The 57,671-nt window shown below is 41.5% G+C and carries 57 protein-coding genes (1 of these 57 only partly in view); 35 read left to right on the top strand and 22 right to left on the bottom strand.

The window, feature by feature from the left end:
- Positions 1-48 precede the first annotated feature (48 nt).
- The 4 genes from V7S75_RS09770 to V7S75_RS09755 all read left to right on the top strand — a co-directional run bounded on the left by V7S75_RS09770 (position 49) and on the right by V7S75_RS09755 (position 2,204).
- Positions 49-417, top strand: a complete 369-nt coding sequence (locus tag V7S75_RS09770; RefSeq protein ID WP_459513501.1) for a four helix bundle protein — start codon at positions 49-51, stop codon at positions 415-417.
- A 140-nt stretch (positions 418-557) separates the two neighbouring features.
- Positions 558-1,175: a ribosome biogenesis GTP-binding protein YihA/YsxC gene (gene yihA / locus V7S75_RS09765; RefSeq protein WP_459513499.1), complete on the top strand. Its 618-nt coding sequence runs from the start codon at positions 558-560 to the stop codon at positions 1,173-1,175.
- 31 nt (positions 1,176-1,206) lie between these two features.
- Complete coding sequence (locus V7S75_RS09760) at positions 1,207-1,707, top strand: DUF5606 family protein (protein ID WP_459513497.1); 501 nt, start codon at positions 1,207-1,209, stop codon at positions 1,705-1,707.
- An 8-nt stretch (positions 1,708-1,715) separates the two neighbouring features.
- On the top strand, positions 1,716-2,204 hold the full coding sequence (locus V7S75_RS09755; protein WP_459513495.1) for a GNAT family N-acetyltransferase: 489 nt from the start codon (positions 1,716-1,718) through the stop codon (positions 2,202-2,204).
- 52 nt (positions 2,205-2,256) lie between these two features.
- On the opposite strand, the gene V7S75_RS09750 is transcribed toward V7S75_RS09755, so the two are convergent.
- The 10 genes from V7S75_RS09750 to V7S75_RS09705 all read right to left on the bottom strand — a co-directional run bounded on the left by V7S75_RS09750 (position 2,257) and on the right by V7S75_RS09705 (position 12,594).
- The gene (locus V7S75_RS09750) at positions 2,257-2,583 is read right to left on the bottom strand and encodes a c-type cytochrome (RefSeq protein ID WP_459513493.1); all 327 of its coding nucleotides are present in this window, start codon (positions 2,581-2,583) and stop codon (positions 2,257-2,259) included.
- 71 nt (positions 2,584-2,654) lie between these two features.
- Positions 2,655-3,479: an N-acetylmuramic acid 6-phosphate etherase gene (gene murQ, locus V7S75_RS09745; protein ID WP_459513491.1), complete on the bottom strand. Its 825-nt coding sequence runs from the start codon at positions 3,477-3,479 to the stop codon at positions 2,655-2,657.
- A gap of 1 nt (position 3,480) precedes the next feature.
- Positions 3,481-4,851, bottom strand: coding sequence for a dipeptidase (locus tag V7S75_RS09740; protein ID WP_459513489.1), 1,371 nt, complete (start codon positions 4,849-4,851; stop codon positions 3,481-3,483).
- Positions 4,852-4,911: 60 nt separating this feature from the next.
- Positions 4,912-5,550, bottom strand: coding sequence for a glycerol-3-phosphate 1-O-acyltransferase PlsY (plsY, locus tag V7S75_RS09735; RefSeq protein ID WP_459513487.1), 639 nt, complete (start codon positions 5,548-5,550; stop codon positions 4,912-4,914).
- A gap of 126 nt (positions 5,551-5,676) precedes the next feature.
- Entirely contained in the window at positions 5,677-8,199 is a 2,523-nt protein-coding gene (locus V7S75_RS09730) for a DUF5686 and carboxypeptidase-like regulatory domain-containing protein (RefSeq protein ID WP_459513485.1), read from the bottom strand.
- A gap of 52 nt (positions 8,200-8,251) precedes the next feature.
- Positions 8,252-8,857 (bottom strand): RdgB/HAM1 family non-canonical purine NTP pyrophosphatase, encoded by a 606-nt coding sequence (gene rdgB, locus V7S75_RS09725; protein WP_459513483.1) that lies wholly within the window; start codon positions 8,855-8,857, stop codon positions 8,252-8,254.
- Positions 8,857-9,750 carry an FKBP-type peptidyl-prolyl cis-trans isomerase gene (locus V7S75_RS09720; RefSeq protein WP_459513481.1) on the bottom strand — a complete coding sequence of 298 codons (894 nt, stop codon included), beginning with the start codon at positions 9,748-9,750 and terminating at the stop codon, positions 8,857-8,859. Before V7S75_RS09720 ends, rdgB begins: the two co-directional genes overlap by 1 nt.
- A gap of 1 nt (position 9,751) precedes the next feature.
- On the bottom strand, positions 9,752-10,591 hold the full coding sequence (locus V7S75_RS09715; RefSeq protein WP_459513480.1) for an FKBP-type peptidyl-prolyl cis-trans isomerase: 840 nt from the start codon (positions 10,589-10,591) through the stop codon (positions 9,752-9,754).
- A 93-nt stretch (positions 10,592-10,684) separates the two neighbouring features.
- Positions 10,685-11,548 carry an FKBP-type peptidyl-prolyl cis-trans isomerase gene (locus V7S75_RS09710; RefSeq protein ID WP_459513478.1) on the bottom strand — a complete coding sequence of 288 codons (864 nt, stop codon included), beginning with the start codon at positions 11,546-11,548 and terminating at the stop codon, positions 10,685-10,687.
- A gap of 17 nt (positions 11,549-11,565) precedes the next feature.
- On the bottom strand, positions 11,566-12,594 hold the full coding sequence (locus V7S75_RS09705; RefSeq protein ID WP_459513476.1) for a DHH family phosphoesterase: 1,029 nt from the start codon (positions 12,592-12,594) through the stop codon (positions 11,566-11,568).
- 68 nt (positions 12,595-12,662) lie between these two features.
- On the opposite strand from V7S75_RS09705, the gene V7S75_RS09700 reads away from it, so the two are divergent.
- Positions 12,663-13,076 carry a nucleoside-diphosphate kinase gene (locus V7S75_RS09700; protein ID WP_459513474.1) on the top strand — a complete coding sequence of 138 codons (414 nt, stop codon included), beginning with the start codon at positions 12,663-12,665 and terminating at the stop codon, positions 13,074-13,076.
- Here V7S75_RS09700 and V7S75_RS09695 read toward each other — a convergent pair.
- Both V7S75_RS09695 and V7S75_RS09690 read right to left on the bottom strand, forming a co-directional pair.
- A complete protein-coding gene (locus V7S75_RS09695) occupies positions 13,073-14,716 on the bottom strand; it encodes an ArnT family glycosyltransferase (RefSeq protein WP_459513472.1) in 1,644 nt (547 codons plus the stop codon). The two genes, V7S75_RS09700 and V7S75_RS09695, sit on opposite strands and share 4 nt — an antisense overlap.
- Positions 14,697-15,311 (bottom strand): phosphatase PAP2 family protein, encoded by a 615-nt coding sequence (locus tag V7S75_RS09690; protein ID WP_459513469.1) that lies wholly within the window; start codon positions 15,309-15,311, stop codon positions 14,697-14,699. The genes V7S75_RS09695 and V7S75_RS09690 overlap by 20 nt, the downstream gene beginning before the upstream one ends.
- A 23-nt stretch (positions 15,312-15,334) precedes the next feature.
- On the opposite strand from V7S75_RS09690, the gene V7S75_RS09685 reads away from it, so the two are divergent.
- From V7S75_RS09685 to ftsA, 17 genes are all read left to right on the top strand, one after another.
- Positions 15,335-15,955 carry a YceD family protein gene (locus V7S75_RS09685; protein ID WP_377976884.1) on the top strand — a complete coding sequence of 207 codons (621 nt, stop codon included), beginning with the start codon at positions 15,335-15,337 and terminating at the stop codon, positions 15,953-15,955.
- 18 nt (positions 15,956-15,973) lie between these two features.
- The gene (gene rpmF / locus V7S75_RS09680; protein WP_377976883.1) at positions 15,974-16,165 is read left to right on the top strand and encodes a 50S ribosomal protein L32; all 192 of its coding nucleotides are present in this window, start codon (positions 15,974-15,976) and stop codon (positions 16,163-16,165) included.
- A gap of 128 nt (positions 16,166-16,293) precedes the next feature.
- Positions 16,294-17,238: a phosphate acyltransferase PlsX gene (plsX, locus tag V7S75_RS09675; protein ID WP_459513467.1), complete on the top strand. Its 945-nt coding sequence runs from the start codon at positions 16,294-16,296 to the stop codon at positions 17,236-17,238.
- Between the two features lie 9 nt (positions 17,239-17,247).
- A complete protein-coding gene (locus tag V7S75_RS09670) occupies positions 17,248-18,249 on the top strand; it encodes a beta-ketoacyl-ACP synthase III (protein ID WP_459513465.1) in 1,002 nt (333 codons plus the stop codon).
- 13 nt (positions 18,250-18,262) lie between these two features.
- A complete protein-coding gene (efp, locus tag V7S75_RS09665) occupies positions 18,263-18,826 on the top strand; it encodes an elongation factor P (RefSeq protein ID WP_377976880.1) in 564 nt (187 codons plus the stop codon).
- Between the two features lie 56 nt (positions 18,827-18,882).
- Positions 18,883-19,350: an acetyl-CoA carboxylase biotin carboxyl carrier protein gene (gene accB / locus V7S75_RS09660; RefSeq protein WP_459513463.1), complete on the top strand. Its 468-nt coding sequence runs from the start codon at positions 18,883-18,885 to the stop codon at positions 19,348-19,350.
- 59 nt (positions 19,351-19,409) lie between these two features.
- A complete protein-coding gene (gene accC, locus V7S75_RS09655) occupies positions 19,410-20,753 on the top strand; it encodes an acetyl-CoA carboxylase biotin carboxylase subunit (protein ID WP_459513461.1) in 1,344 nt (447 codons plus the stop codon).
- A 217-nt stretch (positions 20,754-20,970) separates the two neighbouring features.
- Entirely contained in the window at positions 20,971-21,414 is a 444-nt protein-coding gene (rplM, locus tag V7S75_RS09650; RefSeq protein ID WP_315577075.1) for a 50S ribosomal protein L13, read from the top strand.
- 11 nt (positions 21,415-21,425) lie between these two features.
- Positions 21,426-21,815 (top strand): 30S ribosomal protein S9, encoded by a 390-nt coding sequence (gene rpsI / locus V7S75_RS09645; protein WP_315577074.1) that lies wholly within the window; start codon positions 21,426-21,428, stop codon positions 21,813-21,815.
- Positions 21,816-21,893: 78 nt separating this feature from the next.
- Positions 21,894-22,706: a 30S ribosomal protein S2 gene (rpsB, locus tag V7S75_RS09640; protein WP_315577073.1), complete on the top strand. Its 813-nt coding sequence runs from the start codon at positions 21,894-21,896 to the stop codon at positions 22,704-22,706.
- A gap of 14 nt (positions 22,707-22,720) precedes the next feature.
- Positions 22,721-23,554, top strand: coding sequence for a translation elongation factor Ts (gene tsf / locus V7S75_RS09635; protein ID WP_459513459.1), 834 nt, complete (start codon positions 22,721-22,723; stop codon positions 23,552-23,554).
- A 156-nt stretch (positions 23,555-23,710) separates the two neighbouring features.
- On the top strand, positions 23,711-25,042 hold the full coding sequence (gene murD, locus V7S75_RS09630; protein WP_459513457.1) for a UDP-N-acetylmuramoyl-L-alanine--D-glutamate ligase: 1,332 nt from the start codon (positions 23,711-23,713) through the stop codon (positions 25,040-25,042).
- The gene (locus V7S75_RS09625) at positions 25,032-26,201 is read left to right on the top strand and encodes an FtsW/RodA/SpoVE family cell cycle protein (RefSeq protein WP_459513455.1); all 1,170 of its coding nucleotides are present in this window, start codon (positions 25,032-25,034) and stop codon (positions 26,199-26,201) included. The genes murD and V7S75_RS09625 overlap by 11 nt, the downstream gene beginning before the upstream one ends.
- 11 nt (positions 26,202-26,212) lie before the next feature.
- Positions 26,213-27,313: an undecaprenyldiphospho-muramoylpentapeptide beta-N-acetylglucosaminyltransferase gene (gene murG, locus V7S75_RS09620; protein ID WP_459513563.1), complete on the top strand. Its 1,101-nt coding sequence runs from the start codon at positions 26,213-26,215 to the stop codon at positions 27,311-27,313.
- The gene (gene murC, locus V7S75_RS09615) at positions 27,304-28,683 is read left to right on the top strand and encodes a UDP-N-acetylmuramate--L-alanine ligase (RefSeq protein ID WP_459513453.1); all 1,380 of its coding nucleotides are present in this window, start codon (positions 27,304-27,306) and stop codon (positions 28,681-28,683) included. Before murG ends, murC begins: the two co-directional genes overlap by 10 nt.
- An 11-nt stretch (positions 28,684-28,694) precedes the next feature.
- Entirely contained in the window at positions 28,695-29,483 is a 789-nt protein-coding gene (locus V7S75_RS09610; RefSeq protein WP_459513451.1) for a cell division protein FtsQ/DivIB, read from the top strand.
- A 54-nt stretch (positions 29,484-29,537) separates the two neighbouring features.
- Positions 29,538-30,866, top strand: coding sequence for a cell division protein FtsA (ftsA, locus tag V7S75_RS09605; RefSeq protein WP_459513449.1), 1,329 nt, complete (start codon positions 29,538-29,540; stop codon positions 30,864-30,866).
- A gap of 39 nt (positions 30,867-30,905) precedes the next feature.
- Here ftsA and V7S75_RS09600 read toward each other — a convergent pair whose 3' ends face one another.
- The 5 genes from V7S75_RS09600 to V7S75_RS09580 form a co-directional block, all read right to left on the bottom strand.
- On the bottom strand, positions 30,906-32,141 hold the full coding sequence (locus tag V7S75_RS09600) for a DEAD/DEAH box helicase (RefSeq protein ID WP_459513447.1): 1,236 nt from the start codon (positions 32,139-32,141) through the stop codon (positions 30,906-30,908).
- A 235-nt stretch (positions 32,142-32,376) separates the two neighbouring features.
- On the bottom strand, positions 32,377-32,955 hold the full coding sequence (gene lpcA / locus V7S75_RS09595; RefSeq protein WP_459513446.1) for a D-sedoheptulose 7-phosphate isomerase: 579 nt from the start codon (positions 32,953-32,955) through the stop codon (positions 32,377-32,379).
- 33 nt (positions 32,956-32,988) lie between these two features.
- Positions 32,989-33,735 (bottom strand): TPM domain-containing protein, encoded by a 747-nt coding sequence (locus V7S75_RS09590; RefSeq protein WP_459513444.1) that lies wholly within the window; start codon positions 33,733-33,735, stop codon positions 32,989-32,991.
- The gene (locus tag V7S75_RS09585; RefSeq protein WP_459513442.1) at positions 33,725-34,150 is read right to left on the bottom strand and encodes a TPM domain-containing protein; all 426 of its coding nucleotides are present in this window, start codon (positions 34,148-34,150) and stop codon (positions 33,725-33,727) included. Before V7S75_RS09585 ends, V7S75_RS09590 begins: the two co-directional genes overlap by 11 nt.
- A gap of 1 nt (position 34,151) precedes the next feature.
- The gene (locus V7S75_RS09580) at positions 34,152-34,745 is read right to left on the bottom strand and encodes a LemA family protein (RefSeq protein ID WP_377976867.1); all 594 of its coding nucleotides are present in this window, start codon (positions 34,743-34,745) and stop codon (positions 34,152-34,154) included.
- Positions 34,746-34,881: 136 nt separating this feature from the next.
- Between V7S75_RS09580 and V7S75_RS09575 the strand changes: the two genes are divergently transcribed.
- Positions 34,882-36,942 carry a S9 family peptidase gene (locus V7S75_RS09575; protein ID WP_459513439.1) on the top strand — a complete coding sequence of 687 codons (2,061 nt, stop codon included), beginning with the start codon at positions 34,882-34,884 and terminating at the stop codon, positions 36,940-36,942.
- Here V7S75_RS09575 and prmC read toward each other — a convergent pair.
- Entirely contained in the window at positions 36,917-37,765 is an 849-nt protein-coding gene (gene prmC / locus V7S75_RS09570) for a peptide chain release factor N(5)-glutamine methyltransferase (RefSeq protein WP_459513437.1), read from the bottom strand. The genes V7S75_RS09575 and prmC overlap by 26 nt on opposite strands.
- Positions 37,766-37,896: 131 nt before the next feature.
- Here prmC and V7S75_RS09565 point away from each other — a divergent pair, with 131 nt between their 5' ends.
- Genes V7S75_RS09565 through V7S75_RS09555 form a run of 3 tightly spaced genes read left to right on the top strand, consistent with a single transcriptional unit; the run spans position 37,897 to position 41,192 of the window.
- Positions 37,897-38,460 carry a gluconate 2-dehydrogenase subunit 3 family protein gene (locus V7S75_RS09565; protein WP_377976864.1) on the top strand — a complete coding sequence of 188 codons (564 nt, stop codon included), beginning with the start codon at positions 37,897-37,899 and terminating at the stop codon, positions 38,458-38,460.
- Positions 38,457-40,169: a GMC oxidoreductase gene (locus tag V7S75_RS09560; RefSeq protein ID WP_459513435.1), complete on the top strand. Its 1,713-nt coding sequence runs from the start codon at positions 38,457-38,459 to the stop codon at positions 40,167-40,169. Before V7S75_RS09565 ends, V7S75_RS09560 begins: the two co-directional genes overlap by 4 nt.
- Positions 40,170-40,202: 33 nt before the next feature.
- Positions 40,203-41,192: an SMP-30/gluconolactonase/LRE family protein gene (locus V7S75_RS09555; RefSeq protein WP_459513433.1), complete on the top strand. Its 990-nt coding sequence runs from the start codon at positions 40,203-40,205 to the stop codon at positions 41,190-41,192.
- Between the two features lie 23 nt (positions 41,193-41,215).
- Here V7S75_RS09555 and V7S75_RS09550 read toward each other — a convergent pair whose 3' ends face one another.
- Positions 41,216-41,923 (bottom strand): 3-keto-disaccharide hydrolase, encoded by a 708-nt coding sequence (locus tag V7S75_RS09550; protein ID WP_459513431.1) that lies wholly within the window; start codon positions 41,921-41,923, stop codon positions 41,216-41,218.
- A 124-nt stretch (positions 41,924-42,047) separates the two neighbouring features.
- Between V7S75_RS09550 and rimO the strand changes: the two genes are divergently transcribed.
- From rimO to V7S75_RS09515, 7 genes are all read left to right on the top strand, one after another.
- On the top strand, positions 42,048-43,367 hold the full coding sequence (gene rimO / locus V7S75_RS09545) for a 30S ribosomal protein S12 methylthiotransferase RimO (protein WP_459513429.1): 1,320 nt from the start codon (positions 42,048-42,050) through the stop codon (positions 43,365-43,367).
- A gap of 305 nt (positions 43,368-43,672) precedes the next feature.
- A complete protein-coding gene (locus V7S75_RS09540) occupies positions 43,673-44,410 on the top strand; it encodes a type IV toxin-antitoxin system AbiEi family antitoxin domain-containing protein (RefSeq protein ID WP_459513427.1) in 738 nt (245 codons plus the stop codon).
- On the top strand, positions 44,407-45,210 hold the full coding sequence (locus tag V7S75_RS09535) for a nucleotidyl transferase AbiEii/AbiGii toxin family protein (protein WP_459513426.1): 804 nt from the start codon (positions 44,407-44,409) through the stop codon (positions 45,208-45,210). The genes V7S75_RS09540 and V7S75_RS09535 overlap by 4 nt, the downstream gene beginning before the upstream one ends.
- A gap of 17 nt (positions 45,211-45,227) precedes the next feature.
- On the top strand, positions 45,228-48,296 hold the full coding sequence (locus tag V7S75_RS09530) for a type I restriction endonuclease subunit R (protein WP_459513424.1): 3,069 nt from the start codon (positions 45,228-45,230) through the stop codon (positions 48,294-48,296).
- An 8-nt stretch (positions 48,297-48,304) separates the two neighbouring features.
- On the top strand, positions 48,305-49,930 hold the full coding sequence (locus V7S75_RS09525; protein WP_459513422.1) for an HsdM family class I SAM-dependent methyltransferase: 1,626 nt from the start codon (positions 48,305-48,307) through the stop codon (positions 49,928-49,930).
- A complete protein-coding gene (locus V7S75_RS09520) occupies positions 49,923-51,179 on the top strand; it encodes a restriction endonuclease subunit S (protein WP_459513420.1) in 1,257 nt (418 codons plus the stop codon). Before V7S75_RS09525 ends, V7S75_RS09520 begins: the two co-directional genes overlap by 8 nt.
- A gap of 12 nt (positions 51,180-51,191) precedes the next feature.
- Complete coding sequence (locus V7S75_RS09515) at positions 51,192-52,439, top strand: DUF6161 domain-containing protein (RefSeq protein ID WP_459513418.1); 1,248 nt, start codon at positions 51,192-51,194, stop codon at positions 52,437-52,439.
- A gap of 84 nt (positions 52,440-52,523) precedes the next feature.
- Here the strand turns inward: V7S75_RS09515 and V7S75_RS09510 are convergent, their stop codons facing one another.
- Together V7S75_RS09510 and rpmB are read right to left on the bottom strand one after the other, a co-directional pair.
- The gene (locus V7S75_RS09510) at positions 52,524-53,597 is read right to left on the bottom strand and encodes a ThiF family adenylyltransferase (protein WP_459513417.1); all 1,074 of its coding nucleotides are present in this window, start codon (positions 53,595-53,597) and stop codon (positions 52,524-52,526) included.
- A 63-nt stretch (positions 53,598-53,660) separates the two neighbouring features.
- A complete protein-coding gene (rpmB, locus tag V7S75_RS09505; RefSeq protein ID WP_377983608.1) occupies positions 53,661-53,900 on the bottom strand; it encodes a 50S ribosomal protein L28 in 240 nt (79 codons plus the stop codon).
- Between the two features lie 137 nt (positions 53,901-54,037).
- On the opposite strand from rpmB, the gene V7S75_RS09500 reads away from it, so the two are divergent.
- Positions 54,038-55,150 (top strand): endonuclease/exonuclease/phosphatase family protein, encoded by a 1,113-nt coding sequence (locus tag V7S75_RS09500; RefSeq protein ID WP_459513415.1) that lies wholly within the window; start codon positions 54,038-54,040, stop codon positions 55,148-55,150.
- Here the strand turns inward: V7S75_RS09500 and V7S75_RS09495 are convergent.
- Entirely contained in the window at positions 55,142-56,404 is a 1,263-nt protein-coding gene (locus V7S75_RS09495) for a pepsin/retropepsin-like aspartic protease family protein (protein ID WP_459513413.1), read from the bottom strand. The two genes, V7S75_RS09500 and V7S75_RS09495, sit on opposite strands and share 9 nt — an antisense overlap.
- A 54-nt stretch (positions 56,405-56,458) precedes the next feature.
- On the opposite strand from V7S75_RS09495, the gene V7S75_RS09490 reads away from it, so the two are divergent.
- On the top strand, positions 56,459-57,671 hold the 5' portion of the coding sequence (locus V7S75_RS09490; protein ID WP_459513411.1) for an APC family permease. It continues 107 nt past the right edge of the window; 1,213 of the gene's 1,320 nt are visible here — the first part of the coding sequence; it begins with the start codon at positions 56,459-56,461; its stop codon lies off the right edge, out of view.

The raw sequence follows: 57,671 nt of genomic DNA, 5'->3' as shown, positions 1-57,671 counted from the left end.
GTTTACTGATGCAATATAACTGAGAAGAATCGTTTGAAATATAAACTTATGCGTGTTTCCAAATTTGAAAAGTTACTTGTTTGGCAAAAATCAACCGAATTAGCCCTGAAGGTTTATCGCTTGTATTCAAATAATCAAGACTTTGGTTTTAAAAATCAAATTCAAAGAGCATCGGTTTCCATTGTCAATAATATAGCTGAAGGATTCGATCGAAGTTCCGACAAAGAGTTTAAGCGTTTTTTGTTTATTTCCCTAGGTTCTACCAGCGAAGTGCGTTCAATGAACTATTTGGCATTTAAACTATCATATATTTCCAACAAAGATTATGAGGAATTGAACTGTGAGTTACTTGAAATTTCCAAAATGCTAAATGGTTTGTCTAGATCACTCAATAGAAAAGAAGTAAAATACCTTTGAATCTCAACACGAACTATTTCCCTCCGGACTCACCCCCCCCTTCGGACTCGGACTATTTCCCTCCGGACTTACCTCCCCTTCGGACTCCGGACTATTTCCCTCCGGACTTTTTCCCTACCTTTGCCTTTCAATCATTTCCTATGTCACAACTCATTGCTCGTTTCGTTACTAGTAACACCGACTTCAAAGCATGCCCACCGGCTCGCTTTCCCGAATTCGCATTCATTGGTCGTTCGAATGTAGGCAAGTCCTCATTGATCAATTCCCTTACGTTCCACAAAGGATTAGCCAAAACATCCCAAACGCCCGGAAAAACCCAATTAATCAATCACTTCATGATTGATGAAAAATGGTATTTGGTCGATTTGCCTGGATACGGTTTCGCCAAAGTGAGTAAAGAAAAGCGACGTGACTTCGAAAAAATGATTTTTGATTACCTCATTCACCGCGAAAACTTAACTTGTCTATTTGTCTTAATCGACATACGTTTAAAGCCCCAAGCGGTCGATATCGAGTTCATGAACCGCATGGTCGAACATGAAATTCCCTTTCATTTGGTATTTACAAAAGCCGACAAGCTCTCCCAAAAACAAGTGAATGAAAGCGTAGATGCCTATAAAAACTTCCTATTAGAAATGTGGGATGGCCTTCCTCAAATTTTCATCACCTCAGCAGAAAAACACGTAGGACGAGAAGATATTTTAGCCAATATCGAGGAATTAATTCAATCATCCCCTTATAAAATAGGGAAATCTTAATACTTTTGCAGCCATCATTAGCTATAAACACATGGAATTATTAAACGAAGTTGCGCACATTTCTGGTAAACCTGGATTATTTAAAGTGTTAAAACCTACGCGCACTGGAGTAATCGTAGAAACACTCGACGCAGCCAAACAAAAATCAGTCGTAGGCGGCCAAACAAGAATTTCTGTCTTGAAAGACATCTCGCTTTACCTTGCCGACCACCAAGATAGCACATTGCCTCTTGCCGATTTGTTTTTACAGATCCATGCAAAATTCCAAGGTTCTTTACCTTTGGAGCCTAAAAAAGCAGCTGATGCAGAATTATTTGCAATCATCGCTGATGTAGTTCCTAACTACGATTCAGATCGCGTTTTTGCTTCCGATATCAAGAAAATCTTAAGTTGGTACCTGATTCTTTTCACGTACGTTCCTGAACTTTTCCCAGCAAAAGCGGCGAAAGCACCGAAAGCAGAAAAAGTAGAGAAGGAAGAAAAAGAACCGAAAGCAGCGAAAAAACCAGCAGCAAAAAAAGCAGCCAAATAATCATCCGCATGGAGGAGGTCATCACGATTCGGCCGATTGAGCCCCAAGACAATGCTGCGCTAGCTGAAATTATCCGAGCTGCGTTGACTGAATTTGGAGCAAACAAGCCGGGGACTGTTTACTTTGACCCTACTACAGATGCGCTATTTGAATTATTCCAAACACCCCGCTCCTATTATTTCGTCGCAACACAAAATAACAGGATCGTAGGAGGGTGTGGGATTTTCCCTACAGCAAACCTACCCGAAGGAACCTGCGAACTTGTCAAACTTTATGTTAATAAAGATGCCCGAGGAACAGGAACAGGGAAAAAACTCATGGAAAAATCCATGGAATGGGCTAAAGAAAATGGCTATACCCAAGTCTACTTGGAATCCATGCCTGAACTATCGAAAGCCGTCTCCATTTACGAGAAACAAGGTTTCATCAAACTGTGTAGCCCCTTAGGAAATAGTGGCCACGATGGATGTGACATTTGGATGACCAAAGCACTATAAAAAAAAGACCTCAATTTGCATCGAGGTCTTTTTCATTTCAGTTCAGATTTACTTATTTCAACGAGATAATATACTTCGCTAATTTAACCGCATCTTCCTTCGGTACATTTGTCATAGGTGCCATTGGAGGGTAACCAGGCCAGTTTGATGGCTGTGGTTTCGCAATCAAGGAAACAATCTTATCAACCGAATATTTCTTCTTAGCAACATCTTTGTATGCAGGGCCTACTAAACGTGCATCCACTTTATGGCATGCAAAGCATGTATACTTTTGCATCAATGGCTTGATATCAGCCGGAAAATCTTCAGCTTTCGCCTCGAATCCAAACGCAGCCACACCTAGTGCCACGGTCATAATAAATTTAGAGATAGTTTTCATATGTTATTTACGTATATACTTTTGAGGATAAGCCCTAATTGAGAGCAAATTAATGCTTTTTCGGGAAAATTCTATCCCTTCATTACAGAATCTACCGCATTTCTAACACTTCCGTGTTTTTCCAACAAATCGGCAGCTACTTCTTCGCTAACACCTGTAGCCTCACAAACCATGCGTATTGCGCGTAAGACCAACTTATGATTGCTCAATTGCATATCTACCATCTTGTTCCCGCGTACACGACCCAATCGAATCATTACGGCCGTTGAGATCATATTCAAGACTAATTTTTGTGCAGTCCCCGACTTCATCCGCGTACTTCCCGTTACATATTCAGGCCCCACAAGCACTTCGACAGGATATTGCGCTTCCGACGCAATCGGACTTCCTCCATTGCAAACAATACAGCCCGTTAAAATTCCATGCGCATTCGCTTCCTTCAAACCACCAATTACATAAGGTGTTCGACCTGATGCTGCAATACCAATCACCGTATCCAAGGGGCCAATATCATAACGCTCCATATCTTTCCAAGCCTGAACAGGATCGTCTTCCGCATTCTCTACTGCCTTCCGAATCGCCCCATCACCTCCCGCAATAATTCCGATCACCATATCAAACGGCACACCATAGGTAGGCGGACATTCCGACGCATCAACCACTCCCAAACGACCCGATGTTCCTGCCCCAATATAAAACAATCGACCTCCTTGCTCCATACGCGGAACAATTTGATTGACTAAGGCCTCAATATTCGGAATAACTTGTTCCACAGCCAAGGGAACCGTTTTATCTTCGGCATTGATTTGACGCAATAAAGTGTCCACCGTTTGCTTATCTAAATCCTCATAACGGGACGCGGATTCGGTAGCTAATAACGTTAAGTTCTCTGCCATCTTATTGGGATAATTGCTTGTAATTCGAGAAAAAATGTGGGATCGTCTCAATCCCCTTATAAAAGTTAAACAAGCCATAATGCTCGTTTGGCGAGTGAATCGCATCTGAATCCAAACCAAAGCCCATCAATATCGACTTCACTCCTAATTCTTTTTCAAACAATGCGACAATTGGAATGCTGCCTCCGCCGCGGGTAGGCACCGGCTCTTTACCAAATGTGGTGGCCAATGCATCCGATGCCGCCTGATATGCAATACTATCCGTAGGCATCAAATATGCCTCTCCACCATGATGCGCCTTAACCGTCACCTTCACGCCTTTGGGCGCAATGGATAAAAAGTGTTCCGTAAATAACCGAGTAATTTCCTCCGAACGCTGATTAGGAACCAAACGCATTGATATTTTCGCATAGGCCATCGACGGTAAAACAGTTTTCGCACCCTCACCGGTATAGCCTCCCCAAATACCATTCACGTCTAAGGTTGGGCGAATAGATGCCCGCTCAATCGTCGAATATCCTTTTTCACCATGTACCGACTGGATTCCTAAATCCTTTTGGTAGGCATCCAAATCAAAAGGCGTTTGTGCCATCGCGGCACGATCTGATGCACTTAATTCCAATACGCCATCATAAAAACCAGGAATCGTGATGTGATTATACTCATCGTGCATGGAAGCAATCATTTGGCATAAAATATTGATCGGATTAGCGACAGCACCCCCGTAAACTCCGGAATGCAAATCCCGATTTGGCCCCTGAACTGCCACTTCCATGTAACTTAAGCCGCGCAATCCCACATCAATCGAAGGGATATCATTCGCAATAATGGCCGTATCAGAAATCAGAATGACATCTGCTTTTAACAAATCCTTATTTGAGGCAACAAATAGACCCAAATTATCCGAACCTACTTCCTCTTCTCCCTCAATCATAAACTTCACATTGCAGGCCAATTCGCCGGAAGCCAACATCGCCTCAAAGGCTTTGACATGCATAAACACCTGTCCCTTATCATCACAAGCGCCACGGGCAAAAATCAAGCCATCTTTAATTACGGGTTCAAAAGGAGGATTATCCCATAGGTCCAAAGGATCTGCTGGCTGCACATCATAATGCCCATAAACCAATACGGTAGGCGCCGCAGGATCCACCATTTTTTCCCCATAAACAATCGGGAACCCCGCTGTTTCTTCTAAGCGAACATGATCAGCACCCGCTTTTCGAAGATTATCAGCCACCCACTCAGCTGTTTGGCGTACAGAACCCGCATAAGCCGGATCCGCAGAAATGGAAGGAATACGTAAAAAATCAAGTAGTTCAGCTAAGAAACGATCGCGATTCGCGTCGATATATTGTTGAGTCTGTGTCATATCATGTAGGCGGAATGGATTAGAATTCCACGAACAAATATAAAAAAATAAACCGAGGCTTTACTTCTTTGAAGGGATGAGATACATGCGATTTTCAGTTCCTTTAAAGATCCGAACAATATTCATGCGATGCGTAAATACAACAAGAAAGGCGATGAAATAGCCAAAATAGATGAGGGTAGGAATTTCTTCACCAAATACACCGAAAGTCAGTAACAAAGGAAAAACAATCGAAGCGACCATAGATCCCAAAGAGACATAGTGAGATATTCCAAATACAATTAAAAAAACAACGATACTCACCAGCGCAGCCATGGGATGCAGCGCTAATACCATGCCCAAGGTTGTAGCCACACCTTTACCTCCTTTAAAATCACAAAACACGGGAAGTAAGTGACCAATAATCGCCAAAAAGCCAAAGAATATCTTCAATGTGACGCAGGTTTGCCAATCAATTAAATGAAAATAAAACAAGACTGCGGCTAAGCCCGTAGCCAAAAAACCTTTCAGCGCATCCACAAACAATACAATACTTCCAGCTTTCTTGCCCAATACACGAAATGTATTTGTCGCCCCCGCATTTCCACTCCCTTGTGTACGAATATCGACACCGTGGTAGTTCGTTCCATACCAAATTGCAGTTGGGATTGAACCCAATAAATAACTCAAAATAGAAAGGCCTGCAATAATAAAAATCATAATTCGTTATAAGGCATTTTATTGCCGATTTTCAAATATAGGCCCGATACCTACTAAAATCAAGAAGTTCAAAAAAGTTCTTGAAATGTTTAAATTTTCGTCTTAATAATATACCAAAAACATAGATTAAAACGAGAAGTTGATCGACGCCATCAAGCGAAAACGCTGTGGATTGCCATGATCTAAATAGGACAAGCGATGAAAAGCCTGAATGCGGAGAATTTTGAAAATATTATCAATCCCATAACCCACCTCGACGAATGGCTTGTTGGGGTCTAATGAATCAAACGCATATTGGTCCAAAAATTTCGATTTCAACGGGTTGTTAACATCCTTCATGATCTCGCGATTCGAATTGCGCTGACTACCCATTAACACATTAGAACTGGCTATGAAACGCCATTTCAGTTTTTTAATCAATGGCAACCGATTAAACAACAATCCTTCGAAATTATGATTGAATTGCAATGACGCATATTGATCACTCACAAACTCAAAATAATTCATCGTTGAAAACGCGCTTCGAACAAAGAAAAATGTCTCATTTCCCAAATGCGGAAACAATAAAGGCGCAGGTAAATTCGAAGGTGTATAGCCGGCAGTCAAGGTATAATCAGATCGCCCTAATTGGCCCAAACGGAATGTCTGATAAGCTTTTAACGTAAATCGTTCATAATCAAAATCTCCCCCTAAAAATCCCTTTAAACCTCGCTGATATTTAAATGTAATCACCGGAATTCGCTTAGTCGCTAAAGTAATTTTTTCATTACCATTCATGATGTATGTTTCATTCCGAGCAAAACGCGCTTCTAGTGTCACAAAAGACTCTTGGTAATAATCCTGAACTGGAGAGGCTTTCCCCATTTCTGGATTCAACCGAAACTGAAAACGAAACAAGGGATCGAAGGACCGTGTATTCAAAGAACTTGTGATACTCAAACCCTTGATTAATTCCGTAGTAAAAAAGGCCTCACTTTCCCGACGGAAAAACGCCCCAGAAAAAGCTCCCCAACGGGTAAACGCGTAAAACAGTTTATTATCCCCGATCAACTCCGGAGTCAATCCTACCCGCTCAATATCATAGCTATGTCGGATTCCCGCCATCGTCCACTTCTTCTTTGAGAATAAATAATCAATCTCAGCAGAATATTTAGGCACTAAATCCTTCGTACCAAATCCCACATTCCCACGCAATATCCAGTTTTTATCAAAGTTGGCATTCGTCCTAAATCCTAAACGGAAACGCGCCCCTTCAATTTTATTAATCGCAAAGCTGTTAATGTAAGGCCCAACTTCGATATCATTAAACTTTTTAAATCCACTGACAACAATCTCAGCCACCTCCACATATGTCCGCACAACGGGTAAATTCTTAACCGAATCGATCAACGAAGAGGCAATTAAATCTTGCCTACTTAACGGTTCGTGGCGAGCATATTTCCAGTAATTTGGATCGGGTTCTTTGGCATCCTCGGCCACCTCGGAAGCCATGTCATAGAACGAAAGCGGATGTGGCTTATTGACTACAAAATCTTTATTTGAGATGTACATTTTCAACAACATCCCTGCTGAATTCTTTGTAATCTCCTCGATATCAATCAAAAAACGGGTTTTCGCCGGCAACCAAGCGCCCGTTTCCGTTTGCTCCAATTCCTGCGAAATCTTGATCTTGTCAATGAAATTCAGGTTAGCCGCTTTATCTACAGATGCTTCAATTTGCACCAAGGCATATGAGGTGGTATCAATCCACATTTGACCCGTAAAAACAAGGTCCATCGGATTCTTCGGATCAAAATCCAATTGATAACACACATGGCCGTCCACATTGATTGTGTCTCCTAAATAAAATTTATAATTCCCCTTCCAATTATCCCCGATCGGACTTGCAAAATCCTTCCCGAAAAAGGATACATAGGATTGATAAAAATTATAGTTGGCGACTAAATTCCCCCCCACTAATTGTGAAATGACACTCCCATCTTTAACCCCAACCCCTTTAATATTGGTTTTCAAAACATGCTCACGTTTCCGTTGGGGCGATTCTCGGTAATAAAATTTACTGATGGATTCCGAAATGTAGGTTGGGATAACTAGTTTACCATCATCGCCTGCCAACTTCTCAAACTTTTTAACGGCCTCGGAAATATCTTGCATGATTTTCCTGTCCTTGAATTTATCGGAAATGTTATCAACATCCAGCTCCATCTTTGAATAAGAAGAATATTCGTATGATTCGAGTTTACTCCGATCATTTTTTTCTCGATTCTTTATCACATTCCGAAGAATCTTAAACGCTGGATTTTCCCCAGAATAGACGATTACTTCAGCCATCTCCTTGGTTGCAGACTCCAATTGGAAATCAATCTCAAGGGCCTTAGCCTTCTTGTCCACCCATTTAACCCGCTTTTTATAACCAACTACCGACGCAAAAAGCGAATCTGTCATCGATTTGGCATGCAACGTAAACTCTCCTTGAAAATTCGTGGTAGCCCCATAGTTCAATCCCAAAACCCCTACAGAAGCAAAGGGAATAGGATCACCGTTAGCAGCATCCGTTACGCGGCCTTTAATGACCACTTGTGCAAAAGCCGCCTGAGCAAAGATTAAAAAGAATAAGAGAAGCCTAACTCGGCCACTTCGTTTGAACATGAACTCAAGGGTATTAAATCAACCAAAAATACAAAATGCGTGGGTAAATTCCCTAGTTGTCTATAAAAAATCCTGTTTCGTCGATGAAGCTTTTAAATTTCTGCATCGCACGTGCCCGATGAGCCATTTGATTTTTCTCCTCCATGGTCATTTCTGCAAAGGTCCGATCGAATCCCACAGGCACAAATACGGGATCATAACCAAAGCCATGCTCACCTCGTGGGCTCGATGCAATTTGGCCTTGAATTTCCCCTTCAAAGCAATCGTATTGCCCTTGATGATGGAAGGTTAAGACAGTCACAAAACGCGCTGAGCGATCCGAAATTCCTTCCAACTCCCCCAATAATTTCTGAACATTCGCGGCATCATCTTTGGGCTCACCCGCATAACGTGCGGAATATACGCCAGGTCTTCCACCCAACGCATTTACCTCAAGACCTGAATCATCTGATAAACATGTCACCTGAAAATGCTCCGCAATGTAAGCGGCCTTTTGCATGGAATTTTCTTGTAGTGTATTTCCCGTTTCAGGAATTTCAACCGATACACCCAATTCAAATACCGTATGAATGTCAAAAAGATCCCCGAGGAGATCTTTTATTTCTTCAATTTTATGTTGATTTTGAGTAGCTAAATACAAGCGCTGTTTTTGCTTCATTATTGAGCTGATATAATTTCAATTTCGAAATACAAGGGTGAATAACCTGGAATCGCAGAATTACCTGCCGTTCCATATGCTAATTTATAGGGCAAAATAATCGATGCCTTCTCCCCAATCCGCAACTTCATCACCGCTTCCTCAAAACCAGCAATCAAATTTCCAGATCCCGCATAATAAGCACTCGCAGCAGAACCGATTGTTCCTGATCCAAAGGTAGGACTGTAAAACCATTTGCCTGCTGAATCTTGTTGCAAAACGCCATACCCAAATTTACCTACATAGCTCACGACAACATTTTGGCCAACCAAAACCTGCGCTGCAGCAGGTTTTTCTACGAGTTTTTTGAAAAACATACCCGAAGTTGTTAGCTCTGCATTTTGCATTCCATATGCTACTTTCATATCATCCATTTGCTCCGCTTCCGTGCGTATCGCGATAACAGTAATGTCTACACGAATGGTGGAATAAGAAGGAACATTTCCAAACGAACTGCCTCCAAAAGCCAAAGAAGCCGGCAAGATAAACACACCTGATTCCCCTTCTTTCAGATTACTCAACGGCAATGTAAAAACCGTCGCTTTTGTGCCCCAAACTTCCGCCTTAAATTGATTCAAAACACGATTTGTCGAATCAACGAGCGTTCCGTCCAACAAAGTCATTTTATAATGAAATTTGATTAAATCCGACGCAGTTGCCGTTTTACCTGTTGACCCTTTGGTATCCTTCAAAAAATACATCCCATCCGCAGTCTTTTGCATCGTCAAATTACGATCCTTAATGTATTTCTGAATGGCAGCATCAGCCTGTTCCGTTTGCTGATTAATCTCATTAAAAGCGCAGCCGGACAACAAGCCCAAACTGATGCATAAAAACAAATAAAGTGATTTCATCTTATTGAATTTTAGCAACATAAATTTCAAATGCTAATGGCGTAAATCCTGGAATTGTTGAACCTGAACCTTTTTCTCCATAACCAATCGGAGAAGGGAAAACCAATATCGCACGCTCCCCTAAACGCATTTTCTCAACACCTGTTTGAAAACCAATGACCGTCGATGTTCCACCAATCGTCACCGAAAAACTATCTGTCCGCGCCATATTCCCATCAAATGCAAAACCATTTAGAAAACGACCCGTGTACTTCAACTTCACTACTTGGCCAGCAGTAGGCAAATCCCCTGTTCCCGGATTAAGACGGATATATCGAAGTCCATTAGCATCCTGTGTTGTAACGGCCAACTTTTTCTTTGCGATGAAATCTTCAATTTGGTCATTTTGACTACGAACAACATAGTCTTTTATCAATACCTTGAGCGGCGTATATGCAGGCAAACCTGCAAAACTTTGTGATGTACCTGGAATTGCCATCACCGCTTGTTCGCCTTCCTTAATATGAGCCATCAATTTGGCATAGACGGGATTTAAATAACCGTATTGATATACCAAAGGCGTCTTGGTGCTGTCCAACACTTCTCCTGTCAACAGGTTTGAAAGGACATAACGCATCTTAACCGTATCCCCTTTTGAGGCCGTTTCACCTGCCACGTTGGATTTTGAAACATAATAAAATGCACCATCTTCCATTGCGATAGGGTTTTGGCCCAACTTCGAAAAATACGCCAATATTTGCGCCTGATTCTCCTTCGCTTTCGTCACATCTGCTAATTCAACATCTGACAAGCAAGCTGTCATGCCCAACATAATCCCGAATGCAAATACGATTTTTTTCAAACTACTGTGATTTAACATGAAACCCAATTAACCAACGAAATGCTAACGATTTAGGTTAGCATTTCGTATCAATGATCTTAAAATTACTAGAAATTATTTCTTCGAAAGAACTTCTAATTCAAATACTAATACCGAGTTCGCTGGAATCGGGCCACGAGCCTGATCTCCATAGGCGATTGGCGAAGGAATCACAAAAGTGGCTTTACCACCCGCCTTCATCAACGTTAAAGCCTCATTAAATCCTGGAATCATTTGACCCAATGGCATTTCAGCTGCACTTCCTTTATCGAACTCTTTTCCATTCATGAATGTACCTCGGTAATTCACTACCCAAGTCTCTCCCATTTTTGGTGAAGGACCCGAACCCGCTTTTTCAATTGAATAATTCAATCCAGAAGCGGTTTTTTGGAATGTTTTACCAGTCTTAGCAATGTAAGCCGCAATTAACGCAGGCTCTTGTGCAATCATCTTCGCAGCATTTTTCTTCGCAACCGCTGCTTGCGCTTCCATTTCTTTCTCAAATTCACCTTTCGATTGAACTTTCAAAATACGTACGGAATATTTCAAATCCGTTCCTGGCTTCAAGAATGGAGGCAATGGAGCTTGAACCGTCTTGATCAAACTATCAATAGGCACCAAAATTGTCGCAGAGTCACCTACCGACAATAAACGTAAACCATTTTCAAATGTTCCTTTAAACGCTCCTGGAGCCGCTTGTGGCGCCTGAACCATCCCTTTACCCGGTTGGCCTTCCTTGTGCGTATCCTGTAATACAGAATCCGCTCCGTTACGAATCACCAAATCAAACGTAATGATATCACCATCCTTCAATTTTTGTGCCTTGTCATCGTGTTCGTGAATTTGAATCTTCACTCCCTCAATAACTTCTACTTTGTCTTTGCCACATCCCACTACCATCGCAGCAGCTACAGCTAGTAATCCAATCGATTTACGCATGATTATTTGTTTATATTTTATAAATTTTTAACTCGTTTTATTTCAGAAAGATACAAAGGTAACACTTCCTTTAATTTTTCCTTCGCTTGTTCTATTCCTCCCGCAGAAAATCTTCCACCTGAAGCGTTTTTATGTCCTCCTCCTTCAAAATAAGTCGCAGCAAACGTATTCACCGCAAATGGCTCAATCGAACGGAACGACAATTTAACCCCATCCGGTCGTTGGATCATACAAATAGACCAAACCGCTCCCGCTAGCTGCAAACCATAATTCACCATCCCCTCCGTATCGCCTGCCTGTGAATTAAATTGCTTTTGATCTTCTTCAGTAATCCACATCAAGGCCAAATGGTAATCAGGCAAATATTCCAAACGGTTTGCCAACACATGTCCCAAAAAACGTAAACGATGCAAACTCGCCGAATCGAATACTTTGCGATGAACCGCATTCGTATTAACTCCTTTTTTGATCAATTCCGCAACAACCTCATGAACATGCGCCGTCGTATTGGGATGTCGGAATGAACCCGTATCCGTCATAATTCCAGAATACATGCATTCACCCATTTCCGCATCGATCAACGCCTCATCACCCCATTCACTGATTAAATCAAAAATCAATTCACAAGTAGATGCTGCAATCGTCCGGTGATAATAATAATCAGCAAAATCCTCTGGATCCAAATGATGATCAATGACCACCTTTTGACAACGCGCCGACTTTACCCAATTGGCCAAGCCATGCAAACGTTGCATGCCTGAAAAATCCAAACAAAATATCCAATCGGCTGAAGCAATTTTCTCCTCAATCGTCGACTTATGTAAAACATTTTCGAAATCTAACACCGCATCCGCCCCGGGCATCCAAGTTAAATTTCGCGACAAAGCAGATGGAATTACCACATCCACGCGCAAACCTTTCTTAATCAAATACTTCTGCCAAGCTAAGCTTGAACCAATAGCATCGGAATCAGGATTAAAGTGCGTCGTAATGACAACGGATTGACCAGGAATTAAAAGGGCGCGAAGCGCAGAAATCGAAGACATAAAAAATCGTATCGCCCGACAAATTTGGGCGTTCGCAAAGTTAGAGATAAATTTGTAAAAAAAACGTAATGCCAACAAATAGAACATTTACCATGATTAAGCCCGACGCAGTCTTAGACGGGTTTACAGGGCCTATCATCCAACAAATTGAAGAAGCGGGTTTCCGCATTGTCGCAATTAAAAAAGTACACCTAACACCTGAAGAGGCTGGTAAATTCTACGAAGTCCACAAGGAACGTCCATTTTACGGCGAATTGTGCGAGTACATGTCTTCTAACCCAATCATTCCGATGATTTTGGAAAAAGAAAATGCAGTGGCAGATTTCCGCGAATTGATCGGCGCCACAGACCCAGCGAAAGCAGCAGAAGGAACCATTCGTAAGCGTTTTGCTCGCTCATTAAGTTCAAACGCTATCCATGGTTCTGATTCCGATGACAATGCAGCCATCGAAGGGGCATTCTTCTTCCCGAACGGAAACTAATTCACGTGCTTGTAAAATAGAAAACCATTCTCCTCTTTGATTAATTGCAAATGAGGGTGATACTTAAAACGATCCTCGGCATCCGACTTCATCACAAAATAGGTGGGGCGGTCTGTCGAGGATTGTTTCATTAAGGCCTCTCCATCCGGACTTGGCCCCTGCTTTTGAAAATACAATAAGTGGGCAAAGGATTTAAAGCCGACCGTTTCAATGTAAACTTTTTGACCCACATGCGATACATAAAAATCAATCGGCGTAGCCTGGGTATAGCCGGCAATTTTAGGCAAAACAACGGCCATATAACACATCATCACCATGACACTACCCAACATCAATCGAATGATGCGTTGGAAACTTAAACTGCGTCCTAATAGTGTCCATAACACGAGCACGATGAATGTAAACCCAATCATCCATTCCCAACCAGCCCAATAAACGGGTGCCTGCAAATTATCTCTAACAAAAGCATCCTGAATATAAACAGATGCCTCGGCAGCATACATCCCGATCAGCGGGACCAAACTCAATACAATTCCAAATAGCACGCCAAACACCCCTAACGCAATCGAATAGGTGCGTTTCCATGTCCATTGACCCGCTTGAAATTCAGACAAGACTTGAGCAGAAAAATAAGTCAAAGGCAACCAGCACATCGACGAATAATGAATGATTTTGGTCTTTACCAAACTAAAAATCACCAAGACCACCCAAAATAATACTTGCATCCAGCGCGTCAAATCGATCGTCTCATCCGTTGATTTTCTTCGTAGCAAGCGCGCACCAGCCCAAATCGAAATAGGTAAACAACCCAACAATAAAACCAATACATGATAATAAACGGGTTGGCCATGCCCCGCATCGCCCGTCGTCATCAAGCGAATTTGATAAGCCACAAAATCATCCCAAATTCCCCAACCAAACTTCATAATGATCATCGCATACCAAGAGGCAAAAAGCATTACGGCAATAATCCCCGACAAGCAAGCCCCTAAAAACAGTCGGCCGACAGGCTTTGACTTCCACACTTGTTGCCAGATTCCATAAACCAATAATGTCGCACCCCATAATAATAAGGCTACTGGACCTTTGGTCAACATACCCAAACCAATACTTATCCCAGCACCTAGGGCCCAACGAAAGGAATTAGGCTGCGCATAAAATTGCGAATAGGCGTAAATTCCTAAGAAAATAAACAGATTGAACAGCGGATCAATAATCCCTGAACTGGCATATACATGTGGCGTGATGGCGGCTAAATAAGAAAAGGCCCACAAATGCCCGAAATTATCCGAAACATGTTTTTTGCCGATTCGGAATAAAATCAACAGGGTAGCAATGCCTACGAGGGCGTTCGGGAAACGAGCCGCAAACTCCATGGATGTCCATGCATTTTCCGTAAAAGTTCCAAAGAACTGAAAGCTCAACACCTGCAACCACATGAAAATAGGGGGCTTCTCCCAAAAGGGCTGAAAATTGATTTGAACGGATAACAAATCGCCGGTCACCAACATTTCCCGGGCCGATTCTGCGAAATTAATTTCATCCCAATCGAACAATTGTGACGCACCTAAAAAAGGAATGTAAACCAAACATCCCACAAACACCCAAAACAAATAAGGTTTACGCTGCAATATTTTCATGATAGAGATAATAGAAAATCGACGAAGTACTCATTCCAATTAAAGCGCCAAAAGCTACGTCGACAGGGAAATGCTGAAATAAATAGACACGTGAAATCCCAACCCCACAGGCTAAAATTGCCATTGCAAGCCCTGCCCAACGTTTATTAATGTAAAGCGCAATCCACATAAAACAAAACCAAGCCGCGGCTGTGTGGCCCGAAGGAAAGCTGTTGTATTCATTCATTTCTACCCCAGGAACCAAATACCAAGGAATATCAACCGCTTTGAAATAGGCATAAGGCCTCAGTGCACCGGGGAAAACCAAATGCTTCAAGCCTTGAACGACCAACGTAGAAACAGCATACGAGAACAAAAAGGGTTTCACCCAAGCACGTTTTTTGTATACAAACAAGATCAATACAAGGATAGGAATGAGCAATTCGCCGGCAAACGTGAGTGCCCGAAACAAATAATCCAATTTGAACGCATGCCAATTATTGACAATCCGCATTTGATCAAAGCGATCAAAGACAGCTATATATCGCCCAAGAACGATTTCAAATAGTATAAATACAATTCCGTAGGCAATCCATGCCCCATTCAAACGTTTCATAATTTCAAAGGTCGGAAGATTTTATGAAAAAGGTAAACGCATCACTTGTTGTTTCCAAAAAATTACCTAATTTTGCATTCCTTTTTTCAAGCAAGGTCAACATGAAAGTATTAGAAGCATTTCAGATACCTATTATAGCCTTAGAGGACAAATCGTATCACTACACATTTAGCGGTGACGATGCGTTTTTTGCTGCATTTGAGCAGGATTGGGTGGAAAAAGGACGATTTGAAGTAAGTGTTGACTTAACGAAGTCAGCATTAATGATACAGGTACAGTTGAAGATTTCGGGCTCTATTGAATTGATTTGTGATCGTTCTTTAGAGGTTTTCGATTACCCATTTGAGGTAAATGAGAAACTTATTTATAAGTATTCGGATCATTCAGAGGATTTAGGTGACAACCTGTTTTTATTAGACAGAAAGGAACCAAAACTTGATTTGTCGCAGGATATATTCGATTTCATTGCATTAGTCGTGCCGATGAAAAAGTTACATCCACGCTTTTTGGCGGAAGAAGATGAAGCATCGGAAGATGTATTTATTTATACGACAGAAAGAGCCGATGAAAAACCTGCATCAACCCAAGATGAGGTGATTGACCCACGCTGGGCGGCACTTCAAAAATTAAAAGATTTAAAATAAAATTAATTAACAAATACCATGGCACATCCTAAACGAAGACATTCTACAACACGTCGTGATACTCGTAGAGCACATGATTTCGGAACACCAAAGCAATTGGCAGTAGATAGTCAAACAGGCGAAACGCATTTATTCCACCGTGCTCACGTGCATGAAGGAAACTTATATTACAAAGGTAAAATGATTGTAGAAGGATATTCTACACGTTAATTTTACTAGGCAGGCCCAATATTTACGATTTTTTTGAGCTTCGCTGAAAATATCCCGTTAAAATACTATTTTTTGACTAAAATTAATACTATTTTTGTCCTTAGTTTTAGTATTTAAACACCTATTGAATGAACATAGCAATCGACGTGATGGGCGGGGATTATGCCCCAGAAGCAGTAGTTGATGGGATTCTTTTAGCGATTTCAAATTTAGCTCCGGAAGAAACAATTCTTGCCGTTGGCCCAGCCGATACAATTAATACATTACTTGCTGATCGTGGATACACGGGCAGTCAAATTCGCGTTATCAACGCGGAGGAAGTAATTGAAATGGGAGAACATCCCACACGAGCATTATCGCAAAAACCCAATTCCAGCATCGGAGTTGGGTTTGCGCTTTTAAAAGAAGGCAAAGCCGATATTTTCGCATCAGCCGGAAATACGGGAGCCATGATGGTCGGCTCTTTATTCTCAGTCAAAACAATCGAAGGCATTCAACGCCCTGCCATTGCAGGCTTTATTCCACAAACGGATGGTACCCATTCGGTGATGTTGGATATTGGTGCGAATGCAGATTGCAAACCCGAAATGCTTGAGCAATGGGCGGTCCTAGGATCCGTCTATGCAGCGGCGACACGTGGCATCGAACGTCCTCGTGTAGGTTTGTTGAACATCGGAGAAGAGGAACAAAAGGGATCTATTTTGACCCAAGCAACTTATGCTTTACTTAAAGCAAACGAAAAACTGAATTTTGTTGGGAACTTGGAAGGGAAAGACGTGTTCCGTGGAAAAGCAGACGTGATTGTTACGGATGGTTTTACGGGAAATATCGTTTTGAAAATGGGGGAATCCATTTACAACATTATGAAGGAACAAGGAATGGTCAATGAATTTGTGGACCGGACTAATTACGAAAATTACGGCGGAAGCCCAATCATTGGTATTAATGGAAATGTCATCATTGCACACGGCGCTTCAAGCCCTACTGCCATTATGAACATGATTAAATTATGCCAAAACATAGTAAAATCAGAAGTAGCCAAAAAAATTAAGGCTGCCTTTGAAAACAACTAAGAACACAACATGTCAAATAAAACAAGCGCAGCCATAACCGGCGTGGCAGGATATGTCCCGGATTATGTGCTTACGAATGAAGAGTTAGAAAAACTCGTTGATACAAACGACGAATGGATCACAACCCGTACAGGAATCAAAGAGCGTCGCATTTTAAAAGGCGAAGGCCAAGGAACTTCTGTCATGGGAGCTAAAGCCGTAGAAGAATTATTACGCAAAACGAATACCACGCCAGACCAAGTTGACTTATTAATTTGTGCTACGGTTACACCTGATTACCTATTCCCTTCTGCGTCGAACATGATTTGCAAAGCAGTAGGAATTCGGGAGACCGCATCTTTTGATTTAGCTGCCGCGTGCTCTGGTTTCTTAAATGCATTAGCCGTTGGCTCAGCTTTCATCGAAGCCGGTCGTTATAAAAAAGTGATCATCGTGGGTGCTGATAAAATGTCGGCAATCGTTGATTACACAGACCGTACAACTTGCATCCTTTTTGGAGACGGTGCCGCAGCGGTAATGTTGGAACCAAATACTGAAGGCCTAGGCGTACAAGACTTCATCTTGAAGTCGGACGGTGAAGGTTGCGAAAGTTTGATGCAAAAAGGCGGCGGTAGCGCCTACCCTCCTACGCATGAAACTGTGGAGCAAAAATTACATTACATCCGTCAAGAAGGACAAGCTGTATATAAATTTGCGGTAACGCGCATGGCGAATGTTTCGGCAGAAATCATGGAGCGCAATCACTTAGTAGGAGATGATATTCGTTTCTTAGTTCCGCACCAGGCCAACAAGCGTATTATTGATGCAACGGCGAGCCGCATGGGTGTGAGTGAAGATAAGGTGATGTTGAACATCCAAAAATATGGCAATACAACAGCCGCAACGATCCCATTATGTTTATGGGATTATGAAAACCAGTTGAAAAAAGGAGATAAATTGATACTAGCTGCCTTCGGGGGTGGCTTTACTTGGGGATCCGCTTATTTAACTTGGGCGTACGATCCCAAATAATTAACAAAACACAATGGCAACTACAGCAGATATTAAAAATGGCATGGTGATCAAATACAATGACGATTTATATTCGATCATTGAATTCCTTCACGTAAAACCAGGAAAAGGTCCAGCGTTTGTTCGGACAAAATTACGTTCATTAACTTCGGGTAAAGTAATCGACAATACCTTCAATTCAGGTGTGACGATTTACCCGGTACGTGTTGAGCGCAGAAAATTCCAATTCATTTACAAGGATGAATTTGGCTTCAACTTCATGGACAACGAATCATTTGAGCAAATCCTTTTAGGCGAGAACCTATGTGTGATGGCAGATTTGATGAAAGAGGGACAAGAAGTAGAGATTTTGATCAACACCGAAGATGATTCGGCCTTATCATGCGAGTTACCTCCATTTGTGGAATTGAAAGTAACTTACACTGAACCCGGCGTTCGTGGCGATACGGCAAACTCCCCTAAAAAACCAGCAACGGTGGAAACAGGTGCAACCATTACGGTACCTATTTTCATTGAACAAGATGAATTAATCAAAGTAGATACAAGAACTTACTCATACGCAGAGCGCGTTAAGTAAATTCTACTACATTTGTCAAAACTTAGTAAACGGTCAACCTTTATTATATAACCGAAATGGATACGAAAGAAATACAACGATTACTCGATTATATCGCAAAATCACCTCTTGCAGAAGTAAGCATCGAAACGGAAGGCTTAAAAGTTTCCGTGAAAAAAAATAGCACAGCAGCACCTACGGTTACAGTTGCGGCGGCTCCTGCTCCTGTAGCGGCAGCAGCACCTGTTGCAGCAGCTCCGGCAGCTCCGGCGGCGGCACCTGCAGCAGCACCCGTTGCTGATAATTTATACACGGTAAAATCACCGATGATCGGAACATTCTACCGGGCAGCAGGTCCAGATAAAGATAACTACGTAGAAGTAGGATCCGAAATCGCACCAGGCAAAACGCTTTGCATGATTGAGGCGATGAAATTGTTTAACGAGATCGACTCAGAAGTATCGGGTAAAATCGTTAAAATTTTAGTGGATAATGCAAGCCCAGTGGAGTTTGACCAACCATTATTCTTGGTAGAAAAAGCTTAATTATGAGCCTAGCGCATACCACCTTAGGTTTGAGTATGCGATTAGACAAATCAATTACTATGTTTAAAAAAATACTAATTGCAAACCGTGGAGAGATCGCCTTGCGCATCATCCGTACTTGCAAGGAAATGGGAATAAAAACGGTTGCTGTTTACTCAACAGCTGATCGGGAAAGTTTACACGTGCGCTTTGCGGACGAGGCCGTTTGTATCGGACCGCCGCCAAGCCGTGATTCTTATTTGAGCATTCCAGCGTTAATTTCAGCGGCAGAAGTAACCGGTGCGGATGCAATCCACCCAGGTTACGGTTTCCTATCAGAAAATGCGGAATTTTCACGCATTTGTGCCGAACACAGCATCAAATTTATTGGTGCTTCAGCCGAGATGATCAACCAAATGGGTGACAAAGCTACTGCCAAAGATACCATGAAGAAAGCAGGCGTTCCTGTTATCCCGGGTTCAGACGGTTTGCTTGACACGGTTGAAGAAGCCATTGAATTAGCTAAAACAATTGTATATCCTGTTATCATCAAGGCAACTGCCGGCGGTGGAGGACGTGGTATGCGGATCATCCGTGAGGAATCAGAATTCCGTAAATTATGGGATGATGCCAAAATGGAAGCAGCAGCGGCATTTGGAAACGATGGCATGTACATGGAGAAATTCGTGGAAGAGCCACGTCATATTGAGATCCAAGTCGTAGGTGATAAATTTGGTAAAGTATGTCACCTTTCTGAGCGTGATTGTTCAATCCAACGTCGTCACCAAAAATTGTGCGAGGAAACACCTTCACCGGCATTGACCGACGAGCTTCGTAAGAAAATGGGCGAAGCGGCAATTGCTGGCGCAACGGCGATTGGCTATGAAGGAGCTGGAACGATTGAGTTTTTGGTAGACAAAAACGGAGACTTCTACTTCATGGAAATGAATACACGTATTCAAGTGGAGCATCCGATTACCGAAGAAGTAACGGATTTCGATTTGATCAAGGAGCAAATTAAAGTAGCAGCTGGCATCCCTATTTCAGGCCAAAACTACTTCCCGAAATTATATGCCTTAGAGTGTCGGATTAACGCGGAGGATCCAGCACATGGATTCCGTCCATCACCGGGTAAAATTACCAACTTACACCTTCCTGGTGGACACGGTGTCAGAATTGACTCCCACGTTTATTCAGGATATACAATCCCGCCAAATTACGATTCAATGATTGCGAAAGTAATCGTAAGTGGACAAAGCCGCGAAGAGGTATTACTTCGTATGAAGCGCGCGCTCCAAGAATTCGTAATTGAAGGTGTAAAAACAACGATTCCATTCCATATTAAATTGATGGATGACCCTGGTTTTCAATCAGGTAAGTTCACAACGGCCTTCATGGAGACATTTGATATGTCGGGAATTTAGGATAAAAAGTGTGTTTAAAGGAAGGAGGCCTAGGCCTCCTTTTTTATTGGCAAATATTTTCCATTAGGTATTGCATATTAGTTCTTGATTTTCTAAATTTGCACTCCCATTTTTCGATTGAATGCCCGTTTGAAAGATAAAATAGGTCATAATCAAATCCTTAGGACAAATTCCGTGGTCTTGGTGGAAATGATTCAACAGTTAAACATTATTAATAGTGGATACTTTAAGTTACAAAACGATCTCTGCCAATAAAGCTACAGTTCAAAAGGACTGGGTGGTAGTAGACGCAGAAAACCAAATTTTAGGTCGTCTTTGCTCTGAAATCGCGAAAATCATTCGTGGTAAGCACAAGGCTTCATACACACCGCACGTAGATTGTGGAGATCAAGTGATCGTCATCAACGCGGACAAAGTTCGTTTGACAGGTAAGAAAATGACTGACAAGGTTTACATCCGTCACACGGGGTATCCAGGTGGTCAACGTTTTGCTACACCACGTGAGGTTTTAGCTAAAAACCCAAGAGGTGTTGTCGAAGCAGCCGTAAAAGGTATGTTGCCTAAAAATCGTTTAGGACGTGCTTTATTCAACAACTTATTTGTATATGCAGGATCTGAGCATCCACATGCAGCACAACAACCTAAAGAAATCAAGTTTTAACGGACATTACAATGGCAGAAATAACAAGTAAAATCGGAAGAAGAAAGACAGCTATTGCTCGTATTTCCATGACTCCTGGTAAAGGCCAAATCAAAATTAATGGCCGTACATTGACTGATTACTTCCCATCTGAAATTCTTCAGATTGTTGTCAATCAGCCATTCGCTTTAACGAACACAGTAGGTTCATTTGATGTAACAGCTAACGTAGATGGCGGTGGTATCAAAGGACAAGCTGAAGCGCTTCGTTTAGCAATTTCACGTGCACTTCAAACGCAAGATGCAGAATTACGTTCTCCTTTGAAAAAAGAAGGATTCTTAACGCGTGACCCTCGTATGGTTGAGCGTAAGAAACCAGGACGTGCGAAAGCTCGTAAGAGATTCCAGTTCTCTAAGCGTTAAAAAGGGTCCGTGGAAAAGGCTTGTCTGTTGCCGATGCCTTTTCCACTTTTTTATTATTCACATTCTTAAACAACCAAAATGGCACAATTAAGCTACAACGACTTGCTTGACGCAGGCGTTCACTTCGGTCACTTGACACGTAAGTGGGATCCAAAAATGGCTCCATACATCTTTATGGAGAAAAATGGTATCCACATCATTGATCTTAACAAAACAATTTCTAGCCTTGAAGAAGCTTCGCAAGCAATGCGTGCTATCGTTCGTTCTGGTCGCAAGATCATGTTCGTTGCGACTAAAAAACAAGCGCAAGAAGTAGTAACTGCTGAAGCAGATAAATTAAAGATGCCATACGTAACTGACCGTTGGTTAGGTGGTATGTTGACAAACTTCGCGACTGTACGTAAGTCCATCAAGAAAATGTCAAGCATCGACAAGATGTTAAAAGACGAAGTTATTGTTAAAACCCTTGCGAAACGTGAGCGTTTAATGATGACTCGTGAGGAGGAGAAATTAAAGCGTGTGTTAGGTGGTATCACCGACTTGACTCGTCTACCAGCGGCATTGTTCGTGATTGACGTGAAGCGTGAGCACATCGCTGTATCTGAAGCTAAGAAATTGGGTATCCCCGTTTTCGCTATGTGTGATACAAACTCGAATCCTGAATTAGTAGACTTCCCTATCCCTGCTAATGATGATGCGTACAAATCAATCGCTATTATCGTAAAAGCAATCAGCAAAGCAATCGAAGAAGGTTTATCTGAGCGTAAGCAAGATAAAGACGATGCGCGTATCGCTGAAGAGGAAGAAGCAAAACGTGCGGTAGACGCAACAGATGCTCAAGAAGCTGCTAAGGTAGCCGCTAAGTACGAAAAAGAAGCAGAACAAGAATAAACAATATTCATATTATGTCAATTACAGCCGCAGACGTTAATAAATTACGCCAAATGACTGGCGCTGGGATGATGGATTGCAAGAAAGCTTTGACTGAAGCCAATGGTGACTTCGAAGCTGCAGTCGATATCCTTCGCAAAGCAGGTCAAAAAGTAGCAGCAAAACGCGCTGACAACGAAACCAACGAAGGTGTCGTGTTAATCGCAATGAACGCAGATCACTCAAACGGTAAATTAATTGCCCTTGCTTGTGAAACTGAGCCCGTTTCTAAAGTTGAAGATTTCAACAACTTAGCTAAAAACATCTTAGATGCTGCCGTGAAATCACACGCTCCATCTGCACATGATTTATTAGCTGAGCCTTTAGCTGATGGCCGTTCGGTAGAAGGACACATCATCGAGCTTACTGGTAAAATTGGTGAGAAAATCACGTTAGCTGCTTACGAGAATATCACAGCGGAAAAAGTTGTATCTTACATCCACTCAAATAACAAAATCGGTGTATTAGTAGCATTCGAAAATGTACAAGGATTTGATGTGGCTGAAGTAGGCAAGGACATCGCGATGCAAATCACTGCGATGAAACCCGTTGCTTTAGACAAAGACGGTGTTGATGCTGAAACGATCGAGCGTGAAATCGAGATCGGAAAAGATCAAGCTCGTCAAGAAGGCAAGCCAGAAGCTATGCTAGAAAAAATCGCTGTAGGTAAATTAGAGAAGTTCTACAAAGAGCAAACTTTATTGAACCAACAGTTCGTTAAGGATTCTTCGATCACGATTCGTCAATATGTTGAGTCGGCTCAAAAAGGATTAACAATCGCTTCTTTCAAGCGTATTGCTTTAGTCTAATCCCTAATTAAGTATTAAAAAGGTCAGCCCAACAGCTGACCTTTTTTTGTTGGCTAAATTATCCCCACCTGCCCCCTCGCCGCTTGAATTAATCGGGACAATTTTCTAAATTGTGGTAAAATTTAGTTTTAACATTTTCGAACAAAATAAGCTGCAATGGCCCAGATTGTGATATTAGGTGGAGGTGAAAGTGGTGTAGGCGCTGCCTTATTAGCGCAAGCCCAAGGACATCAAGTCTTTCTCTCCGACCAAGGTGAACTCAAGGCCGCTTATCAGTCGGAATTAAGCCAACATCAAATACCCTTCGAGTCAGGCCAACATACCCTCGAGCGTATTTTGCAAGCCGATGAAATTATCATCAGCCCAGGTATTCCAGAAAAATCTGCGATTGTTCAAGCCATCAAAAAACAAGGAATATCCCTCGTTTCTGAAATCGAATATGCTGCACGCTATACCAATGCGAAAATTATTGCCATTACAGGAAGTAACGGAAAAACAACAACTACCCTCCTCACCTATCACCTACTAAAAGAAGCCGGATACCATGTAGGACTGGCTGGGAACATAGGCCAAAGCTTTGCCAAACAAGTATTGGAAAAGTCCTTCGACTGGTATGTTTTGGAAATTTCTAGCTTCCAGCTTGACCGGTGCTTTCAATTTGCGCCCGATATTGCCGTATTGGTTAACATTACCCCCGATCACCTCGATCGCTACGAATATAAATTTGAAAACTATATCCACTCCAAGTTCCGTATTTTTCAAAATGCGAAAGCAGCAACAACTTGCATCTATTGGGGGGATGATGAAGTAATCCAACAATACAAGAACTTAATTCCTGCCAGCACGCAGAAACAAGAAATTCATTTTGCGCCAGCTACAGGAAGCGCGACCATCACCGAAGTTGAAATTATTTTCGAGAAGGGTCGAATACTTCGTGCGACAGCTCCGATTCAAGGCCCACACAATGCCATGAACATGTCGGCAGCTATTCTCGCAGCTACAGCAGCTGGAGTGAGCTGGGAGGCGATTATCAAGAACTTACCCACATTCCAAAATGCGCCCCACCGCCTAGAACCTTGCGGGGAATGGAATGGTGTGCGCTTCATCAATGATTCCAAGGCAACGAATGTAGATGCTGTTTACTATGCCTTAAACAGCTTTAATCAGCCCATCATCCTGATCATAGGAGGTGTAGACAAAGGCAATGAATACGAAGTCTTAGATACGCTCGTGAAAGAGAAAGTGAAAGGAATGATTTGCCTGGGAACGGATAACAGCAAATTAGAAAATCATTTTGGACTAATGCTGTCGCATTTTAACCAAACCGACAAACTTGAAGCTGCCGTTCAACAAGCCATGGATTGGGCTAAAGAAGGGGACATTGTTCTCCTCTCTCCCGCTTGTGCAAGTTTCGACTTATTCAAAAATTACGAAGACCGCGGTGACCAATTCAAGGCTACTGTCAAAAAATTGACCCATGGAAGCTAAAATCACTAAATACATCAAAGAACACTTAGTGGGCGATTACCAAATCTGGTTCATCGTCCTACTCTTGAACATCTTCGGTTTGTTGATTCAATTTTCAACGAAAAGTCGGATGACCATGAGTGGCCCCTTTGAACCCTTAACTTCCATCGTGAAAACCATCGGGATTCTCATCGCATCATTCTACCTGATGTCATGGATATCGCGCCAGAATTACATCAAAATCACCCGATTCAGCAATATCTTTCTCTTCCTGTCCTGGGCACTAATCCTGTTTGCCTATTTCTTCGGAGAAAGCAAAGGGGGCGCCAGTCGCTGGATTAACTTGGGTTTTGTGTCGTTCATGCCTTCGGATATGGCGAAATTATGCCTCACGGCTAGTTTGGCGAAGATTTTTTCGACCCGACAAGCAGACCAAAGTCAATACAACATTGCAACGGCTATCGTGATTCTGATCTTGATTGGTGTTACCTGTTTCCTAATCATGCTGTCGAATTTCTCGACAAGTATCTTGATTTTTATGACGAGTATTGTCTTGATGTTTTTTGGTCGGGTACCCATCAAATACATCAGCGGTATTGTAGGAATCGTAGCCTTTCTTGCCGTCATGGTGGTTTCCTTGGGAATTGGCCAGCGTGCCGCAACGGTTCGTTCTCGTATCGCTACCTTCATTACGCGTGTCAGCGAACACGATAAATCGAAGTTGAAGGAGATGAATAAGAGCGATGAAAACTACCAAATCAACTTAAGTAAATATGCGATTTCCACGGGTGCTCTAATTCCCAAAGGACCTGGAAATAGTCAATATCGTTATCTTTTATCTCAAGCTGAATCCGATTTTATTTACGCGATAATCTTGGAAGAATATGGATTATTTATGGGAATCCTCATCCCACTGTTTTTCCTCTGGTTTATGTGGCGAGGTTCATCTGTGATTCGATACAGTGGCAAGCCCCTCGGTGGATTGCTTTCCGCAGGATTAACATTTTCAATCGTTATTCAGGCCTTCATTAATATGTTGGTTGCCGTAGGAGCAGGACCGGTAACGGGCCAGCCTTTGCCCATGATTTCCGCGGGTGGAACTTCATTGGTATTTACAGCAATCAGCATCGGACTTATTTTATCCATCAGCCGCGACAAGGAAATGGAAACTAAAATTTAATTACTTTGAGTATCAAACGCGTTATTATTTCAGGAGGAGGAACAGGAGGTCACATCTACCCGGCTATCGCCATTGCATCTGCTTTAAAAGAAATTGATCCAGCGATCGAATTCTTATTCGTAGGTGCGGAAGGCAAAATGGAAATGGAAAAAGTTCCCAAAGCAGGTTTCAAGATTATCGGCCTACCGATCGTCGGCATCAACCGCGCACATCTTCTGAAAAACCTATTATTTCCTGTAAAATTGGCCAAAAGCCTTTTAAAAGCATTCCAAATATTAGCTGATTTTAAACCCGATGTAGCTATCGGCGTAGGAGGCTATGCTTCTGGACCGATGTTATTAGCAGCTTGGGCCAAAGGAGTCCCATTTTATATCCAAGAGCAAAATTCCTATGCGGGAATTACCAATAAGGCCTTGAGCTCAAAAGCCAAGCAAATATTTGTTGCCTACCCAGGCATGGAGAAATTTTTCAGCCCATCTAAATTAATCCTTTCAGGTAATCCCGTTCGGAAAGATTTAATCGATATTTCTGGTAAGAAAGCGGTGGCGGCTAAACAATTCGGTTTATCCCCAGATAAACCCACTATCTTAATCATTGGCGGAAGCCAAGGCGCGCGCAGCATCAATCAAGCGATTTTACATGGACTTGAGGCATTGGCAGCATCGGATGTGCAAATCGTTTGGCAAACGGGTGTTAGTTTTGAGTCGGAGGCCAAAGCAGCCTGCGAGAAATTCCCAGCACTGCCATCGTATGTCTCGGCATTTATTTACGAAATGGATTTGGCGTATGCCATGGCCGACTTAGTCGTATCCCGTGCGGGAGCTTTATCCGTTTCAGAAATTTGTTTGGCAGGAAAACCAAGCGTTTTGGTCCCATTCCCAAATGCGGCGGAAGACCACCAAACAGAAAATGCGAAAAGCCTCGTGCAAGAAAATGCAGCCATATTAGTGCTGGATGCCCAAGCGAAGGAAAACCTAGTTCCTACCGCGCTTAAAACATTAGCAGACAAAAACCTATTAGCTACCCTAGCTGAAAATAGTTTTGGCATGGGAAAACCCAAGGCAGCCCAAGAAATTGCAGAAACCATTCTAAAGAATTCCACATGCGCATAGATATCAAATTAGCTGAGCTGAAACAAGTGTACTTTTTAGGAATTGGCGGGATTGGTATGTCGGCGCTCGCGCGTTGGTTCCTGCAAAATGGATTTCCCGTGGCTGGCTATGATAAAACAGAAAGCCCCCTGACAAAAACGCTTGTTGAGGAAGGCATGGACATTCATTACAGCGATGATGTTTCTTTGATACCCGCGATTTGTCTAGAAAACCCAGCGGCATGCTTGTTCATTTACACACCGGCAATCCCAGCTGATCACATTGAGAAAAACTACTTGTTGGGCCAGGGAATTACCTTATGGAAACGTTCGCAGATTCTCGGATGGATGACCGAACAAATCCCAACTCTGGCGGTCGCAGGAACACATGGAAAAACGACTACATCTTCTCTATTGACCCATTTATTGGTTCACGCGCATAAAAATGTCACGGCATTTTTAGGAGGAATTACCCAAAACTATGGGACAAATTTCATCCCAAATAAAGGGCAAGAAAATATCGTATCCGTTGTGGAAGCAGATGAATACGATCGTTCTTTTTTGACCTTGTATCCACAAGCAGCAGTTGTAACTTCAACCGATGCGGATCATTTGGATATTTATGGTGCGGCAGAACAAGTGTTGGAATCATTCCAATTATTTGTTGACCAAATTAAGCCCGGCGGCTTTTTCATTCAAAAAGCGGGACTAAATTTAAAAGGCCCTGCAGATTCAAAGACTTTTGGAATCGAGCAAGGAGATTATCAAGCGAAAAATATTCGCATTGAAAATCACCGCATGGTATTTGATATGCTATATCCTGGCGGAAGCATCAGCGATATTCCAATGCGCATTCCAGGATTTCATAACATTGAAAATGCCTTGGCTGCGGCAGCTTTGGCCATGTACCACGGACTTACAGCGGAGGAAGTAAAAGCGGGTATCGCGAGCTTTAAAGGCGTTAAACGCCGCTTTGAGTACCACGTAGAAACGCCTGAACATGTGCTGATCGACGACTATGCACACCATCCTACGGAAATTACGGCTTGTTTGAAGTCGGTGAAGGCTTTGTATCCCAATGAAAAATTGGTCGCCGTATTTCAACCACACTTATTTTCGAGAACCCGTGATTTTCTAGCCGATTTCGGAGAAAGCTTAGGATTGGCTGACGAAATTTATTTGTTGGATATTTATCCGGCCAGAGAATTACCAATTCCAGGCATTGATTCGAATTTATTATTGAAAAAAATCCCAAGCCAAAACAAGCAAGTAATTAGCAAATCAGCATTTATTGAGCGTATGAAACACGACAAGCCGAAACTTTTGGTGACAATGGGTGCTGGAGATATCGACTTGCTTTTGAATGATTTAAAAATGGCCGTAACTTCGTAGGATATTTTATCATGAATCAGAAAATTCGAATTGATTTCGCGCGTGTCAAAAAGCTAATCACCCTGGTGATATTAGCTGGCTTGGCCATTGGCGCAATCATATTCGCTGAGATGAATTACCGCGAAATCAAATGTACGGGAATCGTCATCAAATTAGATTCTGAGAACGAACGCCCACTTTTAAGCAAGCAAGACATCAACGTCATGGTCACGAATCAGGGAACTGATTATTTTGTCGACAAGCCTTTAGATGAAATTTCCTTACACAAAATTGAACAACGCGTGAAGAAGATTCCGCTTGTTAAATCTTGTGAGGCGCATCACGATTTCAGTGGAAAAATTATTGTTTCTGTCAAAGAATATCGCCCCATTGCACGTATTCTGCATTTTACGTCGGGTGAGTCTAATTACAAGGATCAATATGTCACGCATGAGGGAAAATTCATTGGGACAAGTTCCTTGTTTACGCCGCGCGTGCTGATTGCTTCGGGTCCCTTTTTTACAGGCAAACGCAAAGACTTATTGGACGAAAGAGGCAAGACCTTAATACCCTTATTTGAATTCATCAATAACGATGATTTCTGGCGTGCTCAGATAACGCAAGTCATCGTTGCGGCGGATGGCGGAGTCGTACTTATCCCTGCTATGGGACAAACGTATATAGACTTTGGTTTACCTATTAAAATTGAGACTAAATTCAAAAAACTAGCTTTGTTTTACAAGAAAATTATCCCCAATAAAGGGTGGAATACATACCATTGGGTACACCTGAAATATAAGAATCAGGTAATTTGTGATTAATTGCCTAATTTTATATTTTAGTAGAATTCAACATAATTTCAGTTCTTATTTTATATGCGAAACGATTTAATCATTGGTCTAGATATTGGTAGTTCATCTGTACGCGCTGTAGCCGGTAAGCAAACAGCAAATGGTACGTTGGAAATCGTCGCTACTGGATCTTCAAGTACATCCGGGTATATTTTACACGGGGAAATCGTTAACATCAATAAGACATCAATGGCGATTGCTGACGCCATTAATCAAATTGCGCAGGCACTACCTGGCAAGTCAAAAGAATATTATTTCTCTTCGAATTTATCAGGAAGTCACATCAAGGTAACGCCTTTTACGATCTCGAAAACGCGCAAAAACGCATCCGATCCGGTAACGGTTAAGGATATTCTTGATATCACTGAAGAAGCGAAAAAGAATGTCGCAGAGAAAAATCCCTGCGTGTTACATACGCTCCCAATAGGGTTTAAAGTGGGGAATTTACCCGAAACGCTGGAACCGATTGGCCAAATTGGCGCTACGATTCAAGGCAATTTCATGGTCATCACGGCCCAATTGGACAAATTTGAACTATTTAGCCGTACCTTAAAATCTGCCGAATCAGATCATATCAAAGGGGGAAATTTATATTTCAGCCCATTAGCGAGTTCAAGCTCCGTATTAAATGCTGATGAAAAGCAACAAGGTGTCGTTTTAGTAGACATCGGTAGTGGTACTACGGAAATTAGCATCTACCAAAACAAACGCTTAAAACATGCGACTGTATTAAACTGGGGTGGCGATCGCATCACAGAAGATTTACGCCTAGGTTTAGACATAACTTCTGAACATGCAGAGGCCTTGAAAACACGATTTGGGACGGCCCTACATCGTTTGATCGATTTAAATGAAGTTGTGTTGATTCCAGGTATTGCAGGAAGAAAACCAACACCCATTTCGGTTAAAAACGTTGCGATCATCATTGAGGAGCGCATGAAGGAATTAGCAGCAATCGTCATGGCTGAAATCCAAAAAACAACGCAAGCCCAACTCTTACGTGGAGGTATTGTCCTTTGTGGTGGTGGAGCTCAATTACCTGATCTCGATGATTTGTTCCAAAAAGTGACAGGCTTAGAAACACGCATTGGTTTACCTGACGCAACGGCTGCATTTGGCTTAACAACAGACATTAAAGACCCTGCATTCGCCACATCGATTGGGTTAGTGCAAGTATATTTTGATCAAATTAATGCTGCTGAAGAAAGCACGGAAGAAGTACCTAACATCCCATCTTCACAGCCAAGTCCACCCGATAGAACGAAGCCGAAACCTCCGAGCATCAAGGACATCTTTGGCCGTTTGGTAGACTCCCTAGTGGGTACCGAAGGGGACGATGGCGGAAGCTATTAATCGACATAAAAAAAGGCGCTAGTGATAGCGCCTTTTTTGTTATGCTTTGGGAGGTCTTTTCTTCCAGACCTTTTTCTTCCCTTTAAATCCACCACCTCCTGGCTTGAATACCTTCGCCTCGCCAGGATTGTAGGCAGGCGTTTCGCCAAATTCTTCTGGCACGGGAGATTTTGTTACTTCCTTTTCCAATAAACGTTCGATTGCTGCGAATTTACGCTGCTCCGCTTCGGTAATTAAGGTATATGCTGTTCCTTTCGTTTGGGCACGTGCCGTCCGACCAATCCGGTGGATATAATCCTCGCCGTCGTTCGGAACATCATAATTGATAACTAATTCGATTTCATCGATGTCAATTCCCCGACTCAAAATATCGGTAGCCACCAAGATTTTAGTCTTCTTATTCCGAAAATCTTGCAATACCTGCTCGCGTACGTCTTGTTCCAAATCGGAATGAATTTCTTCTACCGAGAATCGTGCACGTTTCAAATCAGAGGTTAAGGATTTTACATTCTGCTTCCGAGAACAGAATACAATGACGCGGGTATAATCTTGGCGCTTCAATAAATGTTTAACCAACGCACTTTTTTGCTTTTCATACACCACAAAAGCCTCTTGTACGATGGCCTCAGGGGGTTTAGAAACCGCGATCGTTACTTCGACAGGGTCTTGCATTAATTTACGAGCGAGGTCTCGCATTTTGGGTGGCATCGTCGCAGAGAATAAAAGGTTTTGACGCTCCTTGGGTAAATATCCCGTAATCTTCATCAGATCGTCGTGGAAACCCATGTCCAACATGCGATCCGCCTCATCCAAAACCAAATACTTCACATGCTTCAAGTCGACATAACCCATATTCAAATGGGCAATCATGCGACCTGGTGTGCAAACAACCAATTCAACCCCAGAAGTTAATGCCGTCTTTTCCGTTGTAAAGGAATTTCCATCACCTCCGCCATATACGGGCATGCAACTCACATTGGTAAAATAGCCTAAACCTTCCATGTTCCCAGCAATTTGAACAGCTAGTTCACGGGTAGGGACAATGATCAATGCATTAATGTGATTTTCGGAATGTTCTTCCGTCAATAGTTTATGTATAATCGGCAACAAAAACGCCGCCGTTTTTCCCGTACCAGTCTGAGCCGATGCTAGAACATCGCGTCCGGCTAAAATTGGCTTCATCACCTGCTCTTGTACAGGTGTGGCCGTCTTATAGCCCATGGATTCGATCCCCTCTAATAATTTTTCGGCTAAGCCTAGTTCTCTGAATGTCAAAATGTTTTTGTTAAGACTTTAGACGTTGGACTTTGGTCATTAGACCAGGTTCAACATGTAAAATCATATGAATAAATTAGACGTTAGACATTAGACGTTGGCCGCTAGACCAGGTTTAACATGTAAAATCATAAAAATTAATACTTCTAACGTCAAACGACTAATGCCCAACGTCCAATATGTAAAATCATATAAAAATTAATACTTCTAACGTCTAACGTCTAAAGTCCAACGTCTAATACCCCATCTCCCTCTCTATCAACTGAATCAGAATATGAATCACCTTGATATGAATCTCTTGAATCCGGTCGGCATAACCGAAATGATCAACGCGTACTTCGAAAACATGGTCGAAAGCTGCTAATTGGCCACCGTCTTTGCCTGTCAATAAAACAACCGACATTCCTTTCGCCTGAGCAGCTTTCACCGCCTCAATAATATTGGCCGAATTCCCACTCGTTGATATACCAAATAGGACATCCCCCGCATTTCCTAAGCCCTCAATAAAGCGTGAAAAGACATAATTATAGCCAAAATCATTACTCACACAGGAAATGTGTGATGGGTCAGAAATCGCCATCGCAGCCAATGCTGGACGGTTTTCCCGGTAACGTCCGGATAATTCTTCCGCGAAATGCATCGCATCGCAATGGCTTCCACCATTTCCACAGGCAATGATTTTTTTGCCTTGTTGGAGCGCACCCACTAAACAATTAGCTGCTTTTTCGATGGATTCTATTTTAGCTGGATTGCTAAAAAACTGATCTAAAACCTGTTGGGCTTCCTGAAGATTGGCTTGAATGATATCTTTCAACTGCGTTTAATTTTGCGTAAAGATACGCATAATTTAAAAATCCCCACCGGCTCCGCCTCCACCAAAATCGCCACCACCAAAACCGCCAAAATCAAAGCCTCCACCGCCCGAAGATCCACCCCGGTCATATCCACCGCCACCTAAGAATATTGGAGGAAAAAACATGCCGCCTCCTCGCGATCCTGGGCCAGATCCTCCACCCTTATTTTTGATGGCACGAATAATATTAATGATGATAATGATCAAGAAGACAATAATAAACACCGGAATTCCGGATGGCTCATCAGAACCTTCCGACTGGAATTGCCCACTGGCCCGCTGCATCATTTCTGTCGTGGCGGCATCCAAACCATTGTAATAATCGCCACGTTTGAAATACGGTTTCAGAATTCGATTGATGATTCGTTTGCAAATCGCATCTGGCAATACATCCTCGATCCCACGCCCTGTGACAATCCGAATTTTCCGATTGTCCATGGATACCAAAATCACAACACCGTTGTTCTTTCCTTTTTGGCCTACACCCCAACCCTTACCAATCGCCATGGCATAATCGTAAGGATCAGCATCTCCCGTGGTAGAAACTAAAACAATCGAAAATTGTGTCGATGTAGAATCCGCATAGCCACGTAATTTCTGCTCCAATTGTTGGGCTTCATTCGCCTGCAACAAGCCGGCTTGATCCAACAAATACCCGTTGGGCTTTGCAGGAATATCCTGCCCACAGAGGGTCAAAGAAAGCAATAAAAATCCAATAATTAACCTGAAGCTATTCCCCATACGACAACTCATCCGATAATTCATTCACATCATCCCGCTGGTACGGAAAATAAATTGCTAAGGCCTCTCCGATCCGACGAACGCCTAAGGCGAGTCCGGCACCGAATTCTTCCTTCGCTAATAAAGGGCGCATCTCATCCCGAATGGTTTCCCAAAATTCAAGTGGCACATTGGCATCAATCCCCTTATCCCCGATGATCGAAAATTTACGATCCTTCACGGCTAAATAAACCAATACCCCATTTTGCAAATCTGTTTTTTGCATCCCTAATTGAAAAAAGAGCACCTTCGATCGCTCGATCGGGTGCCCTTCACAATGACTTTCCACGTGTACACGAATTTCCCCAGAAGTCTTTTTTTCTGCCTCCTGGATCGCTTGAATAATTTCCGCCTCGTGTGCCGCGCTTAATTGCATCTTATTTTTTTTCGTCAAAATTAACCTCAGGTGCTTTCTCAGAACCTGCCTCCGCTTGGAAGAAACCTTTCTCTGTAAAACCAGAGAACGATGCGATTAAACTATTCGGGAATGTAACGATTAAGGAATTATATCCTTTGACCGAATCATTAAAACGATCACGCTCTTCTTTGATACGGTTTTCTGTTCCTTCCAATTGCGCTTGTAGCTCAGAGAAATTCTCTGTTGCTTTCAATTGCGGATAGTTTTCAGCCACCACCATCAAACGGGATAATGCGCCTCCTAAGGAAGATTGTGCCGCTTGGTATTTTTGCATATTCTCAGGACTTAAATCCTTTGCATCTAATTTCATTTGTGTTGCAGAAGCACGCGCCTCAATTACAGCTGTCAAGGTAGATTTCTCGAAATTCGCAACCCCCTGAACGGTTTTTACCAAATTAGGGATCAAATCCGCACGACGCTGATAAGCACTTTGCACATTTGCCCATGAGGCCTTCACCTCCTGGTCACTCGTCGCCATACTATTACGCGCACCTACACCCCAAAAAATAACCAAAGCAATTACGCCTAATACAATCCAAATTTTCTTGTTCATCGTTTAAAAAATTAAAGGTTTGTTGTCCGGCAAAGGTATAAATAATTCGATATGCCTTGCCAATTTTTACATCAAAATGCATTTTCGAGGATAAACGTTCCTTTTTCCTCCATAAATTTATTTTTAACTTGTATCCATGTTACAAAATCTACCCAATCCGCCACAAGCAAAGCAAGTTCCTAAAGCATTAACCATACACGGCGACGTCCGACAAGACCCCTATTTTTGGCTAAATAATCCCGAAGATCCGGAGGTCATCGATTACCTAAACCAAGAAAATAGCTATACGGAAAGCGTTCTCAAACCCACAGAAGCGCTTCAAAACGAATTGTTTGAAGAGATGAAAGGGCGCATGGTGGCAGATGAACAATCTGTCCCTTACTTCAATGGCAAGGATTGGTTCTACCACCGCTATGAAACGGGCGGTGAATACCCCATTTATTGTCGGAAGAAAGACTCTTTGGATGCTCCTGAAGAAATCCTCCTCCATGGAAACCAATTAGGAAAAGAGGAAGCCTATTTCGCCGTAGGTGGTTTGGCATTATCCGATAACGAACAAATTCTCGCATACGCAACCGATACGGTGAGTCGGCGGAATTACACCGTTCACTTTAAAAACCTTGTGACGGGCGAATTGCTTCCCGACAAAATTGAAAATACGGAAGGTGGTTCTTATGCGTGGTCGGCGGATTCAACGTATTTCTTCTATTTACTTCGTGATCCGCAAACTTTATTGGCCTCAAAAGTATTCCGACATAAACTTGGCACACCAAGCAGCGAAGATGTTTTGGTCTATGAGGAAAAGAACGAAGAATGCTACATGGGTTTGAGTAGAAGCAAGTCGAAGGAATATATTTTCTCGGTCTCCAGCCAACAAGGCGTTTATTCGGAATACCGGATTTTGAAAACAAATAACCCGACGGGCAATTTCGAAGTGTTTCAGCCGGGAGAACGTGGTTTGGAATATTTCATTGAACATCAAGCTGATCGCTTTTTGATACGAACAAATCATCAGGATTCGACCAATTTTCAGTTAATGGCTTGTGATGTAGATGGACCTACGGATATATCGGCATGGCAAAAAGTCGTTCCGCATCGCCCTGATGTTTTTCTAGAGGATTTTGATGCGACGACGGAATGGATTGCTTTGGAAGTTAAAACAAATGGACTTTCACAAATACAATGGATACAAGGTGAATCGAACGAATTCATCCGCATGGATGAGGAGGTGTTCCAAGTCAACATCGGCATCAATGTGGATTACCGCGCTAAAACACTTCGCTACAATTATACGTCATTGACCTGCCCAAATTCCGTTTTGGAATATGATGGTTCGACAAAAAAATCTGTCTTACTGAAGGAAGACCGTGTTCTGGGCGGTTTTGACAAAAATGAATATCAATCCGAGCGATTATGGGCTATCGCCCGCGATGGAGTGAAGGTACCTATTTCATTGGTGTACAAAAATGGCTACCAAAAAGGGCCCTTATTACTCTATGCCTACGGTTCTTATGGATACAGCATGGATCCTTATTTTTCATCGAGTCGTTTATCGCTATTGAATCGGGGTTTTGCCTTTGCGATTGCGCACATTCGCGGCGGGCAAGAAATGGGACGTCACTGGTATGAGGATGGAAAAATGATGCGAAAAATGAATACGTTCACGGATTTCATCGATTGTGGTAATTATTTGGTCAACACAGGAAAAGTAGAAGCGCATCGCTTATTTGCCCAAGGTGGTTCCGCGGGTGGCATGCTCATGGGTGGAATTATCAACATGGCTCCTAGCCTATTTGCTGGCGTCATTGCGGCTGTTCCTTTTGTAGATGTGGTCACAACGATGTTAGACGAAACGATTCCGTTGACAACGGGGGAATGGGAAGAATGGGGAAATCCGAAAAATGCAGACCATTACCACTACATGAAATCCTATTCGCCTTATGACAATGTGGAGGCGCAAGATTATCCACATTTATTTGTGACGACGGGCTTACATGATTCTCAAGTACAATATTGGGAACCAGCCAAATGGGTGGCCAAATTGCGAAAAACGAAGACCAATAATCATATCTTATTGCTGGATTGCGACATGTCGGCAGGACACGGTGGCGCCTCTGGACGTTACAAACGCTTCAAAGATATTGCGAAGGATTATGCTTTTTTGATTGGGATTAATGAGCTGATTTCTGCGCAATAAGCATGCGGTCATTGCCATGAAAGTCTTTGAGCAATTGAATATTTTCAAAACCCTGTGCTTCTGCCAGGTCAACATTTTGTGCACCAAAAGCCCGGTTGATTTCAAAACAAAGAAATCCTCCGGATATTAATCGCTGCTGAGCCATCTCGCCGATCACCCGATAGAAAATAAGTGGATCTTCATCCGACACAAATAAGGCCAAATGAGGTTCGTGATCAAGAACATGGGATTCCATCTCAGCCTTTTCTGCCTCCAACACATAAGGTGGATTGGAGACGATGATATCCCAAACATTTGAGTCCTTCGTCCAATCAAAAACATCTTGTTGCTTAAAGTTGACTTGTGCCCCTAATTGGTCTGCATTTTCTTTCGCTTTTAAAATGGCCTCTGGAGCGACATCCCAAGCGTTAACTTCTGCTTGAGGCGCTTCCAAAGCAAGCGAAACGGCAATACATCCGGAACCCGTTCCGATATCCAACACGCGTTTTCTTTCATTTCCGATTAGATTCAAAACCTGACTAACCAGCTCCTCCGTTTCCGGTCGGGGAATGAGCGTCGCCGCATTCAAAGAAAAGATTCGGTCGAAAAAATACGCCTTCCCTGTCACGTATTGTAGGGGTTCTCCGGCAGCGAGTCGGGATAAATCTTCCGCAAAACCAAGAGGCTCTTCGACGGCTTTATCCATCAAAATATCCAAGGTATTGATCAAACAACGCATGTTCAGATAGGCATGCGAAATGGCCCTAGCTTCGTTTGCAGGGTATTTCGAGGCAATAGCTTGCTGAATTTGTTGAGATAATGCGTTTACTGATACAAGGGACATACGTGTTTTTTCGTTATGCTTAGGGCCTTTAGCTTTGCCAAACCTTAAAGGATTGGCAAAGCTACGGAAAGCAAGGCTGTTTGGCAACGTAAAAAAATATCCTATATTTGATACGTAAAATCCTATTACCTATGAACATAAACAGACGGGACGCCATACAGCGACTCAGCATTTTAATGGGCGGCATGATTTCCGCACCTGCGATGGCTGGGCTTAACGGCCAAAAATCCCATGCTACTTTTGTGCAATTCTCAGCCGCACAAGAATCTCTAGTTGCTGAAATTGCCGATACCATTATCCCAACAACCGACACACCGGGCGCGAAAGCGGCGGGCGTAGAAAAATTCATCTTACGTGTCGTTCAAGATTGTTATCCAGAAGCCAGCCAAAAAGCATTTGCTGAAGGCCTAGCTAAATTGGACTCCGATTGCCAAGCACGTTTTGGCAAAGGTTTCATCGAGGCTTCTAGCACACAACGAAAAGAAGCTTTAACAACTTGTATGTTGGAATCCGATGCAACTCGAAAAAGCAAAAAAGGGCAACCCACTTTCTTCTTTATGATCAAAGAATTAACGACTACAGGCTATTTCACTTCGGAAATCGGAGCAACCAAAGCATTAGAATACTTGCCTATTCCGGGCAAATTTGACGGCTGTATGCCATTATCACCATCACAAAAAACTTGGGCACTATGAATCTGAACATTGACGCAATTAAATCCATGACTTATGACGCAATCGTTGTAGGATCTGGCGTTTCGGGTGGATATGCTGCCAAAGAACTAACTGAAAAAGGGCTTCGTGTCCTTGTCCTAGAAAAAGGAAAGAAATTCGACCACGTAACGGCTTATGAACCGAGTTATAAAGATCCTTGGGATTTTAAATACAATGGCTTATTGACCAACGAGCAAAAGGCCTCACACCCGAAACTTTCCCGCGATTATCCTTACAACGAGATGACCGAGAAATATTGGATGAACGATTCCGACGCACTTTACAAAGAAGTAAAACGCTTCGACTGGTTCCGTCCTGATATCGTAGGAGGAAAATCCATTATGTGGGGCCGACAAACCTATCGCCTATCGGACATCGACTTTGAAGCAAATCTAAAAGATGGTATCGCGGTGGATTGGCCAATCCGTTACAAGGACATTGCACCTTGGTATTCCTACGTGGAAAAACACGTAGGTATCTCAGGCGAGGCGTTGGGATTACCTCAATTACCAGATTCTGAGTTTTTGAAGCCGATGGACATGTACTGCGTGGAAAAAGAAGTGCGACAACGCATCGAAAAGAATTTCCCAGGCCGTAACATGACGATTGGTCGGGTGGCCAACTTATCCGAGGCCAAAGAAGCGCAATTGAAAATTGGTCGGTCAGCTTGTCAATACCGCAATAAATGCCGTTTAGGATGTCCTTATGGCGCATATTTCAGTACGCAATCATGTACCTTACCACCTGCTGCAAAAACGGGATTATTGACCTTGCGTCCGGATTCAGTGGTTTCGGAAATCTTGTTTGATAATGCCAAACAAAAAGCAACGGGTGTGCGTGTCATCGATACGGTGACCAAAGATGTGCGCGAATACTTTGCGAAAATTATCTTTGTTTGTGGTTCTACTGTAGCTACGACAGCCTTATTATTGAACTCGAAATCATCCCGTTTCCAAAATGGATTAGGAAATGATTCAGGTGAGTTAGGACATAACTTGATGGATCATCACTTCCGTGTGGGTGCCGCAGGTACTTGGGAAGGCGATGAAGATAAATATTACATCGGCCGCCGGGCGAATGGAATTTATATTCCACGTTACCGGAACATTGGCAATGATAAACGTGATTATTTACGTGGATTTGGCTACCAAGGAGGAGGTTCGCGTGGAAGCTGGAATCGCGGCGTGAACGACATGAGCTTCGGTGCGGATTACAAAGATGCGATGACAAAACCAGGCCCATGGACGATGAACTTGGGTGGCTTTGGTGAGACATTGCCATACCACGAAAATAAAATGTATTTGGATCCTACCACAAAAGACAAGTGGGGTATTCCAGTCGTTGTGTTTGACGCAGAATTCAAAGAAAATGAAATGAAAATGCGGAAAGATATGATGGAAGATGCCAAAGAGATGTTGGAAAGTGCCGGCCTGAAAAATGTTCGCGCATTCGACAATGGCTCTTACCCAGGTATGGCGATCCACGAAATGGGAACCGCACGTATGGGACGTGATCCAAAAACATCTGTATTAAATGGCAACAACCAGTTGCATGGCGTGAAGAACGTATTCGTGACAGATGGAGCATGTATGACCTCAACCTCTTGCGTGAATCCATCGTTGACCTATATGGCCTTGACGGCTCGTGCGGCCGACTTTGCCGTGAAAGAAAGTAAAAAGAAACACCTGTAATGAAAATGGGCTTCGGCCCATTTTTTTTGAGCTATGAAAAAAATACTTGGAATAATTAGCCTCATGAGTCTATCGGTCAGCGCCATGGCACAGTACCAGACCATCGGCAAAATCCATCGCTATGATGCGGGCTTGGATGCTTTGTTGGATACAACGGCCAAAATCGAAATTGTTGCCCAGGGATTTACTTGGTCGGAAGGCCCGGTCTGGGTGAAAAATGAAGGCTATTTGCTTTTCACCGATGTGCCTGAAAACACCACACATAAGTGGTCGGAGACCAAAGGCCTCGAAGTGTTCTTGAAGCCTTCAGGATACACGGGCACGGGCGTTTATTCCGAAGAACCTGGCGCGAATGGCTTGATCATTAATACAAAAGGGAACCTTGTTTCCTGTGAACATGGGGATCGTCGGATTGCCGAAATGCCATTGCATCATCCGGATCAGAAAAAAACCTTGGCACATACGTACGAAGGAAAGCAATTAAATAGTCCAAACGATTTGGTTCAGAAAAAATCAGGCGATTATTATTTCACGGACCCTCCCTATGGATTACCCGGTCGCGGAAAACCAGAACCTGCCAAAGAACTCGATTTTCAAGGAGTCTATCGTATTGACACAAAAGGTCAGACGAGTTTGCAAATCAAGGATTTAGGTCGGCCGAATGGCCTCGCCTTCAATCCAGATGAAAGTATCTTGTATGTGGGCACCTCAGAACCTCCTACCTACATCAAGGCCTATCCGGTAGACAAGCAAGGTAACTTGGGAGAAGGACGTGTCTTTTTCGATGCAGCCGAATTAGCTAAGCAAGGCATCCGCGGAGGGTATGATGGCATGAAAGTAGACGCAAAAGGAAATGTCTGGACAACAGGTCCTGGAGGTGTTTTGGTGATTAATTCCGCAGGTAAATTACTCGGCAGAATCGCCACAGGAAATCGAAATTCGAACGTGGCCTTTGGAGGAAGCGATGGAAAATACCTGTTCATTACCTCCGACATGAACTTATTACGCATTAAACTAAAATAGGGGGCTCGTGCCCCCTATTTCGTTTACAATTCCTTGATCTTAATATTTCGGTACCAAACGGGATTTCCGTGATCTTGCAATGCGATGCGCCCTTGCATATTCACGCCAAAACCTGGCATCGTTTTGAATTTGGAACCCGCAATCATGGTTTTCCAATTCGCATCATCCGTACGCGTCTCCACGACTTTAGATCCGTTTAAATATAATTGCAACAATCCACGGTTATTAACAATCCGTGCCGTATTCCATTCGCCTACGGGCTTAGTCACATTCACAGACGATTTGATCAAATCATACAAGTCGCCTGAATTATGTTTGATAATCTTACCATCAGGATGGCCCGCATCGTCAAGCACTTGCATTTCAGGTCCTGTATTATAGGTACTGTGGTATTTCGCAGGATCTTCCGTGACATTGAAAATAATACCGCTATTCCCGTTGGGAGAGATTTTCCAATCAACTGAAAAATCATAATTGACATATTCCGCGTCGGTAATTAAATCGCCGCCGTCTTTCGCAGCTAAATCAAATCCAATAACCCCGTCCGTAATTGTCCAGGATGCCCCTACTTTTCCGGGTTTTCCGTAGGTATGCCAACCGGCAAACGATTTTCCATCAAACAACAATTTAAACCCGTCTTTCTTTTCTTGCTTGGAAAGTGAGTTTAGTCCTTGTCCAAATGCCATCAAACCTGATGCCATGCAAGCGCAAATCAATATCAATTTTTTCATGTGGATAAATAAGTTTAAGAATTACAATACTAAAAAAAGAATTCAATACTTGTATCCCGCCTGCATGAAATTCCGACTGAAGCTGCAAATTAATTCGTAAATTGCACGCTTATTCAACATCCGCATGAAAACCAAAGTAAGTCCAAAGCCATCCATTAACATCGTTACACTCGGTTGCTCCAAAAACCTGGTGGACTCCGAAGTCCTTTTTACCCAATTAAAAGGTAACGGTTTGGAGGTAACGCACGAGGCAAAAAAAGACACCGCAAACATTGTTGTGGTGAACACATGCGGGTTTATTGACAATGCCAAACAAGAATCCATCGATACCATTTTGCGTTACGCAGATGCCAAAGAGGCAGGTAAGATTGATAAATTATATGTAACAGGTTGCCTTTCGCATCGCTACAAAGATGATTTAGAGAAAGAAATTCCGATGGTGGATTCGTTCTTTGGAACGAATGAATTACCTCGCTTGCTGAAAGCACTGAAGGCCGACTACAAGCATGAACTTGTTGGCGAGCGATTATTGACAACGCCAGCACATTACGCTTATTTAAAGATTGCGGAAGGTTGCGACCGACCATGTAGTTTCTGTGCGATTCCTTTGATGCGTGGCGGACACGTTTCACGTCCGATGGATGAATTAGTCAAAGAGGCTAGCTCATTAGCGAAGAAAGGAACTAAAGAATTGATTTTAATCGCCCAAGATTTAACCTTTTATGGTTTGGATTTGAAGGGAGAAGGAAAATCAGGCCGACAACTCAAAGAACTTTTAGAGCGCCTATCTGATGTGCAAGGCATCGAATGGATCCGTTTACAATATGCTTATCCGGCAGGTTTCCCGATGGAAATTTTGCAAACCATGGCTGAGCGCGATAATATTTGCAAGTATTTGGACATGCCGCTTCAAAGTGGCTCCGATGCGATGTTGAAGCACATGCGCCGCGGAATCACCCGTGAAAAAACAGAACAATTAATTACTGATATTCGCGAAAAAGTACCTGGAATCGCCTTGAGAACGACGTTAATTTCCGGTTACCCGGGCGAAACAGATGCTGATTTTGAAGAAACCTATTCGTTCGTTGAACGTATGCGATTTGACCGTTTGGGAATCTTTAATTATTCACACGAGGAAAATACGCATGCCTATTTAGTGCAAGACGATGTTCCGGAAGAGGTGAAACAAGAGCGTTCGGATGAGATTATGGCACTCCAACAAGGTATTTCGGAAGAGTTGAATCAAGCGAAAATCGGCCAGACATTCAAGGTCATGATTGATCGTAAGGAAAGCGGATTCTTTGTGGGGCGTACGGAACATGATTCCCCAGAGGTTGATAATGAAGTCTTAATTCCGGCTGAGCAATTTGCCCGTCAGGGAGATTTTGTTCAGGTGAAAATTAATAAAGCTGAGGAATTCGATTTATACGGCGATATCGTTTGATGAATTAATCCACTTAACATGCTAGAAATCAGAGGTTAATTCTCTGATTTTTGTATTTTTTAATATGGAGCTCACCAAGCCCAAAATGATGTTTTATAGTCAAAAAATAAGGTTTTAGCTGACAATACGCCTACAAATAGCAATTACCTCACAATAATAAGTATCAATTTCTCGAATTTATTTAGTATACTTGATGTTAGGTAAACCCTGATGTTGTTACTATGAGAAATAAATACATATCAAAGCAATCGAACGAGCTTTTATACTATTTCAATAGTACGAATAGAAGTTGCTTTGACTATTCTTTGGCATATAAAGCGTTACCGGATTCTAAAGCAAGTGCTATAAGAGAACTACTAAGCGACATGACAAAAAGAGGTTTGTTGATGCGCTTAAAGGATGGTGTTTATTACATCATACCTTACGAACAAAATGCACAAACTTTTATGCCCGACTGGCATTTGATTGCCGAGTATGTGGTCAATGGTGCAAAACAATACATTGGATATTATTCTGCATTGCAGATTCATAATCTTATCACGCAACCATCATTAAAAGAGCAAATAGTTGTATCGAAGCAATTACGACCATCAGAAATAAAAATCAAGGATGTTCCCTTTCAGTTTATCTATCATAATGAGAAACATTTTTTTGGTGCAAAAAAAATCTGGATAGATAATTTCAATAAAGTACTTTGTTCTGACCTAGAAAAAACAATTATTGATTGTTTATTCAAGCCGGATTATGCAGGTGGAATCGTTGAAGTGGCAAAAGCAATTTACATTTCAAAAGATAAAATCAATTACAATACACTTCTCGAATACGCTAAAAAATTTGATTCACAAGCTGTAATAAAACGATTGGGATTTCTGCTCGAATCACTGGAAATTTCCAATAAAATTATTCAAGAATTACAACTAATGAAAACAGCTTCCTATGTGGTGCTTGATACTGAACTACCTAAAAATGGTAAACGAATAAGCCGTTGGAGTATTCAACAAAATTTAGAAACAGATACCATTAAATCTGCCATTTACACATGATAAAACCGGGAGAAATACAGCAAAAAGCAAATGCATTTGGTGTGCGTGACCAGCAGATTGAAAAGGATTATATCCTCTCATGGATTCTATATGGCGTAACAAACCATGAAATCCTCTCAAAGGAAATAGTATTCAAAGGTGGAACTGTTTTGAAGAAAGTTTATTTTGAAGATTACCGTTTTTCGGAAGACTTGGATTTTACTTTATTGAATGCTGAAATATCTAACGAGGAAATATTTTTATGGCTCAGACAAGTATTTGATTTTATAAAAGAAGAAGCCAATATTCCGCTTAATATAATCGACAACAACGAGCATGAGGATGGCGGAATAAATTTTTACATCAGTTATGTCGGGCCACTTGGAGGGCAAGGGAACAATAAACGAGTAAAGGTTGATATTTCACGGAATGAGCAATTAGTATTTGAACCGGTCATGAAAGATGTACTTGTGGATTATTCCGATTTGGAAGAGCACCAACTTTTATGCTATTCATTGGAAGAGGTACTAGTTGAAAAAATGCGTTCAGTAATGCAAAGAATGCAAGCACGTGATTTTTATGACATTTGGTATTTATTAGAAATGCATGGAATGGATGTGAACTTTTGTTTAAATGAATTTGAAGTCAAATGCAAAAGCAAAGAAATAATGCATACCGATTTTCCGAAAAAACTAATCGAAAGATTACCGCAATACAAAGGCAGGTGGAAAAGCTCAATGAGTGAACAAATAAAAGAACTGCCAAACTTCGATCAAGTAGAAAGAGAAGTGCAACGACACATTAAAAAAATGAAGCTTTAGAAATTTCAAATTTGAATATGCCCTTTAACGAAAACTCAAGAGTAAAAATACCGACCATTCTGCATCTGTGCAGCTTGGGCTATGAATACTTACCATTGTCAAAGGGCAAATGGGATATCTATACGAACATCTTTACAGATATTTTTGAGGAAAATATGAAAAGAATCAATCCAAACATGGATTCAGCAGATTTCAAAATCCTACTTGAGAATATCAATTTAACGCTTAATAATGAAGATCTTGGAAAGGGTTTTTATGAACTATTAACCAATACCTCTAACCACATAATCATTGATTTTGAAAACTTTAGCAATAATTCTTTACACGTTGTAACCGAGTTGCCGTGCATTAACGGTGACGAGGAATTCAGACCTGATATTACACTACTCATTAATGGTCTTCCTTTGGTTTTTATTGAAGTGAAAAAACCAAATAACCTCGATGGAATTCAAGCGGAATACAAACGCATTCAATCTCGGTTTAAGAACAAGAAGTTTCGTAGGTTCATAAACATTACTCAGCTCATGGTGTTTTCCAATAACATGGAATATGCCAATGATGGTTCACAGCCATTGCAAGGAGCCTTCTATGCAACTACAGCTTATGGTGATGTAAAATTTAACTACTTCCGTGAAGAAGATGAATTTACTTTATCGAACATCCTACACCCTATTTCAGATGATTTAGAAACGAATATCCTTAAAGACAATAATTTAGTAAGTATTAAAAATTCTCAGGAGTTTTTAACAAACAAAGGGTCCAACACTCCTACAAACAGAATCTGCACTTCACTATTCCAACCCCAGCGTCTTTCGTTCATCTTGCAATATGCCATTGCCTATGTGAAATCTGAAAAAGGTTTGGAAAAAAACGTGATGCGTTATCCTCAAATTTTTGCTACAAATGCAATTGAGCGAAAATTAAATGAAGGGGTAAAAAAAGGAATCATATGGCATACCCAGGGAAGTGGTAAAACTGCACTTACTTATTACAATGTAAAATACCTTACTCATTATTTCAGGGATAGAAACATTGTACCTAAGTTTTATTTTATTGTCGATAGAATTGATCTACTAATTCAAGCTGGAAGAGAATTTAAAAGCCGTGGACTGGTTGTTCATTCGATCAACTCACGAGATGAATTTGTAAAAGAGTTAAAAAAAACCACAGCAATTCATAATAGTTCAGGTAAGCCTGAAATTACAGTTGTAAATATTCAGAAATTTAAGGAGGATAGAGATGTAGTCAGCCTTAATGATTACCAGATCAATATCCAAAGGGTTTACTTTTTAGATGAAGTACATAGAAGTTACAATCCTAAAGGAAGTTTCCTTGCTAATTTGAATGAATCAGATCCCAATGCTATTAAGATTGGATTAACTGGAACACCATTACTTGGAACGGATTACAATTCGAAAATTTTATTCGGGGATTATATCCATAAATACTATTACAACGCTTCAATTACCGATGGTTACACGCTTCGTTTGATTCGAGAAGAAATTGAAACGAGTTACAAGTTTAAACTCAAACAGGCACTCGATGAGATTGACATCATTAAAGGACAAAGCGACAGAAAGCTTGTATATGCACATCCTAAATTTGTTGAACCGCTTTTAGATTATGTTATTAATGATTTTGAAAGGTCAAGAATTACAATGAACGACAACACCATTGGAGCCATGGTTATTTGCGACTCTTCAGAACAAGCTGAAAAGCTGAAAGAGATTTTTGATGCAAAATATGCGGCATCTAATATGCAAAGTCTTTCAATGGCGGCTGAACCTGGAAACACTTACGGGTCCATGCAAAAAGAATTGAGTAAAGTTCACTCAGCCGCTCTCATTTTACACGATGCAGGAACAAAAGATGAAAGGGAAACGCTAATCGAAGATTTTAAATCGGGAAACATAGACCTTCTATTTGTTTACAATATGCTGCTTACTGGTTTTGATGCACCTCGTCTTAAGAAATTATATGTAACCAGAATCATCAAGGCACACAATCTATTGCAGGCACTTACTCGAGTAAATAGAACGTACAAGAATTTCAAATACGGCTATGTAGTTGATTTTGCCGACATCCAACGAGAATTCGACAAAACCAATCGCGATTATTTCAATGAGCTGCAAAGTGAGTTGGGCGATGAAATGCAGCATTATTCAAACTTGTTTAAAACCAAGGAAGATATTGATCAGGACATCCGAACCATTAAGGATGTATTGTTCCATTACGACACCACCAATGCTGAGATTTTCTCTCAACAGATTTCCCAAATCAGTGATAAACGAATAATGCTTGAATTGACCAAAGCATTGAACAATGCAAGAGATTTGTACAACCTCATTCGATTATCCGGACACTATGAAATGCTCAACCAATTGGATTTTCAAAAAATTACTCTGCTTGCACGCGAAGCCAACAACCACTTAGCTTTAATCAATACCAAGGAGGCATTAGAAAACAATGTAGATACTTCTAACCTATTAAATGTTGCTTTAGAAGAGGTTGTTTTTGCTTTCACCAAGCTGAAAGAGGAGGAAATGATTATAGCCGATCAGCTGAAAAATACCTTGCAAAAAACCAGAGAAATGTTGGGTGGAAACTTTGATCAACACGACCCGATTTTCATTTCATTGAAAGAGGAGTTGGAGCGCTTGTTTAAGAAGAAGAATTTAAGCGAGGTAACCAAAGAAGAAATGGAAGCGAATATCAAAGAACTGGAAAAGATTTTCGCTGATGCCAAGGAATTGGAGCGCAAAAACCAATTGCTGAAAGCAAAATACGACAACGATGCTAAATACGCTCGCTTGCACAAGCGCCTCATGGAAAAGGATCCATTAACGGATAGTGAAAGCAAATTATTTGAAGCGTTACAAAGTTTGAAACATGAGGTTGATGCTCAAATACTACAAAATGCCAATGTGTTGGAAAATGAGAGTTTCGTTGAAAAAATGATTCTTCGTTTAGTAATCAGGCAATTAAAAAACAAGTTTGAATTGCCCTTGGATGCAGCACGCTCGCAAGCAATTAACCATTTAATCGTAAAAGAATACATGAGCGAATATTACGGACATGTAGCATAAAATACATTATGAACAGAACCTTAGAATTTGAGAGAAATACCAAAGCCCTCATTGACGACCTGAAAAGCGTTTGTGCAAATTATGGATTGGGAAATGATGGAAATGAGTTTAAGATTATTACACAAGTTTTCCTTTATAAATTCCTCAACGATAAGTTTGCCTTTGAGGTGAAACAACTTGATAACAAATTAGCAAAAGTGGAAAGTTGGGAGACTGAAATTAAAAAGTATAAGCAAACCGATTACGACCTGCTCTTGATGCAATTAAGCGAGAGTACTGCCCGCCTGAAGCCAGACCAGTTTATCTCTTACCTATTCGAGAATCAGAACCAGTCTAAGTTTGCTGAATTGTTTGATAGTACCTTGATGGATATTGCAAAAGAAAACATCGATATTTTTTCTGTAAAAACCGATGGTGGCGAGAAAATCTTGCTGTTTGAAAACCTGAGTCGATATGTGATTGATAAGCGTGATGAATTTTGTAAAGCACTTGTAAATAAGCTGGTTAACTTTTCGTTTGAGCACATTTTCCACGAAAAGTTTGATTTTTATGCGACCATTTTCGAATACCTGATTAAAGATTACAACACCAATAGCGGTGGTAAGTATGCAGAATATTTCACCCCTCATGCTGTTGCAAAAATTATGGCTTCTTGTTTGGTTACAGAACGGGTGAAAAATGCCACTTGTTATGATCCTTCCGCTGGTTCAGGCACATTATTGATGAACCTGGCCCATGCCATAGGTGAAGACAAATGCACCATTTACTCCCAGGATATCTCTCAGAAATCATCAAACCTATTGCGTTTGAATTTGATTCTAAACAACCTTGTCCATTCTATTCCAAACATAGTAAAAGGTAATACACTGCTCGATCCTTATCACAGGGAGAAAGATGGAAAGCTAAAGAAATTCGATTTCATTGTTTCTAACCCACCTTTTAAACTAGACTTCAGTGATTTTGTCGAGGACTTGAAAACTAAAGAGAATCATGAGCGCTTTTTTGCAGGAATGCCCAATGTTCCCAAAGTCAAACCAGAAGGAATGGCGATCTATCCAGCATTTATTCAACATATCATGTTCTCCTTATCAGATAAAGGCAGAGCAGCTATTGTTGTGCCAACTGGATTTATTACTAAACAAAGTGGTATTGAGAAGAAAATTAGGGAGCAATTGGTTGAAAAGAAAATGCTTCGTGGTGTAGTAAGTATGCCCAGCAACATCTTCGCCACAACTGGAACCAATGTCAGCATCTTGTTTTTAGACAAATCAAATACAAAAGGAGATATTGTGTTGATGGATACCTCTAAATTGGGTGAAACCGTGAAAGATGGCAAAAACCAAAAGACCGTTTTGCGCAATGACGAAGAAGAAAAGATCATCAACACATTCAACGAACACAAAGCGATAGAAGGCTTTTCTGTGGTGGTAAGCTACGAACAAATTGCTGAGAAAAATTACAGTTTTAGTGCAGGACAGTACTTCGACGTAAAAATTGATTATACAAACATATCAATAGAAGAATTTTCTGCAAAGATGGAGGAGTTTCAGTCAAGATTGGATAGCATGTTTGCTGAATCCAGAGACTTGGAAATGGGAATTCAGAAAAAATTGAAAGGATTGAAGTATGAATAAGTCAACTTTAAAAGATGTTTCTGAATTGATTACAAAAGGAACAACACCTTCTTCTTTAGGTTGCGAATTTGTAAGTGAAGGAATAAACTTCATAAAATCAGAAAGCATATCTAATTCAAAATATTTAAATAGTTCAATTTATGAGCACATTGATACCGAAACTGATAAAAAACTAAAACGGTCAAGGATAAAGGAGGGTGATTTATTATTTTCAATTGCTGGTGCATATTTAGGTAAAATTGCAATTGTCCAACGAAAAGATATTCCTGCAAATACAAATCAAGCAGTTGGCATAGTTCGATTGAATAAGGATAAGGTTGACGTAGATTATGTTTACTATTACTTCTCACAAAGAAATATAAATGCATATATCAACAAATTGTCTTCACAGTCTTCTCAACCAAATCTAAATTTAGATTTACTTGGCAAACTCGAATTAGATTTAAAGGATATTGATGAGCAAAGAAAAATTGCCTCAGTTCTTTCAGCTTTAGATTCAAAAATCGAACTCAACAACCTCATCAATAACGAGTTAGAGGCCATATCAAAAACCATTTACGATTACTGGTTTGTGCAATTTGATTTTCCTGATAAGAACGGAAGGCCTTATAAAGCATGTCTCGGCAAAATGAGTTTCAATAATGAATTGAATAGAGAAGTCCCAGAGAATTGGGAAATAACAAAAATGAAATCTAAGATTAAAATAGGTTCAGGTTTCCCTTTCGATTCAAGTACCTATTTAAAAAAGGGTAAGTACAAAATAATTACAATTAAGAATGTTCAAGAGTTAAGAATTGAAACAACAAAGGTGGATTATATAGATAAAACACCTGAAAATATTTCTGACTTCTGTAAATTGAAAATTGGGGATATTTTAATGTCATTGACTGGAAATGTAGGCCGTATTTGTCTTGTTCCAGAAAATAATTTGTTGTTGAATCAACGTGTTGGAAAAATACTTTGCAATGATATGTATAGAAACTTTGCGTATTTATTTTTTCAAAGGGAGGAAGAGCGTCTAAGGCTGGAAAAAATTGCAACAGGTAGTTCTCAGAAAAATCTTAGTCCAGCTGATGCGGTAGATAATTACACATTCTTTCCACCCGAAAAGATTTTAAGTGAATTTAATAGCATTATTCAGCCGAAAATAGAAAAAATGATACTTAACATTCAAGAGAATCAAAAGCTTATTGAGCTTAGAGATTGGCTTATACCTATGCTGATGAATGGCCAGGTGAAAATTCAATAATCCGAAAAATGTATGAATACCAAAGAATTTAGAAAGAGAATCTCTGAAAGCAAATTACCCGATTGGTTTAATACTGTTTCAGTTACAATCAATTATCCTATGATTGATTTTGAAATTGAGTTGGTAGGACTTAGTTCCATACATGATTTTTTTAGTAAACAGGTTGAAGGGTGGCAGGCAACAAGTTCACTTCCGGGCGAATTCCAACAAAGTTTAATTCACTTCAGACAACTTATTCAACTAATTGAACAGTTTTTAGAAAAATGTATCAATCTAGAAGATGAAAATTCAATTTCAACTCAATGGAATAATACTCGTACTCAAATTTGCAGTCAAAATAATTACTTCACTATTGATGCGCAAAAATCAAAATTTCTGATTGGATTACATTCGAATAATCCCGAATATTATTTTGGAGCATATTCTTATATAATAGGAGAATTCAAATCATCAAACAAGAATGATTTTATTGGATCATTACTTGCATATGAATTCGATTCAAAAGGAACTTCTGAATTAGGAAAAAGAGTTGACTCTGAAAGAAAATCAATAAAGCAGCTCAGAAATGATTTTCAAAAACAAATTAATCAAACTGAAACTCAATTAACAGAACACTTAACTAAGAGCTCCAAAGATTATAAGGATTATGTCACTTCTATTGACAAATTCAAAGAAGAAAAAGAGGAGATATTTAATAGTTGGTATGAAAACTCTCAAAATGACTTCAATCTTTTCGATACTGAATCTAAAACAAAAATAGCTGAACTTGAAAAAACGTATGAAGAGAAACTTAGACTAGAGAAACCAGCAGAATATTGGAGTAAACGGGCAAATTTATTAAAAAAAGAAGGCTGGAAAGCAATTCACTGGTTAATCGGCTTAGTTGTTTTTGCTTGTTTTACATTATATCTTTTATTATGGCTAACCCCAGAAGGAATGTTACTTAGTTTTATAAAAGGGGAAGCCCAAGCAATAAAGTGGTCAATTATCTACGTTACATTTATTTCATTTTTAGCATTTGGTATTCGAGCATTAAATAAAGTTGCTTTTAGTTCATTTCACTTAGCTCGTGATTCCGAAGAAAGAGAACAACTCACCTATGTTTATCTTTCTCTTAAAAAAGATAGTGCAATTGAGGAAAAAGATAGAATTCTTATTCTTCAATCTCTATTTAGCCGAGCAGAAACTGGATTATTGAAGGATGAATCAGGGCCAACAATGCCAAGTGATTGGGCCAATAAAATACCATTTAACAAATAATAAGTTAAATATATCTGCAAACCAACAACACAAAGAAAGCGGGAAACTAAAACTATTATTTACACAATTTATGATGTTTAGATTTCAATAACGCGGGATGGAATCATCCACTTCGTGCGACCAAGCATCAATACCACCTGCTAGGTTGATTAGGTTTTCAAAACCCAGACTATGCAGGTGCTTAATGACAAACATCGAGCGCATTCCGTGGTGACAAACGACCAATCCGGGCACATCCTTCGGGATTAAATCCACTTGTAAGTTGTTCATCGACATGCAGATAGATCCTGCAATTTGCGCCTCATCCCATTCGAAAGGTTCCCGCACATCGAGCACAAACTGAATATCGCCCTTGTTGATATAATCTGCGGCATCAACCGGCTCCATCTCCAAAGGAACCCATGCTTTCACAGGAAATATTCGTTCCTCCGCATCTGGCAAACGTTCCATCCGAAATTGATGCATGCGCATAGAGCGCACATCCCAGCGCAACAAATGATTTTGGGCCGGAGAAGACATTCCTGTTAAATAAAATATCGCCTCTTTGGCCTGCATCAATCCCATCATGCCTGGCAAGAAACCTAGCACACCCGCTTCATCACAAGTGGGGATTTCCCCCGCCGAGGGTTCATCCGGAAATAAACAACGGTAAGTAGGTCCCGTTCCTTGGGCATTGCAAACGGCCAATTGGCCTTCCCACGTATGAATTGCCGCATAAACAAATGCCTTACCAAATTTGACACAGGCATCATTAATCAAGTAGCGTGTGTCAAAGTTATCGGTACAATCAACCACTAAATCCGCCGATTGAACCAGGTGGTGATTAGCCATCGAGAATTTCGCTGGAATGGCATCCACCTGCACATGTGGATTCAATGCCTCCACATAATCTTTGGCCATCAGGACTTTCGACTGCCCTACTTGATCATTTTGATAAATGGTTTGTCGGCCTAAATTACTCAAATCCACCACATCGTGATCGACGAGTGTCAAATGTCCTACCCCAGCAGCCGCGAGGTAAGGAATGACGCTAACGCCCAAACCACCGGCACCTACAATAAGTACATGAGCCCGTGAAAGGCATTCTTGCATTTCGAGCGTCCATTCAGGAATGGCCAATTGCTTTTGATATCGGGTAAATTCAGTTGAGCTTAACATGGGCAAATAAAAAAAGCCTCCTTGGTTTCAAGGAGGCTAATTTCGGTAAAAATCTTGATATAATTAGATCGACAATGTACCCTTACGAGCAGATGCGATTAATGTTTTCTCGAAACCGTTTTTATTGATCGTACGGATTGCTTTCGCAGATACTTTCATACGAACCCAAACACCTTCAGACTCCAAAAAGAATTTCTTTGTCTGCAAGTTCGGGAAAAACTTACGCTTTGTCTTATTGTTCGCGTGTGATACGTTATTACCTACACGAGTTCTCTTTCCAGTTAATTGACAAACCTTTGCCATAATATGTTGTTTTTAAAATTGAATGCGATTCTAAAATTGTTTCCCTCAAAGGGATTGCAAAAGTAGGAAATATTTTGAAATATCCCAAAGGTCTTTACAAAATTTATAAAATGCCTTGGATTGTGTATCTTTGAGTCATGGCAAAGCGAAAAACCGACGAATCCGTTAGCAAGAAAATCATCTCTTCCTTGATCTGGTTAGGAACCTTGCCATTGTGCCTTTATACGCTACTGACCTATTTATTAAGCTATTCCCTAGTCATTGACCACTGGCTTGCAGGCTTCATCATGATGACCTTGCCCTATGCCCAAGTGCTCTGTTTTATTTCCTTGATCTACTGGATGTTTCGTCGGGCCAAAAGGGCCCTTTTACCGCTCGTTGTCCTTGCGCTAGGTTATGGATTTATTCCCCGAAGTATTGTTTGGAATACAGCAAAACCCGCGACCAAAAAAGACCTGCGCGTCTTGAGCTATAATGTCTATGGGATGTATTCCAATAATTACATTGGGAATGAGGAGAAGGTCAAGGCATTAAAAAGTTTCATGCTGGACTACCAAGCAGACGTAAAATGTTTTCAAGAGTTTTATTCGCATGCAGATCGCAAGGCTTATCGCAGCATCAATATGATGAAGGAATCGTATCCGCATTATGCTTTTATCCCTTTGAAGGAAGATTTTTTTGAGGCCAAAGAAAAAATGGGTCTGGCAATTTTTTCGAAATATCCCATCATTCATCAATCAGGCAAGCAATTTGGTAATTCGGCCAATGGCTATTTGTATGCGGATATAGTTGCCAAAGAAGACACCTTCAGAATCATCAATGTGCAATTGTGGTCGATGGGCATTCGCGTAGGACGTGTGACAGGTAAAATACGCGATCAAGATTATGAAGATGCGAAGAAAGAAGGCCGTGGCATCATGAATTCGTTGCGAAAAGGATTTATTCATCACAAAGATGAAATGTCGCAGATTAATCGGCTTATTCAGGAGAGCATGTATCCTGTGATTGTTGTGGGCGACTTGAATGAGACTCCTTATGGATGGGCCTATGGCACCTTGCGGGAGCGTTTGAAAAATTCATTTGAAGAAGCTGGCAGAGGATTTGGTTTTACGTTAAATCGAAGCCCTTATTTGGTGCGCATCGATAATCAATTTTATTCGAAAGACTTTACGGTAAAACAATTTGTTACGCTACGTAACATCAACTATTCCGACCATTTTCCGATCGCAGCGGATTATGAACTAAAATAATGCGCGGAGTGTGAAAGAGATCATGTGAAAATTTTGGCCTCTTTTGATGATTAATTCTATCTTTTTACCCTCTTTTTTTCGTAGCATTCGATAGATATCACCCAAACGATATTCACTCGCACGCATGCCATTGATAAACCACAATTCATCGCCTACCTGAATGCCAGCCTCCTCAGCCGGTGAGTTCGCTTGAATGGTTTCAACAATAAATTGCTGATAGGTTGAACCCTGCGCTCGAAAACTCAAACCCGACATCCCCAAATCAAACTGCCTCCTCCATTGTCGGGCGATCGGCTTCAAAACAACATATTGATCCAAATAATGAAAGGTGACAATGAAGCGTCGCAAGAATTCTCCACCTAAACTCCCATGCAAATCAGCGGAATTTATTTTTTGCTGTGTTGATTGCGCAAAGGTAAACGCCGCGGGAACCTGTGCCCAAGTCCAGGGACCCAAACTCAATTGAGGCACACGTCCCCAATTCCCCAAAATGGCCCCATTGAGCCCCTTCCCCAAATAAACCTGCTTTTCAGAATAATGAAACATACTTGAATCCACCGCATTTCCATCTAAGAACAGGACATGCCCAGCCCCTGAATCCAATAATAAACGGTTGGCCAACGGAACATGTTGATCGCTTGTAATTTGGGCTGCACGGATATAAGGTTTGTTATCGACCATTTCCAAAGGAAAACGAGCTCCTTTTCGTTTGGAATAGCGATATTGTTTAGCTCTTCTGAGAATAAGTCGCTGGCGCGCATAATCGATGGTCACGACCGCATTCGCAAATAATTCATAGCCTAAAACACCTTGAATTTTTGTTCCTACATAATCCGACAAATTGAGTTGATTACTGGAGACATAAATCAGATTTTGATGAGAAGCAGAGGCCTGACCGACCTGAATTTTTACATCGATCAGCACCTGTGCCTCAATGGGCTTTTCGTCACCCAAACCCAAAAGATCAATTTTGCGGACAGATTTTAAACCGAGTTTTTGAAAGGCAAGACTATCGGTCAACAGGGTGGTTCCAAGGCCTGTGTCAACCAAAAAACGCAGGGTATCCGAGGCATTTAATTTAATCGGGATGACAACCAGGTTCGCATGTAGTTCGAAGGGAATTTCAATCCGTTTTTGCTTTGTGGACCATTGGAATCCTAGGCCAAACTCCTGCAAGGAATCGAGCTTGAGCTGGTTTCCTTTCGAGGGAAACAGCAGCAAGGCAAAAAAGCAAGAAATTAGGCTTGTTCGCATGATGACCCAATCTACTCAGGTAAAACGAAAAAATCGTCTATTTTTGTCTTTGCTATGAAGAAAAAATCAAGTAATCAATTGTGGAAGGTGCTAGGCACAAGCTTCGGGGTGGCTGTAACGCTTGGCGGAACAGTGGGAACAGGGATTCTTCGCAAGCCCGGTCCTATCGCTGAGCTATTACACAATCCTTCGTTGATTATTGGATTATGGCTTCTCGTTGCGGCTTATGCGCTTTTAGGGGTAAGTTGCGTGCTCGAATTAAGTCTTTCTATCCCAAAGGCGGGCGCTTGGTATGGCTATGCGGAACGGGCATTTGGCAGATATATTGGATTTTTGGTGGGACTAAGTTCCTGGCTCGGGACCGTTACCGCCTTAGGTTTTGGGTCTTATACATGCAGCGAATACCTCGCCATTCTTTTTCCGAGTTTACAAGAATATGTATTGTATTGCGCCATTTCCATCCTACTTATTTTATGGTTTTTCCACCAAATGGGCGTCGTCCTCGCAGGGAAATCGCAAGAATGGTTGAGCGGAATCAAAGCCTTAGCACTCATCGGCTTTATCGTTATTTGTTTCATGCAAGGTGATGGTGGCACCTGGCATGCTAGCCCCGCAGCTCCGAGCGGCTTACCCTTATGGTCTGGAATACTAACCGCTTTACTTTCCATTTTCTATGCCTTCGACGGTTGGCATACCGCCGCCTATTTCACAGAAGAAAATAAAGATCCCGTGAAAAGCATGCCCAAATCCATGTTTATCGGGGTAATCGTGGTAGCTTTCATTTACATTCTTATCAACATCGGTATCTTGAATACGCTATCGTGGGCAGAATTAAGTCAAAGCAAACTCGCTGCCGCGGATGCTATGCAAAAGATTCTCGGGGCCCAAACAGGTCGCTGGGTGACAACCTTTTTAATGCTCAGTATTTTAGGCATCCTGAATACACAAGTCATGTTTGCCCCTCGAGTTATCTTCTCAATGAGTCGGGATGGATTATTTTTTGAAGGTGCTGGCAAGGTGAATGCCCAAGGTAGTCCCACGGTTGCGACACACATGACGGTGGGTTTGGCGTGTTTGTTTTTGGTCAGTAGCCAGTCGATTAGTGACCGCCTATCCGACATCGCCACGTTCTTTTTTGTGGCAAGTTATTTAGCGGGCTTTGCTTCCTTGTTGCGCTTGAGAAAAACAGAACCTGAATTGCATCGTCCCTATCGGGTTTGGGCTTATCCCTATTTACCTCTTCTGCTCGTGTTTATTTCGAGCTTAT

The organism is Aquirufa sp. TARAVU-A1A (assembly GCF_054558675.1).
Note: the sequence above shows the minus strand (reverse complement) of the source record. Positions and strands in the feature narration are given on the sequence as shown.

What these genes read in the sequence shown, in the direction of transcription:
- V7S75_RS09760 (WP_459513497.1), top strand. Translation starts at nt 1,207, where the DNA reads ATGGAATTATTAAACGAAGTTGCGCACATTTCTGGTAAACCTGGATTA.
- yihA (WP_459513499.1), top strand. Translation starts at nt 558, where the DNA reads ATGTCACAACTCATTGCTCGTTTCGTTACTAGTAACACCGACTTCAAA.
- V7S75_RS09525 (WP_459513422.1), top strand. Translation starts at nt 48,305, where the DNA reads ATGAACAGAACCTTAGAATTTGAGAGAAATACCAAAGCCCTCATTGAC.
- V7S75_RS09585 (WP_459513442.1), bottom strand. Translation starts at nt 34,150, where the DNA reads ATGCAATTAAGCGCGGCACACGAGGCGGAAATTATTCAAGCGATCCAG.
- V7S75_RS09510 (WP_459513417.1), bottom strand. Translation starts at nt 53,597, where the DNA reads ATGTTAAGCTCAACTGAATTTACCCGATATCAAAAGCAATTGGCCATT.
- V7S75_RS09670 (WP_459513465.1), top strand. Translation starts at nt 17,248, where the DNA reads ATGTCAAATAAAACAAGCGCAGCCATAACCGGCGTGGCAGGATATGTC.
- rpmB (WP_377983608.1), bottom strand. Translation starts at nt 53,900, where the DNA reads ATGGCAAAGGTTTGTCAATTAACTGGAAAGAGAACTCGTGTAGGTAAT.
- prmC (WP_459513437.1), bottom strand. Translation starts at nt 37,765, where the DNA reads ATGTCCCTTGTATCAGTAAACGCATTATCTCAACAAATTCAGCAAGCT.
- V7S75_RS09575 (WP_459513439.1), top strand. Translation starts at nt 34,882, where the DNA reads ATGTTACAAAATCTACCCAATCCGCCACAAGCAAAGCAAGTTCCTAAA.
- V7S75_RS09500 (WP_459513415.1), top strand. Translation starts at nt 54,038, where the DNA reads ATGGCAAAGCGAAAAACCGACGAATCCGTTAGCAAGAAAATCATCTCT.
- V7S75_RS09515 (WP_459513418.1), top strand. Translation starts at nt 51,192, where the DNA reads ATGAATACCAAAGAATTTAGAAAGAGAATCTCTGAAAGCAAATTACCC.
- V7S75_RS09770 (WP_459513501.1), top strand. Translation starts at nt 49, where the DNA reads ATGCGTGTTTCCAAATTTGAAAAGTTACTTGTTTGGCAAAAATCAACC.
- V7S75_RS09580 (WP_377976867.1), bottom strand. Translation starts at nt 34,745, where the DNA reads ATGAACAAGAAAATTTGGATTGTATTAGGCGTAATTGCTTTGGTTATT.
- V7S75_RS09750 (WP_459513493.1), bottom strand. Translation starts at nt 2,583, where the DNA reads ATGAAAACTATCTCTAAATTTATTATGACCGTGGCACTAGGTGTGGCT.
- V7S75_RS09720 (WP_459513481.1), bottom strand. Translation starts at nt 9,750, where the DNA reads ATGAAATCACTTTATTTGTTTTTATGCATCAGTTTGGGCTTGTTGTCC.
- murQ (WP_459513491.1), bottom strand. Translation starts at nt 3,479, where the DNA reads ATGGCAGAGAACTTAACGTTATTAGCTACCGAATCCGCGTCCCGTTAT.
- accB (WP_459513463.1), top strand. Translation starts at nt 18,883, where the DNA reads ATGGATACGAAAGAAATACAACGATTACTCGATTATATCGCAAAATCA.
- V7S75_RS09685 (WP_377976884.1), top strand. Translation starts at nt 15,335, where the DNA reads ATGAAAAAGGTAAACGCATCACTTGTTGTTTCCAAAAAATTACCTAAT.
- rpsI (WP_315577074.1), top strand. Translation starts at nt 21,426, where the DNA reads ATGGCAGAAATAACAAGTAAAATCGGAAGAAGAAAGACAGCTATTGCT.
- V7S75_RS09530 (WP_459513424.1), top strand. Translation starts at nt 45,228, where the DNA reads ATGCCCTTTAACGAAAACTCAAGAGTAAAAATACCGACCATTCTGCAT.
- V7S75_RS09700 (WP_459513474.1), top strand. Translation starts at nt 12,663, where the DNA reads ATGCCAACAAATAGAACATTTACCATGATTAAGCCCGACGCAGTCTTA.
- tsf (WP_459513459.1), top strand. Translation starts at nt 22,721, where the DNA reads ATGTCAATTACAGCCGCAGACGTTAATAAATTACGCCAAATGACTGGC.
- V7S75_RS09705 (WP_459513476.1), bottom strand. Translation starts at nt 12,594, where the DNA reads ATGTCTTCGATTTCTGCGCTTCGCGCCCTTTTAATTCCTGGTCAATCC.
- V7S75_RS09740 (WP_459513489.1), bottom strand. Translation starts at nt 4,851, where the DNA reads ATGACACAGACTCAACAATATATCGACGCGAATCGCGATCGTTTCTTA.
- rimO (WP_459513429.1), top strand. Translation starts at nt 42,048, where the DNA reads ATGAAAACCAAAGTAAGTCCAAAGCCATCCATTAACATCGTTACACTC.
- efp (WP_377976880.1), top strand. Translation starts at nt 18,263, where the DNA reads ATGGCAACTACAGCAGATATTAAAAATGGCATGGTGATCAAATACAAT.
- V7S75_RS09535 (WP_459513426.1), top strand. Translation starts at nt 44,407, where the DNA reads ATGATAAAACCGGGAGAAATACAGCAAAAAGCAAATGCATTTGGTGTG.
- V7S75_RS09520 (WP_459513420.1), top strand. Translation starts at nt 49,923, where the DNA reads ATGAATAAGTCAACTTTAAAAGATGTTTCTGAATTGATTACAAAAGGA.
- rpmF (WP_377976883.1), top strand. Translation starts at nt 15,974, where the DNA reads ATGGCACATCCTAAACGAAGACATTCTACAACACGTCGTGATACTCGT.
- V7S75_RS09695 (WP_459513472.1), bottom strand. Translation starts at nt 14,716, where the DNA reads ATGAAAATATTGCAGCGTAAACCTTATTTGTTTTGGGTGTTTGTGGGA.
- V7S75_RS09710 (WP_459513478.1), bottom strand. Translation starts at nt 11,548, where the DNA reads ATGCGTAAATCGATTGGATTACTAGCTGTAGCTGCTGCGATGGTAGTG.
- V7S75_RS09565 (WP_377976864.1), top strand. Translation starts at nt 37,897, where the DNA reads ATGAACATAAACAGACGGGACGCCATACAGCGACTCAGCATTTTAATG.
- V7S75_RS09550 (WP_459513431.1), bottom strand. Translation starts at nt 41,923, where the DNA reads ATGAAAAAATTGATATTGATTTGCGCTTGCATGGCATCAGGTTTGATG.
- murC (WP_459513453.1), top strand. Translation starts at nt 27,304, where the DNA reads ATGCGCATAGATATCAAATTAGCTGAGCTGAAACAAGTGTACTTTTTA.
- V7S75_RS09560 (WP_459513435.1), top strand. Translation starts at nt 38,457, where the DNA reads ATGAATCTGAACATTGACGCAATTAAATCCATGACTTATGACGCAATC.
- ftsA (WP_459513449.1), top strand. Translation starts at nt 29,538, where the DNA reads ATGCGAAACGATTTAATCATTGGTCTAGATATTGGTAGTTCATCTGTA.
- plsX (WP_459513467.1), top strand. Translation starts at nt 16,294, where the DNA reads ATGAACATAGCAATCGACGTGATGGGCGGGGATTATGCCCCAGAAGCA.
- plsY (WP_459513487.1), bottom strand. Translation starts at nt 5,550, where the DNA reads ATGATTTTTATTATTGCAGGCCTTTCTATTTTGAGTTATTTATTGGGT.
- V7S75_RS09755 (WP_459513495.1), top strand. Translation starts at nt 1,716, where the DNA reads ATGGAGGAGGTCATCACGATTCGGCCGATTGAGCCCCAAGACAATGCT.
- V7S75_RS09610 (WP_459513451.1), top strand. Translation starts at nt 28,695, where the DNA reads ATGAATCAGAAAATTCGAATTGATTTCGCGCGTGTCAAAAAGCTAATC.
- V7S75_RS09495 (WP_459513413.1), bottom strand. Translation starts at nt 56,404, where the DNA reads ATGCGAACAAGCCTAATTTCTTGCTTTTTTGCCTTGCTGCTGTTTCCC.
- V7S75_RS09690 (WP_459513469.1), bottom strand. Translation starts at nt 15,311, where the DNA reads ATGAAACGTTTGAATGGGGCATGGATTGCCTACGGAATTGTATTTATA.
- V7S75_RS09590 (WP_459513444.1), bottom strand. Translation starts at nt 33,735, where the DNA reads ATGGGGAATAGCTTCAGGTTAATTATTGGATTTTTATTGCTTTCTTTG.
- V7S75_RS09730 (WP_459513485.1), bottom strand. Translation starts at nt 8,199, where the DNA reads ATGTTCAAACGAAGTGGCCGAGTTAGGCTTCTCTTATTCTTTTTAATC.
- rpsB (WP_315577073.1), top strand. Translation starts at nt 21,894, where the DNA reads ATGGCACAATTAAGCTACAACGACTTGCTTGACGCAGGCGTTCACTTC.
- murD (WP_459513457.1), top strand. Translation starts at nt 23,711, where the DNA reads ATGGCCCAGATTGTGATATTAGGTGGAGGTGAAAGTGGTGTAGGCGCT.
- V7S75_RS09625 (WP_459513455.1), top strand. Translation starts at nt 25,032, where the DNA reads ATGGAAGCTAAAATCACTAAATACATCAAAGAACACTTAGTGGGCGAT.
- accC (WP_459513461.1), top strand. Translation starts at nt 19,410, where the DNA reads ATGTTTAAAAAAATACTAATTGCAAACCGTGGAGAGATCGCCTTGCGC.
- V7S75_RS09555 (WP_459513433.1), top strand. Translation starts at nt 40,203, where the DNA reads ATGAAAAAAATACTTGGAATAATTAGCCTCATGAGTCTATCGGTCAGC.
- rdgB (WP_459513483.1), bottom strand. Translation starts at nt 8,857, where the DNA reads ATGAAGCAAAAACAGCGCTTGTATTTAGCTACTCAAAATCAACATAAA.